Source organism: Pseudomonas oryzagri (assembly GCF_020831405.1).
Taxonomy (GTDB): domain Bacteria; phylum Pseudomonadota; class Gammaproteobacteria; order Pseudomonadales; family Pseudomonadaceae; genus Geopseudomonas; species Geopseudomonas oryzagri.
In genome coordinates this window covers 1-53,549 of record NZ_JAJHPU010000003.1, presented here as the reverse complement: position 1 = coordinate 53,549, position 53,549 = coordinate 1, and the positions used below count along the sequence as shown (strand labels likewise).

Sequence of the window (53,549 nt, the reverse complement as noted above, 5' to 3'; positions counted from 1 at the left end):
CGACCGTCAGGGTTTCCGCCGGGTCGAGGAATGCAGCCGGAAATGGCCATCACAGAAAGCATAAAGCCCCGGATTCCGGGGCTTTATGTCAGGGATTGGTGGAGCCGGGGGGATTTGAACCCCCGTCCGCCAGCTCTCCGCTATCGGTTCTACATGCTTAGCCATCTCTACTGAGTTAACTCCGCGCGGCCCGAGTGGCAGGGCGCTTGGAGCGAGCTGCATAAGTTTTAGCCGTTACACCTGCAGCGTGCTTGGCGGCGATCCTGTTCTATCTGACAGACCAAATCTTCGGGTTTACAGGCATCCCCTAGGGTCTGCTGGCGCCCTTAGGCGGCCAGAGCGTAGTTGTCGTCGTTGGCAACTATGAATTTGTAACAGCGAATTTACGAGTTCTGTTACCAGCTCGGCATGCCCCTCAAGTTTTGTAACCGGCGTCGAATCCTGATCGGCCCCTGGGTACTTCTGCTTGCAAGGTCAGCGCACAGTGTACGGCAAAGGTTTCCTGCGGCCAAGTCTGCGGTAGAGTAGCCCGGACCGCCAGCCAGCCATGGGGGCGGGCCATAGCGGGAAGCCATAGATAGAAACGATTGAGCTGATGCTCTCAATCAATTACGCCTACCCCGCTGACCGGGGTAGGATTCTTCCCGTAAACCAGCTTTCAACCCTGAAGGAGTTCAGTGAATGTCCCTCATCAACACCCAGGTCCAACCGTTCAAGGTCAACGCTTTCCACAACGGCAAGTTCATCGAGATCACCGAAGCTGACCTGAAAGGCAAGTGGTCGGTACTGATCTTCATGCCGGCAGCCTTCACCTTCAACTGCCCGACCGAGATCGAAGACGCCGCCGAAAACTACGCCGAATTCCAGCAGGCCGGTGCCGAGGTGTACATCGTCACCACCGACACCCACTTCTCCCACAAGGTCTGGCACGAAACCTCGCCGGCCGTCGGCAAGGCCAAGTTCCCGCTGATCGGTGATCCGACCCACGTGCTGACCAACGCCTTCGGCGTGCACATTCCGGAAGAAGGCCTGGCCCTGCGCGGCACCTTCGTCATCAACCCGGAAGGCGTGATCAAGACCCTGGAGATCCACTCCAACGAGATCGCCCGCGACGTCAGCGAGACCCTGCGCAAGCTGAAGGCCGCCCAGTACACCGCCGCTCACCCGGGCCAGGTTTGCCCGGCCAAGTGGAAGGAAGGCGCCGAGACCCTGACCCCGTCCCTGGACCTGGTCGGCAAGATCTAAGCAACCTCCGGGTTGCCGCGCAGCGAGGGTCGCAACCCGGCCCCCTGCGCTCGAATGCCCGGGTGCGATCCGCCCGGGCATTTTCATATCCGAATTTCGCAGAGGAATATCGTCACCATGCTGGACGCCAACCTGAAAACCCAGTTGCAGGCCTACCTCGAGAAAGTCACCCAGCCGTTCGAGATCGTCGCCTCCCTGGACGACAGCGCCAAGGCCGCCGAGATGCTCGCCCTGCTCCAGGACATCGTCGGCCTGAGCGACAAGATCGCCCTGGCCACCGACGGCACCGACAGCCGCAAGCCGTCGTTCAGCTTCCGCCGCGACGGCCAGGAGCTCGGCATCCGCTTCGCCGGCCTGCCGATGGGCCACGAGTTCACCTCGCTGGTGCTCGCCCTGCTGCAGGTCGGCGGCTACCCGCCCAAGGTCTCCGACGAGGTGATCGCCCAGATCCAGGCGCTGCCCGGCGAATTCCGCTTCGAAACCTACTTCTCGCTGTCCTGCCAGAACTGCCCGGACGTGGTGCAGGCGCTGAACCTGATGGCGGTGCTCAACCCCAATATCCAGCATGTAGCCATCGACGGCGCGCTGTTCCAGGCCGAGGTCGAGGCCCGGCAGATCATGGCGGTGCCGAGCATCTACCTCAACGGCGAGCCGTTCGGTAGCGGCCGCATGGGCGTCGAGGAGATCCTCGCCAAGCTGGACACCAGCAGCGGCGCGCGCGAGGCCGAGAAGCTCAACGGCAAGACCGCCTTCGACGTGCTGGTGGTCGGCGGCGGCCCGGCCGGCGCCGCGGCGGCCATCTACGCCGCGCGCAAGGGCATCCGCACCGGCGTCGCCGCCGAGCGCTTCGGCGGCCAGGTGCTCGACACCCTGGCGATCGAGAACTTCATCTCGGTGCAGGAGACCGAAGGACCGAAGCTGGCCCGCGCCCTAGAAGAGCACGTGCGCCAGTACGAGGTCGACATCCTCAACCTGCAGCGCGCCAGCGCGCTGATCCCGGCCGAGACCGGCGACGGCCTGCACACCGTGCAGTTCGCCAACGGCGGTGAGCTCAAGGCCAAGACGGTGATCCTCGCCACCGGCGCGCGCTGGCGCGAGATGAACGTGCCGGGCGAGCAGGAGTACCGCGGACGCGGCGTGGCCTACTGCCCGCACTGCGACGGCCCGCTGTTCAAGGGCAAGCGCGTGGCGGTGATCGGCGGCGGCAACTCCGGGGTCGAGGCGGCCATCGACCTGGCCGGCATCGTCGAGCACGTCACCCTGCTGGAGTTCGGCGAGCAGCTGCGTGCCGACGCGGTGCTGCAGAGCAAGCTGCGCAGCCTGGCCAACGTGACCATCATCACCCTGGCGCAGACCACCGAGGTGACCGGCGACGGCCAGAAGGTCACCGGCCTAATCTATCAGGACCGCCACAACGACGAGGTGCATCGGGTCGAGCTGGCGGGCATCTTCGTGCAGATCGGCCTGCTGCCCAACAGCGACTGGCTCAAGGGCACCGTGGAGCTGACCCGCTTCGGCGAGATCGTGGTCGACGCCAGGGGCCAGACCAGCGTGCCGGGGGTGTTCGCCGCGGGCGACGTGACCACCGTGCCGTACAAGCAGATCGTCATCGCCGTCGGCGAGGGGGCCAAGGCTTCGCTGAGCGCCTTCGACCACCTGATCCGCCAGGGCTGAGCACGCTGCCGTCCCACGAGCGCCGCACCGTCCTGCCGGAGGGTGCGGCGTTCTGCCGTCTACGGGGTGGATGCGGCGTCCTGAGGGGTGCGCAGTGCCACGTTGAGGTTGTCGACCACTACCGCCCAGTCGGCGTCCTCGAGGATTTCCTCGCGCAGGAAGGCCGCCTGCGCCGGCGTCCAGAAGCTCGCATCGGCGAGCTTCACATCTTCAGGCAACGGTGCGTGGCGCGCGATGAAGGCCTTGATCGAGTCGTTGTCATTGGGCAGGCCCAGTTGCTCGAACAACTTATGGAAGGGATGGATCGGCTGCTCCATGGAATCCTCCGGCAATACTTGCGCGTGATTGGGGACAGCCCCAAGTATTGTCCAGCCCGGCCGAGCCTGCAGCAGACAACGGCCGGCGCGCCGCTCAGCTCACGCCCAGGGTCACCGCCGCCAACACGGCGTAGCGCGCGCCCTTGGCCAGGGTGACGCACAGCAGCACCACCCACACCGACTCGCGCATCACGCCGGCCACCACGGTCAGGGGGTCGCCGACCACCGGTAGCCAACTCAGCAGCAGCGACCAGCGGCCGTGGCGCAGGTACCAGCCACGGGCACGTTCGAGGTGCTGTTCGCGCACCGGAAACCAGCGCCGGTGACGGAAGCGATCGATATACAGGCCGAGGAGCCAGTTGAGCAGCGAGCCGAGCACGTTGCCGGCGGTCGCCACCGCCAGCAGGGTCAACACCGGATGCTCGGCGAGCAGCAGGCCGACCAGCAGCGCCTCGGACTGCAGCGGCAGCAGGCTGGCGGCTCCGAAGGCGGCGCAGAACAGGCCGAAATAGACGGGAAGATCGGGCATGGTGGCGTGGCGGCCCCGCGGACGGAGAGCCGGTTACGCTTCCTCGTCGCGAATGGTGGAGTAGTCGAAGCCGTAGACATCGCTGAACCACACCGGGCTGCCCTCGGCCATGCCGCCGTAGGTGATGCGCAGGGCCAGCAGATGGGCGCCGTAGCCCAGGTCGGCGAGGCGGCGCGGGAACAGGTCGCGATAGAAGCTGCTGGCCTCCTCGTACTCCTCGCCGACACGGGCCTCCTCCGGGAAGCGCAGGTCCAGTTCGGCATCGAAGCGCGCGAAGCGTGCGGAGAAGTCGGCCGATGCGTAGACGAACTCGTCCTCCTCGCCGCCGAAGACGAAGGCCAGGTGCTCGCAGGGGGTTTCCAGATACTCGTCGTCCTGCTCGACGAACTGCTGCTGGCCGCAGATCGGGCAATGCACCTGGGGCGGCTGCAAGCCGAACGGCTGCTCGATGGAAACGTAACCCACCTGACCGATGGACGCGGAAGCGTTGTCCTGCATGAAATCCTCGCTGAATCGACCCCAAACGAAACGGGGCGACCGATAAGGCGCCCCGTGGGTGATGCAAGTGTAAGGGCTCGCGCCGCGCTGCGGGCGGAAAATCGTCGCCGGGCGCCTTCAGGCGAGGCGGCAGCGCTGGCGCAGGACTAGAAACCGCCGCCCAGCGCTTCCCGGGCCTGCGGGCAGTAGAGCTGGTACAGGGTGCCGAGCAGCACCACCATCCTCGGCTCGGCGATCGAGTAGAACATGCGCTTGCCGTCGCGGCGGGTCTGCACCAGGCCCTCGTTGCGCAGCACCGCCAGCTGCTGAGACAGGCTCGGCTGGCGCAGGCCGAGGATCTCCTCCAGTTCGCCGACCGAAAGCTCGCCCTGGCTCAACTGGCAGAGCAGCAGCAGGCGATCCGGATTGCCGAGGGTGCGCAGCACGGCCGCGGCTTCGGCGGCGGCGGCACGCATCAGGCGCATGTCGAGGTCGGCTTGGGCTTCGGTCATGACGGGAAGATTCCTTGGATCGCGGGAGGGTGAGCGCCGGAGCGACAGTATCGCCCGAAGCGGCCACCAGCGTCACGGGCGCGCCTGTCGCACCCATCCACCAAAAGGACGGACGTGGCTCAGCCGCCGGTGGCGTTCATGAAGCGCAGCACCTGCACCTCGCCGCTGCTGGCGAACTCGTGACGCAGCGGCTTGCGCTGCAGCGCCGCCTCGATGGCCTCGCGCAACGGGCGGTCCTCGCCGGGATAGCGGCGCACCAGGCCGCGCAGGTCCAGGGAATTCTCGTGGCCGAGACATAGCAGCAAGCGCCCCTCGGCGGTCAGGCGCAGACGGTTGCAGCTCGAGCAGAAGTTGTGCGAGTGCGGGGAGATGAAACCGACGCGGGTTTGCGGATGGCCCTCCAGGCGCACGTAGCGCGCCGGCCCACCGCTCTGTTCGGGACTGTCGAACAGGTTGTAGCGCTCGGCGATGCGGGCGCGCACCTCGTCGCTGGAGCAGAACGCCTCGCCGCGGTCGCGCCCCACCAGGCCCAGCGGCATCTCCTCGATGAAACTGATGTCCAGGCCGCGGGCCACGGCGAAGTCGACCAGCGCTGGCACCTCGTCGTCGTTGCGGCCCTTCATGATCACGCTGTTGAGCTTGATCCGCGCGAAGCCCGCCGCGCGCGCCGCCTCGATGCCGTCCAGTACCTGGGCCAGCTCGCCGGTGCGGGTGATCGCGCGGAATTTGCCGGGGTCCAGACTGTCGAGGCTGATGTTCAGGCGCTTGACCCCGGCCTCGATCAGGGGACGGGCGAGCTTGCCGAGCTGCGAGCCGTTGCTGGTCATCACCAGCTCGCGCAGGCCGGGCAGTTCGGCGATCTGTTGGCACAGCTCGACGATGCCGCGGCGCACCAGCGGCTCGCCGCCGGTCAGGCGGATCTTCTTCACGCCCAGGCCGACGAACACCCGGGCGATGCGCACGATCTCCTCGAAGCCGAGCACCTGCTGGCGCGGCAGGAAGGTCATGTCCTCGGCCATGCAATAGACACAGCGAAAATCGCAGCGATCCGTCACCGACAGGCGCAGGTAGTCGATCTTGCGACCATGGCCGTCCAGCAGCATGGCGTCGTTCATCTCGGGTGGCTCCTCATGCCCGCGGGGCGGATGGTCGCGCAGGATGCAAGGAGCGCACCAGCGCGACGGCAAGGACGCAGTGGCGCCCTCGCTGACTAGTTAAGCATGCCGCCTGCAGGCGACCGTCACCAGCAACGACGCGAACCGCACCAAAATGCGGCATGCCCTGCCCTGCATAGCCATCGATGCACCATTGCGATGCACGACCTGGCGCTCGACTCACTCCCAGCGCCGGGCCGCCGCCTGGTCGCTGTCGCGGCCGTCGACCCAGTGCGCACCCTCGGGCGTGTCCTCGCGCTTCCAGAACGGCGCGCGGGTCTTCAGGTAATCCATGATGAAGTTGCAGGCATCGAAGGCCGCCTGGCGGTGGGCGCTGGCGGTGCCGACGAAAACGATCGGCTCGCCCGGCAACAGTTGGCCGACGCGGTGGACGATCTCCACACCGAGCAGCGACCAGCGCGCGTGCGCCTGGGCGACGATGCCGGCGAGCGCCTTTTCGGTCATCCCCGGATAGTACTCGAGGGTCATCGCCGCCACCGGATTGCCGTCGTTGTAGTCGCGCACGTAGCCGACGAAGCCGACCACCGCGCCGATGCCGGCGTTGGCGGCGTGCAGCGCCTCGAGCTCGACGCCGGGCCGGAACGCCTCGTGCTGGACGCGAATCGCCATGTCAGCCCCCGGTCACCGGCGGGAAGAAGGCCACCTCGTCGCCGTCGGCGAGCGGCTCGGCGAGGCTGCACAGCTCCTGGTTGCGCGCGCACATCAGGCTCTGCTCGGCCAGCACCTGCCAGGCGCCGCCGCGCGCCAGCAGCCGGGCGCGCAGCGCCTCGAGGCTGTCCAGCTCGGCCGACCACGGCAGGCGCTCGCCCTCGCAGTCCAGCGCCTCGCGGTAGCGGGCGAAATAGAGCACCTCGATCATCAGGCCTCCTCCGCGCGATAGTCGCCGCTCTTGCCGCCGCTCTTCTCCAGCAGCCGCACGCGCTCGATGGTCATGCCGCGGTCCACCGCCTTGCACATGTCGTAGAGGGTCAGCGCGGTGACGCTGGCGGCAGTGAGCGCCTCCATCTCCACGCCGGTCTGCCCGGCCAGCTTGCAGCGCGCGACGATGCGCACGGCGTCGCTGCCCAGCGGCTCCAGCTCGACGCGGATACCGGTGAGCAGCAGCGGGTGGCACAGCGGGATCAATTCGTGGGTCTTCTTCGCCGCCATGATGCCGGCCACCCGCGCCACGGCGAACACGTCGCCCTTGGGGTGCCCGCCGCCGACGATCAGCGCCAGGGTATGCGGCTGCATGCGCACCAGCGCCTCGGCGCTGGCCTCGCGGGCGGTGGTGGCCTTGTCGGTGACGTCGACCATGTTGGCATGGCCCTTGGCGTCGAGGTGGGTCAGCACGGCGCTGGCTCCGGATGAAAGCGGGGCGGCTGGATCAGCAAGGGGCATGCCAGTCTTCTGCGCCTGCGTCCCAGAAGTCTCACCGGGCGCAAGGCGGGGTGCGGCGGCCATCAGCGCCTCGAGCGTATTCAGGTTGGCCAGTCGCGGGTCGTCCTGGGCGCAGCCCAGCACCTGGGCGTCGGCATTCACCAAAAAGCGCTGCGGACTGCGCTCGCCGGCCTGCCAGGCGCGTTCCAGCTCGCCCTGCAGGCTGCGCGGAATCAGGCAGAACAGCGGTTCGAGCTGGTTGCCGCGACGTAGCATCAACGGCCGCTGCGGGTCGCAGGCCGCCTGGTGGCGCATCGCCGAGAGCAGGTCGTCGTCGATCTGCGGCGCATCGCAGGGCAGCACCAGCAGCCAGTCGTGGCGCATCGCGGCGAGGCCGGCGCGGATGCCGGCCAGCGGACCGGGAAAGTCGTCGCCTTCGTCGGTCACCAGACGGTCGGCCCAGGGTGCGTAGCTCTCGGCGTTGCGATTGCAGGAAATGATCAGGTCGTCGGTGATCGGCTGCACCCGCTCGCTCATGGTGGCGATCAGCGGACGCCCGGCGAACTCCACCAGCCCCTTGTCCATCCCGCCCATGCGCCGCCCGCGCCCGCCGGCGAGCAGCAGCACGGAACAGGGTGGCAGATCAACGACGGCGGACATGGCGACTCTCCAGACTAAAGTATTGCCACGATGGTACACGGTCGGGCTCACGCCGCCAGCCAACGCGTTCACTGGTTGCGACCAGGACCGGCACCAGCAGCGTCTTTTCCCCGGCGACTCGGCGCACCGACCGGCCGGCCGGCTCAGCCTTCCGGCTGTTCCAGCGCGGTGACCAGCACCTTGAAGAAGCGCGCTGCTTCGCCGCCGGTGACCACGCGGTGATCGAAGGTCAGCGACAGCGGCATGATCGGATGCACCTCGACCTTGCCGGCGACCGCCACCGGCTCGTCGCGGATCTTGCCCGCGCCGATGATCGCCACCTGGGGCGGCACCACCACGGGGCTGGCGTAGCGACCGAACAGGGTGCCGAAGTTGGACAGGGTGACGGTCGCGCCCATCATGTCCTTGGGCGGGATCGAACGCGCCTTGACCGCCTCGCGCATGCGCCGCATGCCCTCGCGCAGGTCGTCGGCGGTGCGCCCGCCGACGTTGTGGAGGACCGGCACGAACAGTCCGTCCGGGGTGTCCACGGCGATGCCCAGGTCGAGGTGGTCGTGCTGGCGGATCGCCATGGCCTTGCCGTCGAACCATACGTTGAGCCCCGGCTCGGCCTTGCAGGCGGCGGCGATGGCCTGGGCCAGGCGTACCAGCGGATCGCGCGCCTCCGGCCAGCGGCTGAGGTCGGCGTCCTCGACCAGCATCACCGGCACCACCTCGGCATGGGCGCGGGCCATGTTCAGCGCCATGCTGCGCCGCACGCCGCGCAGGCGCTCGCCGCCGAAGCTGGTGCGCACGCTCTCGGCTGCCGCCTCGACATCGGCGCGGGTGATCAGGCCGTCGGCGCCGCTGCCGCTCAGCCCGGCCAGTTCGACGCCGAGCTGGCGGGCCAGCTGGCGCACCGCCGGAGTGGCGCGCGGCGCCAGGTGCTCGCGGGTCGAGGGCGCGGCGCCGACGAAGAAGCTGTCGCCCGCCCCGCCCTCGCCGGCTTCCAGCTTGCCGACCACCGTACCGGTGTCCTCGCCCTCGCCCTCGTAGGCGAGCAGCGGCTCGCCGACGTGGAGGATGTCGCCCTCGACGCCGTAGGTCTTGGCCACCACGCCGTCGTAGGGGGCGGGGATGTCGACGATGGCCTTGGCGGTCTCCACCGAGACCAGCAACTGGTCGGCCTTGACGGTGTCGCCGGGCTTGACGTGCCACTGGACGATTTCCGCCTCCTGCAGGCCTTCGCCGAGGTCGGGCAGCTTGAAGTGTTTCATCTTCTGTTCCCCTGTTTCTCTCCGGCCTGCGGCGGCCGGGGCGGGTTCGACCGTAGGGCGGACAAGGCACCGCCTCGTCCACCGGTAGGCATGGCGGTGAAGAATCGCTGCGCGTTCTCCACCCTGGCGATTACCGTTTCTCAGGCGTAGTTCAACACCGCGTCGCAGGCCGCCAGGATGTCGCCGGCATCCGGCAGGTAGTACGGCTCCAGGCGGTAGAGCGGCGGCGGGATGTCCGGCGCGGTGACGCGCTGGATCGGCGCGTGGAGGTCGAGCAGGGCGCGCTCGTACAGGCTGGCGGCGATCTCGGCGCCCACCCCGCAGGTCTTCGGCGCCTCGTGGACGATCACGCAGCGCCCGGTCTTGCGCACCGAGGCCTCGAGGGTGTCGAGGTCCAGCGGCTTGATGCTGGCGACGTCGATCACCTCGGCGCTGATGCCGCGCTCGGCCAGCATGGCGGCGGCCTGCAGGGTCTCGTGCACGCTGGCGCCCCAGCTGACCAGGGTAAGATCGCTGCCTTCACGCAGGGTGAAGCAGCTGTCCAGCGGCAGGCGGCGCCCATCGTCCTCCAGCGGCTGCGGGTTCATCCGGTACAGGCGGGTCGGCTCGAGGAAGATCACCGGGTCGGGGTCGTCGATGGCCGCCAGCAACAGGCCGTAGGCGCGCGCCGGCGACGACGGGATCACCACGCGCAGGCCGGGGATGTGGGCGAACAGCGCCTCGACGGCCTCGCTGTGGTGCTCAGGAGCGCGGATGCCGGCGCCCATCGGCGAGCGCACCACCAGCGGGCAGGCCAGCCGGCCGCGGGTGCGGTTGCGCAGGCGCGCGGCGTGGCAGACCAGCTGATCCATGGCGGGATAGATGAAGCCGAGGAACTGGATCTCCATCACCGGCTTGAGGCCCTGGGCGGCCATGCCGATGGACAGGCCGGCGATCATGTTCTCGGCCAGCGGCGTGTCGATCACCCGCTTGAAGCCGAAGGCGTCGCGCAGACCGAGGGTGGCGCGGAACACGCCGCCGTTGACGCCGATGTCCTCGCCGAGCACCACCACGTCGTCGTCCTCGTGCATGGCACGGTGCAGGGCCAGGTTGACCGCCTCGAGCAGGGTGTACTTCTTATCATTCATGATCGGCTCCTCCCTCGCGGCGGGCGATGCGCTCGGCGAACTGCTCGCGCTGCTCGGCCAGCGCCGCCGGCCAGCTGGCGTAGAGGTGTTCGAACACCTCCTGGGGATCCTGCGCCGGGGTCGCCTCGTAGGCGTCGATGGCCTGCTGCAGCTCCGCCTGGCAGTCGGCCACCAGCGCCTGCTCGCGCTTCTCGTCCCACCAGCCGCGCTCGACCAGGAACTTCTGCAGGCGCTTGATGGGCTCTTCCTGCCAGGCCTGGTTGACTTCCTCGGCACTGCGATAGCGGGTGGCGTCGTCGGCCGTGGTGTGGTCGCACAGCCGGTAGGTGATGCACTCCAGTACCGTCGGCCCCTTGCCGTGGCGGGCGCGATCGATGGCCAGGCGCAGGCGCTCGACCACCGCGATGGCGTCGTTGCCGTCCACCTGCTCGCCGGGGAAGCCGCCACCGATCGCCTTCTGCGCCAGGGTCGGCGCGCCGCACTGGATGCGCCGCGGCACCGAGATGGCCCACTGGTTGTTGTTGACCACGAAGACCACCGGCAGCTGCCAGGTGCCAGCGACGTTGAGCGCCTCGAGGAAGTCGCCCTTGCTGGTGGCGCCGTCGCCGCAGGTGACCAGCGCCACCCGCGCCTCGCCGCGGATCTTGAACGCGGTGGCCACGCCGCAGGCGTGCAGGGCCTGGGTAGCGATGGGGACGCACAGCGGGAAGTCGGCGTGCGCCTGCGGTGCCTGGAAGCGACTGCCGCGCTCGTCGCCGCCCCAGTAGAACAGCATCTCGGTCATGCTCACCCCGCGCAGCAGCTGGGCGGCACTGTCGCGGTAGTAGGGCAGAAAGACATCGTCGGCGCGCAGCAGGGTGCCGATCGCCGCGCCCACCGCCTCCTGGCCGAGGCTGGAAGCGTAGGTGCCGATGCGGCCGGTGCGCTGCAGGGCGATGACCTTCTGGTCGAACAGGCGGGTGCGCTGCATGGCGCGGTACAGCCCGACCACGTGCGTGCTGTCCTCGACCCAGTCGGGGAGCGGGCCCAGCGGACGGCCCTCGGGGTCCAGATAACGGGTGTACGGCAGGTCGATACGTGAGTGCGGCATGGCTTCCTCCTTGACACCGGGTAGGTGCGTGGACGGCCCGCGGCGGTTGGCCGCGGGCCGGGAGCGACGACTCAGGAACCGTAGATGAGGCGCTCGGCCAGGCTGTCGGCGACCCTCGCCGGCGAGCGCTGCTCGGCCAGGGCCTCGGCGTAGATTTCCTCCAGCCGGTGGCCGATCTTCGCCAGGTGGGCGGTGATCTCGGCGTGGCGGCGTCCCTGGTGCTGCAGGGCGACGAAGATCAGGCCGCCGGAGTTGATCACGTAGTCGGGGGCATAGAGGATGCCGCGCGCCGCCAGCTCGTCGCCCATCTCCGGGCTCTCCAGCTGGTTGTTGGCGGCGCCGGCCACCGCGGCGCAGCGCAGCTTGCCTAGGCTCTGCGGATTGATCACTCCGCCCAGACCACAGGGGGCGAGGATGTCGCAGGGCATGGACAGCAGCGCGTCGGCGATCACCGGCTGGGCGCCGAACTGCTCGACCGCCAGCTCCAGGCGACCCTCGTCGATATCGCTGACGATCAGCCGCGCGCCGGCGGCGGCCAGGTGTTCGGCGAGGGCGAAGCCGACGTGGCCGAGGCCCTGCACGGCGACGCACACCCCTTCCAGACTGTCGCTGCCCAGGCGCGCCTTGGCGGTGGCGCGAATGCCGGCGAGCACGCCGAGGGCGGTGTGCGGCGAGGGATCGCCGCCGGCCGTGGTGCTGGTGACGTGGTCGGTGTGCTGGGCGATGCAGTCCATGTCGACGCCCGAGGTGCCGCTGTCGACGGCGGTGATGTAGCGACCGCCGAGCTTGTCGATGAAGCGGCCGAAGGCCTCGAACAGGGCGGCACGGCTGGTCGGATGCGGGGGGCGGATGATCACCGCCTTGCCGCCGCCCTGGGCCAGGCCGGCCAGCGCCGCCTTGTAGCTCATGCCGCGGGCCAGCAGCGCGGCGTCGCGCGCGGCGCTCGCCACGTCGGGATAGGGCAGGTAGCGACAGCCGCCGAGGGCCGGACCGAGGTTGGTGTTGTGGATGGCGATGATTGCGTGCAGGCCGGTTTGCGGGTCGCAAGCCAGATGGAGCTCTTCGACGCGCACGGCTTCCATGGTGGCGAACATGAGACGTACTCCTGACAGGTCGATGGACGGGCGTCGTCGACAGGGCAATCCCAACGGCCACTGCACCGCTCCGGTCACCCCCTGACCGCTGCGGCACACCGCCTGCACGCGCCCCTGCGCAGGTACGATGCCCACGCGACGCTTCTTGTTTTTTGTGAGTATAGCCGGCGCCGGGGCGCCTGTACCCCCGACGAAGGATAGGTCAGCGTACCGCCAGCAGGCGCTCCGCCAGCCGCGCCAGCCAGGGCTCGGCATCCTCCTCCGGGGTCACCGTTTCGCTGGCGTCCAGCTGCAGCTGCGACTGCAGGTCGCGCATGCCCAGCGCCAGCAGCCGCATGTGCGCCTGCAGTGCGGCGGCGCAGAAGTCCTCGCCGTAGGCCGTATCGCCCAGGCCGATCACCGCCAGCGGCCGGCCGCGCCAATCGGGCTGGCTGGCGACGATCTCGTCGAGCAGGCTCTGCAGGGCATCCGGCGTCTCGCCCGCGCCGGTGGTCGCGGTCACCACCAGCAGCGCCTGCGGATCGAGCGCCAGCAGCGCCTCGGGCTCGATGCGCGGCAGGTGGCGGGCCTCGAGGCCGGCATCGCGCAGCAGCTGCTCGGCGTGACGGGCCACCTCCTCGGCGGTGCCGTAGACAGTACCCGAGAGAATTGCGACTTCCAGCATGACAGCCCCCGTAGGCAACTTGGCAAAAGCGGCAATTATGCGCCAAATCGCCGCCGCCCTCCTCCCCGCGCGCAGCGCCCGATCAGATATCCAGCTGGCCGCCGAGGAACTGTCGCAGGCGCCGTTGCCACAGCCGCGCCTCGCCGCCCAGGCACGCCACCGGGGTACCGACCAGGGACTCCTCGGCCAGCTCGGAGACGTCGCCAGCCAGCGCCAACGGGCAGTTCAGCGCCTGGTCCAGCCGCGTCAAGCGGCGCCGCAGCTCGCCGTCCGGCGCACAGTTGGAGAACAGCACCAGCGCTCGCGGCCGGACCTTCTCGCAGACCAGCGGCAACTCGTCGAACGGCTGGCCGGGCCCCAGCAGACTCACCGCCAGCTCGTTGCCGGCCAGCAGCAGCGCGGTGACCAGCAGCTCCAGTTCGTGGCAGCGCCCGGGCAACGGCGCCAGCAGCACGCGCTCGTCGCTTTGGCCGCCGATCAGATGCAGGCGCTGCAGCACCCGACCGCGCAGGAAGGTGTCGAGGAACAGCCACTCGCTGGCCTGGCCGAAGCCGTCCTGGCGCAGCAGCAGTTCCTGCCATACGGGCAGCAGTACTTCCTGGAAGGCGGTGGCCAGCGGATAGGCGGAGAACACCTGGCCATACAGGCGCTCCAGGCGCGGCGCGTCGAAGGTGGCGACCGCGCGGCGCAGGCGCAGCTGCCATTCGCGCCACTCGCCAGCGACCTCCCCCATGCCGCCGCTGGTATCGACGCGCTGCGGCACACTGCGCGCCAACAGCTGGCCGACCTTGCTGACCGCCACTCCGCGCTCGATCCACGCCAGGATGTTGCGCACGGCGTCGATGTCGGCCGGCGAGTACAGGCGGTGTCCGCTGTCGGTGCGCAGCGGCTGGAGCAAGCCGTAGCGCCGCTCCCAAGCCCGCAGGGTGACCGGATTGACGCCGGTGAGCCGCGCCACCTCGCGGATCGGATACAGCTCGTCCGCAGAGGACAGCGGCGCAGGGCTGGCAATGACGACGGGAAGCTCGGGCATGGCCTGGGACCGCTCAGGAGGACGATTAGCCGGGATTGTAGCCCAGACTTTTGCACCGCACGGATTCGACAAGAGCTGTACAGGAAATACATCACGGTACAAGGCACTGCCCCGGATGACACGTGCCAGCGCCTGCCAGCCGCTGACCGCACACGGTCTCGTTGGCGAGCTTGTACAGCAAGCGACCCTTGCGCTAGTGTTGCCGACGGTTCAGCCGGTAACCCGTCCCGCACTTGTCAGGTACCCGGCGGCCTTGCCGCTGAACCACCCTTTTTCCACGAGGCACGCATGAGTCAGTCCGCCGCTCCCATCCTGATCACCGGCGCCAGCCAGCGAGTCGGGTTGCACTGCGCGCAGCGGCTGCTCGACGCGGGCCAGCCGCTGATCGTCAGCTACCGCAGCGAACGCCCGGCGCTCGACGAACTGCGCCGGCGCGGCGCACTGACCCTGCCGGCGGACTTCTCCAGCGAGGCCGGCATCCTCGCCTTCATCGACCTGCTGCACAGCCACACCGACCGCCTGCGCGCCATCGTGCACAACGCCTCGGACTGGCTGCGCGAGGAGCCTGGCCACGAGGCCGAGGCCTTCGCGCGCATGGTCAATGTGCACATGCTGGCGCCCTACCTGATCAACCTGCGCTGCCGCGAACTGCTCGAACGCTGCGAACTGGCAGACATCGTGCATATCACCGACGACGTGGCCCGTCGCGGCAGCACCAATCGTGTAGCCTATTGCGCCAGCAAGGCCGGTCTGGAAAACCTGACCCTGTCCTTCGCCGCCCAATTCGCCCCGCGCATCAAGGTCAATGCCATCGCTCCGGCGCTGGTCATGTTCCATGACCACGACGACGCCGCCTACCGCGCCAAGGCCCTGGCCAAGTCGGCGCTGGGCATCGAGCCCGGACCGGAAGTCATCTACCAGAGTCTGCGCTATCTTCTGGACAACCCCTACGTCACCGGCACCAGCCTGTGCGTCAACGGCGGCCGCCACCTCGGCAAGTGAAGCCGGCGCGCGCCGCCACGAGGACCCCGACATGAGCGATCAACTGTCGCAAATCACCGAGCATTACCGCGAAATCCTCCTCGGCCTCGGCGAGGACCCGCAGCGCGAAGGCCTGCGCGACACCCCCGAACGCGCCGCCAAGGCCATGCAGTACCTGTGTCGCGGCTACCAGCAGACCCTCGAAGAGATCGTCAACGGCGCGCTGTTCGCCTCCGACAACGACGAGATGGTGATCGTCCGCGACGTCGAGCTGTACTCGCTGTGCGAGCACCACCTGCTGCCCTTCATCGGCAAGGCCCACGTCGCCTACATCCCCACCGGCCAGGTGCTCGGCCTGTCCAAGGTGGCGCGCATCGTCGACATGTACGCCCGCCGCCTGCAGATCCAGGAGAACCTCACGCGGCAGATCGCCGAGGCGATCCAGCGCGTCACCAACGCCGCCGGCGTGGCCGTGGTGATCGAGGCGCAGCACATGTGCATGATGATGCGCGGGGTGGAGAAGCAGAACTCGGTGATGAACACCTCGGTGATGCTCGGCGCCTTCCGCCAGTCGGTGAACACCCGCCAGGAATTCCTGCAGCTGATCGGACGGAGCAAGTAAATGCCACGACTGGAGCCCGGCATGGCGCGCATCCGCGTCAAGGAGCTGCGCCTGCGCACCTACATCGGCATCAAGGAGGAGGAAATCCTCAACAAGCAGGACGTGCTGATCAACCTGACCATCCTCTACCCGGCCCATCAGGCCGTGCAGGGCAACGACATCGATCAGGCGCTGAACTACCGCACGATCACCAAGGCGATCATCCGCCATGTCGAGGAAAACCGCTTCGCCCTGCTCGAGCGGCTCACCCAGGAGATCCTCGACCTGGTGATGGCCCATCCGCAGGTGCGCTACGCCGAGGTCGAAGTCGACAAGCCGCACGCCCTGCGCTTCGCCGAGTCGGTGTCGATCACCCTCACCGGCCACCGCTGAAAAACCGACCGTCCCCCCGGCCGCACCGACGTTGTCCGCTGCGGCCGCGGCTTTTATGATCGCCCCTCCCCCGACCGCGCGAGAACGAGCCATGACCGAACAACAGCGCACCGAACTGGAAGCCGCCGCCTTCCGCCGCCTGCTCCAGCACCTGAGCGAGCGCAGCGACGTGCAGAACATCGAGCTGATGAACCTCGCCGGCTTCTGCCGCAACTGTCTGGGCAAGTGGTACAAGGCCGCCGCTGACGAGCGCGGCATCGAACTGTCCGCCGATGCGGCGCGCGACACCATCTACGGCATGCCCTACGCCGAGTGGAAAGCCCGATTCCAAAAAGAGGCCACGCCGGAACAGCTGGCCGCCTTCGACCAAGCGAGCAAGAAATGACCGCACTGACCGACTTCCGCGCCGCCCTGCGCCGCGACGACCACGCGTTCGCCGACACCCTGGCGTTCATCGCCGCCCACTACGACTACCAGCCGCAGGCCTTCGTCAACGGCGGCGTGGAGAACGCCGCCGGGCAGAACGAGGGCTCCTGCAAGCTGCTCGGCCTCGCCCTGCTCGAAGGTCTGTCGGTCGAGGAAACCCTGCTGGCCTTCGGCGAGCACTACCGCAGCGTGCTGGCCACCCCGGCGGGCAGCGACCACGGCAATATCCGCGCCCTGCAGGCCTCGGGCCTTTCCGGCGTGCGCTTCGCCGCGCTGCCGCTCACCCGCAAGGCCTGAGCCTTGGCGCCGATGCCGGGCGCCCTGTCCGGCATCTCGCGCCAGGTCCGTACCTGGCGCTCCCTCTTCAGCACACGCCCATCCCCTGCATCAGCAGGCGCAGTCCGCCCTGCTGCCAGCCCCACCAGGCCAGCGCCAGCAACGCGCCGAGCAGCAGCGCGCCGGCCAGCCAGGGCAGTGCGCGGCGCATCAGGCGGCCTGTCCCTGCAGGCGCGCCACCGGCTGCTCGCGCACCGGCCAGTTGAGCAGCGCGGCCATCACGCTGAGGCCGACACAGATCTGCCAGACCAGCTCGTAGCTGCCGGTACGGTCGTACAGGTAGCCGCCCAGCCAGCCGCCCAGGAACGAGCCGAGCTGGTGGAACAGGAAGACGATGCCGCCGAGCATCGACAGGTTGCGCACGCCGAACAGGGTCGCCACCGTGCCGTTGGTCAGCGGCACCGTGGACAGCCACAGCAGGCCCATGGCCATGCCGAAGGCGTAGGCCGTCCACTCGGACAGAGGCGCCCACAGGAAGGCGACGATCACCACACCGCGGATCAGGTACAGGGCCGCCAGCAGCTTGGGTTTCGAGTAGCAGCTGCCCAGCCAGCCGGCGGTGTAGGTGCCGAACACATTGAACAGGCCGACCAGCGCCAGCACCGTGGTGCCGACCTGCGCCGGCAGGTGCTGGTCGACCAGGTAGGCCGGCAGGTGCACGCCGATGAACACCACCTGGAAGCCGCAGACGAAGAAGCCCAGCGCCAGCAGCCAGAAGCCGGAATGCCCGGCCGCCTCGCGCAGCGCCTCCCCGAGGGTCTGCTTGTGGCCCACGGCGTGCTGCGCCTGCGCCGGGCTGCGCAGCAGGGCGGCGCACGGCAGGATCAGCGCGATCAGCACCGCCAGCGCGAGCAGCGCGCCCGACCAGCCGAGCGTGGAGATCAGGCCGAGGCTGCCAGGCAGCATGACGAACTGGCCGAACGAGCCGGCCGCCGCGGCGACGCCCATCGCCATGCTGCGCTTCTCGACCGGCGCGGCTTGACCCACCGCGCCGAGCAGTACGGAGAACGAGGTGCCGGACAGGCCGAGGCCGATCAGCAGACCCGCGCTCAGCGACAGCGCCGCCGGGGTGGTGGAGAAGGCCATCAGCGCCAGGCCGGCGACGTACAGCACGCCGCCGATCAGCACGGTGCGCTTGACCCCGAAGCGGTCGGCGAAGGCTCCGGTGAACGGCTGGATCAGGCCCCAGATCAGATTCTGCAGGGCGATGGCGAAGGCGAACACTTCCCGCCCCCAACCGAATTCGGCGCTCATCGGCGCCAGGAACAGGCCGAAGCCGTGACGCACTCCCAGCGACAGGGCGAGGATCAGCGAGCTGCCGAGCAGCATCCAACCGCAGTGACGCCAAAGCGAGGTCATCATCGAGTCTCCATCGGATACGAGGGTGAGGATAACACCCGGGTGAATGGGCCGAGCCGGCGGCCCTAAGCGATGGCCGGCGCCTGCGCCCGCCAGGTCGGTGCCCCGGCCCTCGGGGCCCGCGCGCAGGGCGCAGACCTCCGTACCGGGGATTGCAATGAATTTTCTGGCTGTGCCGGCCCGCCCACAACTGATTTAATGTGCTCGATGAAATAGGTTTTCTATGCCATGAACCAGTATCCCCCTTTGAAATCATTGGTTTTTCTGGACGCCGCGATGCGCCACAACAGTTTTTCTCTTGCAGCGGAGGAACTGTGCGTGACCCCGGGGGCGGTCGGTCAGCAGATCCAGAAGCTGGAAGAGTGGCTGGGCATCGCCCTGTTCACCCGCCAGACCCGCCAGGTACTGGCGACGGCCGAGGGGTTGGCCTATTGGCGGCGCGTGCAGCCGGCGCTCGCGCAGATCGCCGACGCCAGCCGGGAGGTGAAACGCCGGCGCAGCAACAGCGTGTCGCTGTCCATGCCGCCGAGCTTCGCGGGGAAGTGGCTGCCGCGCCGGCTGGCGGGCTTCGTGACCCGCTACCCCGATGTGGAGCTGCATATCAGCGCCAGCACCGCGCTGGTCAATTTCGAACGCGATGCCATCGACCTCACCATTCGCTACTTCCAGGACGGCGATCCCAATCTGGACGCCACCCTGCTCTACCCGTACGAGGGCCGCGTGTATTGCCGCCCCGACTACGCCGCCGCGCTCGCCCTCGAGCAGGCGGACGACCTGCGGCGTGCGACCCTGCTCGACACCGCCACGCTGCCCTACTGGCACCAATGGCTGCGGCGCTTCAGCCAGCTCGACGACAGGCAGATCGCCGCCATCCCCTGCATCCATTTCGACCAGGGCCTGATCGCCATCGAGGCCGCCAAGCAGGGCCAGGGCGTGGTCATGGCCAGCCCCTTCCTGATCGAGGAGGAGTTGGCCCAAGGCCTGCTGATCGAGCCCTTCGGGCACTGCCTGCAGCTGCCCACCGGCTACTACGTGGTGCATCACCGCAAGCTGGCCCTCCATCCGGCCGCCCGGGCCCTGAAGGACTGGCTGATCGCCGAGGCACGCGGCGCCCAGTCCTGAGCGCGGCCATCGTGGGCGCGCGGCGACGGACCGCCCGTCGCCGGCCATCGGTTACACTCGCGCACCCGCCTTTATCCGCCACGAGACCGCCATGCCGATCCGTCACGCCATCGTCCATCTGATCGACAAGAAGCCCGACGGCAACCCCGCCGTGCTGCACGCCCGCGACAGCGAGCTGGCCGAGTCGCAGGCCATCGACAACCTGCTGGCCGACCTCAACGACAGCTACAACGCCAAGCCCAACAAGGTCTGGGGCCTGTTCCACGAGGAGTCCGGCGCCTACCCGTTCAGCGGCTGGCTCGGCGAGTACCTCGACGACAACCTGAGCTTCGTCGCCTTCAGCCGCCAGGCCGTGGAGCACCTGAAGAAGCTGATGGAGGAATCCAACCTGTCCACCGGCGGCCACGTGCTGCTCGCCCACTACCAGCAGGGCATGACCGACTACCTGGCGATCGCCCTGCTGCACCACAGCGAGGGCGTGGCGGTCACCGACAGCCTCGACGTCACCCCGGCCAAGCACCTCGACCTCGGCCAGCTGCACCTGGCGGCGCGGATCAACATCTCCGAGTGGCGCAACAACAAGACCTCCCGGCAGTACATCTCCTTTATCAAGGGCAAGGGCGGCAAGAAGGTCTCCGAGTACTTCCGCGAGTTCATCGGTTGCCAGGAAGGCGTCGACGCACCGAGCGAGACGCGCACCCTGCTCAAGGCGTTCAGCGACTTCGTCGAGAGCGAGGACCTGGCCGAGGAGCAGGCGCGCGAGAAGACCGAGGCGCTGGTCGACTACGCCAGCAGCCAGGCCCGCCGCGGCGAGCCGATCGCCCTCGAGGAGCTGTCCGAGCTGATCGACGAGGAGCAGCCGCGCGCCTTCTATGATCACATCCGCAACAAGGACTACGGCCTGGCCCCGGAGATCCCGGCGGACAAGCGCACCCTCAACCAGTTCCGCCGCTTCACCGGGCGCGCCGAGGGCCTGTCGATCAGCTTCGAGGCGCACCTTTTGGGCTCGAAGATCGAGTACGACGAGGAGCACGACACCCTGATCATCCGCCAGGTGCCGACCCAGCTGAAGGATCAGCTCAAGCGGCGCAAGGACTGATCCGCCGCTATCGTCGACAGAAGCGCAGGGGGGACGACGGCGCAGCCTGGTCCACCATTGCCGGTAGCTGGCCAAACCGTGGATGACCACCCGGTGGAAATTCGCTGCGCGAGTTTCCCGCCCCACGCAGGATCACCCGCACGGAGAACCCGCCATGCTCCGCCTGCCCGACACCCTGCTCGACGCCTGCCTGGGCGATCCGCTGGCGCCGCTCGGCGCCGATGCCGAGCGCCGCTGCGGCCTCGACCGCGACACCGCGCGGGCCCGGCTGGAGGCGCTCAAGTCCTGGCTGGGCGAGCAGCAGGCGCTGCTCAGGGCGCGCCGGCGCGAGGCGCTGCTGGTCTGGCTGCAGGGTCCGGACTGCGCGGGCAAGGACGGCGCCATCCGCCGGGTGTTCAGCGGCCTCGACCCGCAGGGCCTGACGGTGCACGCCTTTCGCCAGCCCAGCGCGGCCGAGCGCGCCGAGGGCTTCCTCGCCCGCTACCGGCGCTGCCTGCCGGCGCCGGGCGAGATCGTGCTGTTCAACCGCACGCCCTACGAGGGGGTGGCCTACGACCTGTTCGACGGCTTTATCGCCGCCGCGGACATTGCCGGACGGTTGGCGCAGCTGGCGGCCTTCGAGGATGAGCTGGCCGGACGCGGCATCCGCCTGCTCAAGGTCTACCTGCAGATTTCCCGCGTCGAGCAGAAGGCACGTCTGCGCAAGCGCCTGCTCGATCCGCGCAAGCACTGGAAACTCGCCGCCGAGGACCTCGCGGCGCACCGCCAGTTCGATCAGCGCGAAGCGCACTGGGCCGGCATCCTCGCCGCCAGCCAGCGCCCGCAGGCGCCCTGGCAGCTGGTGCCGGCCAACCACAAGTGGCTGCGCGACCTGCTGCTGGCCAGCCTGGTCGCCCGCGAGTTCGAACGCCTCGACCAGCACTGGCCGACCCCGCCGCTGCCGTTCGGCCTCGACGAACTGGAGCGGGCCTGAATACGCACCCGTAGGGCGTAGGGTGGGTTAGCCGCGCAGCGGCGTTATCCACCATCGATGCCGCCAGGCATCGCAATGGACCGGCCTGGGGGCCGGTTGATGGGTTACGCCTCGTTGCGGCTAACCCACCCTACAAGGATCAGGCTCTGCTGCCACCCACTCGCTCACCAGCCGTTCCTTGGCCGGCTTGCCCAGGCGCTTGATCGCCCGCTCGCGCGACAGTGCCGCGCCCTTGCCGGCGCAGGCCTCCACATAGACCAGCGCCTGCGCCGGACTGCTGCGGAAGAAACGTGCGCCCTTGCCACTCTGGTGCACCACGAAGCGCCGCTGCGGGTCGTCGCTGATCCCGCAGTACAGCGCGCCGTTGACGGCGCGCACCAGATAGACGAACCAGGGCCTGTCGGCGTCGACCATCGCCCACTCCTGTGGAAAAAGGCCGAATTATCGACTTCCTCCACGGAACCGTCATGGGTCGGATGCACAGTCTGGCGCAAGTGGTGATAATCGACCTGCTCCGGGCAGCCGTCCGCCCGGCGCCAAAGCCGCGGCAGCGCCTCCCCCTCGCGCTGCAGACTCTTGCCCGACACCACGGAACCACGATGGACGATCGCCAACCGCTGACCCTCGAACCCGCCGAACCGGCCCGCGCCTGCGTGATCTGGCTGCACGGCCTCGGCGCCGACCGCTACGACTTCCAGCCCCTGGCCGAGGCGCTGCAGCGCGTGCTGCACGGTGTGCGCTTCGTGCTGCCGCAGGCGCCGAGTCGCCCGGTGACCATCAACGGCGGCTGGAGCATGCCGTCCTGGTACGACATCCTCGCCATGGCCCCCGAGCGCGCCATCGACGTCGCCCAGCTCGAGGAGTCCGCGGGCGAAGTGCTGGCGCTGATCGAGGCGCAACTGGCCGCCGGCATCCCGGCGCGACGCATCGTCCTCGCCGGCTTCTCCCAGGGCGGCGCGGTGGTGCTGCACGCGGCCTTCCGCCGCTGGGCCGGCGAACTGGGCGGCGTGCTGGCGCTGTCCACCTACGCGCCGACCTTCGCGGACGACGACCAGCTCGGCGCGATCCAGAAGGAGCACCCGGTCCTCTGTCTGCACGGTCGCCACGACGACGTCGTGCCGCTGGCTCTGGGTCAGCGCGCCCACGACTGGCTGGCCGAACGCGGCGTGGCGGTGGCCCTGCGCAGCTACCCGATGGGCCACGAAGTGTGCGACGAGGAAGCCCGCGACATCGCCCGCTGGCTGGCCGAGCGCTTCAGCCACTGAGCGCGCGCCGGCCGGCGCCGGCGAAGCTGACGGCCCACGGCGGGAAAAAACCGCCGATCGAGCGGCAAACCCCAGCGAAGCCGTATCGCGGCTTCGCCCTGCCGACATCTTGCTTTACACTGCAATCTGTATCTTTCCCATCCAGATCGAGATCACCGTGCTCAAGGCACTCAAGAAAATCTTCAACAAAGACGCCGAACAGGCCAACCAGACCGCCAGCCCCGTCGCTGGCGCATCCGCAGGCGCCGCCGACGGCCGCGTCGAACCTGCCCTCGCGGCCGCCGAGGCGAAGCGCCCGGCCGAGCGCGGCGATGGCGAGCGCGCACGCAAGCCGCGCAACGACAAGCCCCGCGCCGAGAAGAGCGGCGAAACCAAGCCGCGCGGCGAAAAGACTGAAAGAAGCGAAAAAAGCGAAAAGAGCGAAAAGAGCGCCGAAGCCCCGGCCAAGACCGCCAAACCACGCCGCGAGCGTGCTCCGCGCAAGCCGAAGGTGGACAACTGGAAGCTCGAGGACTTCGTGGTCGAGCCGGCCGAAGGCAAGACCCGCTTCCACGACTTCAACCTGGATGCGCGCCTGATGCATGCCATCCACGACCTCGGCTTCCCCTACTGCACGCCGATCCAGGCCCAGGTGCTCGGCCACACCCTGCGCGGCCGCGACGCCATCGGCCGGGCGCAGACCGGCACCGGCAAGACCGCCGCGTTCCTGATCTCCACCATCACCCAGCTGCTGATCACCCCGCCGCCCAAGGAGCGCTACATGGGCGAGCCGCGCGCGCTGATCATCGCGCCGACCCGCGAGCTGGTGGTGCAGATCGCCAAGGACGCCATGGAGCTGACCAAGTACAGCGGTCTGAACGTGATGAGCTTCGTCGGCGGCATGGACTTCGACAAGCAGCTCAAGCAGCTTGAGTCGCGCTACTGCGACATCCTGGTCGCCACCCCCGGCCGCCTGCTGGACTTCAACCAGCGCGGCGAGGTGCACCTGGACATGGTCGAGGTGATGGTCCTCGACGAGGCCGACCGCATGCTCGACATGGGCTTCATCCCGCAGGTGCGGCAGATCATCCGCCAGACCCCGTACAAGGGCGAGCGGCAGACCCTGCTGTTCTCCGCCACCTTCACCGACGACGTGATGAACCTCGCCCAGCAGTGGACGGTCAACCCGGCGATCGTCGAGATCGAGCCGGAGAACGTCGCCAGCGACACCGTCGAGCAGCACGTCTACGCGGTGTCCGAGGCCGACAAGTACAAGCTGCTGTACAACCTGGTCAGCCAGAACAACTGGGAGCGGGTGATGGTGTTCGCCAACCGCAAGGACCAGGTGCGCCGCATCGAGGAGCGCCTGACCCGCGACGGCATCAGCGCCGCGCAGATGTCCGGCGACGTGCCGCAGCAGAAGCGCATCAAGGTGCTGGAAGGCTTCCGCGAGGGCAAGATCCGCGTCCTGGTGGCCACCGACGTGGCCGGCCGCGGCATCCATGTCGACGGCGTCAGCCACGTGATCAACTTCACCCTGCCGGAAGACCCCGACGACTACGTGCACCGCATCGGCCGTACCGGCCGCGCCGGCGCCAGCGGCACCTCGATCAGCTTCGCCGGCGAGGACGACGCCTTCGCCCTGCCGCCGATCGAGGCGCTGATCGGCCGCAAGATCCAGTGCGAGATGCCGCCGACCGAGCTGCTCAAGTCGGTGCCGCGCAAGCAGCACTGACTGCCCGCGCCCCTCCGCTTGCGGAGGGGCGCCCTTTCCTCCTGCTTCGCCTCCCCGCCATGCTCCGACCGTTCCGCCCTCTCTTTGCCCTGCTTCTCGCCCTGTCCGCGCCGCTGGCCCTGGCCGAGGGCTTCCTGTCGCGCCTGCTGGACAAGCCGGTGCCCGGCGGAGTGGCGGTGGTCGACCTCGGCGACGCCGCCTCCAGACCGGCCGCCCGCTTCCAGGACAAGCCGGTGCTGGTGGTGCGCGAGGACGGCCAGCGCTGGCTCGCCGTGGTCGGAGTGCCGCTGACCGTCGAACCGGGCGAGCAGCGTATCGAGCTGGACGACGGCCGCCGACTGAGCTTCACGGTGGGCGATCGCGACTACCAGCAGCAATACATCACCCTGAAGAACAAGGAGCAGGTCAACCCCAGCCCGGCCAACCTCAAGCGCATCGACCGCGAACTGGCCGAGCAGACCGCGGCCTACCGCCAGTTCAGCGCGCGCCAGCCGAGCAACCTGCTGTTCGACAAGCCGGTCGCCGGGCCGCTGTCCAGTCCGTTCGGCCTGCGCCGCTTCTTCAACGGCGAGGAGCGCAACCCGCACTCGGGCCTCGACTTCGCCGTGCCGGCCGGCACGCCGGTCAAGGCACCGGCGGCAGGCAGGGTGATCCTGGTCGGCGACTACTTCTTCAACGGCCGCACCGTGTTCGTCGACCACGGCCAGGGGCTGATCAGCATGTTCTGCCACCTGTCGCAGATCGGCGTGAAGGTCGGCGACGAGCTGGCGCGCGGCGCGGTGCTCGGCAAGGTCGGCGCCACCGGCCGCGCTACCGGCCCGCATCTGCACTGGAACGTCAGCCTCAACGATGCGCGGGTCGACCCGAGCATCTTCATCGGCGCCTTCCGCCCCTGAGCGGCGATACTCGCGAGCCCGGCCACGCCGGCTAAGCTGCACCTGAGGCACCTTCCGGGAGCGCCATGACGGCTGCTCACGTCCGGCGATCAGGAGTAGCGCATGCCCGAACTCGCTCTGGCCCTCGACTGGCTGCAGACCCGCCCCTACCTGTACACCATATTGAGCGCCGCGCTGCTGGGCTGCATCGCCTGGCTGGCCAACTGGCTGGTCAAGCACCTGCTGGCGCGCGCCCTGCACCGCACCCTGAGCGCCACGGCGCTGGGGCGCCACCTGCCCAGCTACGAACACAGCATCGTCCGTCGCCTGTCCAACATCGTGCCGGCGCTGATCCTCGCCGGCGGGGCGGAACTGGTCCCCGGCCTGCCCGGCGTCGTGGTCACCGTGGTGGAGAACGTCTGTCGCGCCTTCATCGTCCTGACCATCGCCCTGGCCATCGGCGGCGCGCTCAAGCAGGCCAACCGCCTCTACGAGCAGCGCCCGGACGCCCACCTCAAACCGATCAAGGGCTACCTGCAGGTGATGGAAATCGCGGTGTACACCCTCGCCAGCATCCTGATGATCGCCACGCTGGTCGACCGCTCGCCGCTGATCCTGCTGTCCGGTCTCGGCGCCATGGCCGCGGTGCTGATGCTGATCTTCCAGCACACCCTGCTGTCCGTGGTGGCCAGCGTGCAGATCTCCTCCAACGACATCCTGCGCGTCGGCGACTGGGTCGAGATGCCGCAGCTCAACGCCGACGGCGACGTGATCGACATCGCCCTGCACACCGTCAAGGTGCAGAACTGGGACAAGACCATCACCAGCATCCCGACCAAGCGCTTCATCAGCGATCCGTTCAAGAACTGGCGCGGCATGCACGAGTCGGGCGGCCGGCGGATCAAGCGCAGCCTGTTCCTGGACCAGAACAGCGTCGAGTTCATCGATGTCGCGCAGATCGAGCACCTGCACCACTTCGCCCTGCTGCGCGACTACCTGAACGACAAGCGCGACGAGCTGGAGGAATGGAACCGGCGCCTGCTCGAGCAGGGCGCCGCGCCGCTCAACCGGCTGCGCCTGACCAACCTCGGCACCTTCCGCGCCTACGTGGAAAACTACCTGCGCCAGGATCCGTACATCCGCCAGGACATGACCCTGCTGGTGCGCCAGCTCGCCCCAACCGCCACCGGCCTGCCGCTGGAGCTGTACTGCTTCACCGCCACCACCGCGTGGGCCGACTACGAGCGCATCCAGGCGGACATCTTCGACCACCTGCTGGCGATCCTCCCGGAGTTCGGCCTGCGCGTGTTCCAGCACCCGAGCGGCGCCGAGCTGCGCGAGTGGCGGACGCCGGCGGCCGAGGCCGGCGGGCAGACCACAGCCCCCTGAACGAGCGCGCCGCCCCGGCATCCCCGGCACCGTAGGGCAGAAGGCTCGCGCGGCGATCTTCTACCGCCCCTCCGTGCCCCCGACGGTGGACAATCGCTGGCGCGAGTTGTCCACCCTACCGCTTCCCCCCTTCCGCGTTGTAGCCGGACGGCATGGCGACAACTGGACTCAGAAACTCAGGTCGACCCGCGTCCACAAGGTTCGCCCCGGCTCGTTGACGCGGGTCTCGGCGGGGAAGCCGAAGCCGGCGTTGCCGGCCAGGTTGAGGTGTTCCGCGTAGGCCTTGTCCAGCAGGTTGTCGACGCCGGCGCTGAACTTGAGGCTCTCGTTGACCCGCCAGGCGCCGTTGAACGACAGCACGCCGAAGCCTGCGCTCTCGGCGAAGTCCTTGCCGACCACGTTGCCCTGGTTCTCGGCGATGCGCGTCTGTGCCGCCACCAGGCGCCACAGGCCGCTCGTGCTCCAGTTGCCCCGCTCGTAGGTCAGCCCCAGGCGCGCCTCCAGCGGCGGGATCTGCGGCAGGGCGCGGTCGTCCGAGGTGTTCTCGCCCCAGGCGTAGGCCAGGGTCGCGTCGCCCTTCCAGTTCGGCGTGAAGCGCCAGGCCACACCGGCCTCGGCGCCGGCGATGCGCGCATCGACGTTGGCCACGACGGTGCGGGTCATGCCGGCCATCATCCCCGGCACGTAGTCGAACAGGATGTAGTCCTCGACCACCCCGGCGTAGGCCGAGGCCCAGGCTTCCAGCGGCCCCCGGCGGTACTGGATACCGAGATCCAGCTGGGTGGTCTTCTCCGGCCTGACCGTCTCGAAGGCCTGGATGCTGCCCACCGGACCGGCGCTGGCGGAGAACAGCTCCCAGTAGTCGGGGAAACGCTCGCTGTGGCCCACACCGGCGTACCAGGTGGCCGGCATGACCTGCAGATCCTGTTCGTAGCGCAGGAAGCCGCTGTACAGGGTGTCGTGGCGCGCCTCGTCGGCGCTGGGGTTGGCCCAGGTCTCGCTCTTCATGGTCATCGGGTTGTGGCTGGTGAAGCTCTGCCGATAGTCGTGGGCCTCGGCGCGGTCCAGGCGCGCGCCGCCGACCAGGCGCTGGTCGCGGTCGAGCTTCCAGGTCAGTTCGCCGAACAGGCCGTAGTTGTGGGTATCGGCGTCCTTGCTCCACGGGAACCGGTCGGCGTCGGTGTAGCTGCCGCTCATCATGTTGAAGCTCGAGGCGCGCTTGCGGTGCTCGCTGCGCTGGGCGTCGACGCCGCCGACCAGCTCGACCGCGTCCCAGCGCCAGGTGCCGGCGACCCGCCCGCCGAGGGTGCGCCGGTCGACGTTGCTGGCCATGGGGTTGCGCATCATCGCCATGCCGGCGCTCGGGTCCGGCTCGCGCAGGCGGAAGTTGTCCATCACGTGGTCGGCGTAGTTGTAGTAGACATTGGCGTCGATGCCGTGGAACACCTCGCCGATGTAGCTCTTCCTGAAGCGCAGGCCGAGGCTCTCGCGCGCGAACTGGCTGCCGTCCATGCCGCGCCCGGCGTAGCGCGCCTCGCCGTCGCCCTTGCCGGCGGTGAGCTCCAGCAGGGTGTTGGCGTCCGGGGTCCAGCCCAGCGCCAGGTCGCTGTTCCACTTGTCGAAGCGCGAGGGCACCGTATCGCCGTTGCCGTCGGCGTAGTCGTCGGCCTGCGAGCGGTTGGCCAGCAGCCGCGCATAGCCGTCCCGGCTGCCGGCGGCGGCGTCGATACTGCGGTCGAAGCGGCCGTTGGAGCCGGCCAGCAGGCTGGTGTTCAGGCGCCAGTCGGGCCGGTCGAAGTGCTCGGGTTCGCGCTCGAACAGCACGGTGGCCGCCGAGGCGCCCGGCCCCCACAGCACGGTCTGCGGGCCCTTGACCACGGTCAGGCGGTCGTAGCTCTCCGGGCTGATGTAGGAGCTCGGCGAGTCCATGCGGTTGGGACAGGCGCCGAGCATCTCGCCGCCGTTGCTGAGCAGCTTGATGCGCGAGCCGAACATGCCGCGGAACACCGGATCACCGTTGACTCCGCCGTTGCGGATGGCGGCGAAGCCGGGGATGGTCTTCAGGTAGTCGGCGCCGTCGCTGGCCGGCACCGGCTGGCGCGGCTGCCTGGGGTTGGTGACCACGGTCAGCGGCGACTGGGGCGCCACGCTGGTCACCACCAGCGGCGCCACCTCTTCGGCATCGGTGGCTTCGCCGCTCGCCACTTCGGCGGCGTGCAGCGGCATGGCCAGGGCGCCGAGCAGCACGGCATGCGCCGGCCACCAGCGGCGCGGGAAGGATGCGAGGGCGAACGGGCGGGACTGGCGCGACGGCGCCAGGGACGGACGAGAGAAAACGGACATGGATGGATTCCACGCAAAAAGACAGACTGCAGGTCGTCACGCAGGCGCGCACGGGCACGGGCACGGGCAGACGAGCTGGTTCAGGACGGATTTCAGGCGTGGAGGGAGGGGGGACCGCGGGGCTGGCGACTGGCCGGCGGCGCCTGCGGCAGGCTCTGCGCCGGCGGCAGGTATTGGTGGACCTGGCTGGAAGGCGCCGGCAGGGTCAGCTGCAGGCTGGGCGGCAGCGAAGGCGTGTGCGCCAGCAGATTGCAGTAGCCGCACTGTTCGAGGCCCTGCACCCACTGCGGCGGCCCCTGGTCATCGGCCAGGAGAGGGCCCGGCAGGGATTGTCCTTCGGCGCAGTGCAGGGCCTGCAGGTCGATCAGCGCCAGCGGCAGGCTGTCCAGCGCCCGCAACTGCGAGAACAGCGGACCGGCGAACGCCATGAGCAGGGCGAACAGGCCAAGCCAGGCTGCCAGACGCATGCGCCCTTGCCGAATCACCCGATGCCGCCTCCCTGAATGATGAATGGGACGGCCATGCCGCCCAAAGCGGCCGGGATGATCGCACAGCACCCCGCGCTCACCTAGTGCGACACGGCGCCGCGCAGTCGCCACACGGCAGACCATGGCCGGCAAAGACGGCCACGCAAGAATGTCAAACAAACCCAGCCATTATCAGCACAAAAATCCATAAATTGTTGACGATTAGCTGAAAACACCAATTTTCAGACAATGCTTGCCATTAATGCGCAGCGAACGCTAGGGTTGGCGCCATGAACGCTTCCCACACCCTCATCCTGCAGCGGCAATACCTCAGCCTGCGCCTGGTCAGCCCGCGACTGCGGCCCTGAATCCGCGCCCGTCCCGCCCGTATTGCCTGCCGTCCTGCGGCCTCCCCTTTTCAAGGAATTCGCCATGCCCATGCTGAAGAACCCGTCGAGCAAGTACCGCCCCTTCCCGCAGATCGACATCCCCGACCGCACCTGGCCGAGCAAGGTGATCGACAAGGCGCCGATCTGGCTGTCCTCCGACCTGCGCGACGGCAACCAGTCGCTGATCGAGCCGATGGATGCCGACAAGAAGCTGCGCTTCTTCCAGTGCCTGGTCGCCGTGGGCGTCAAGGAAATCGAGGTGGGCTTCCCGTCCGCCTCGCAGACCGACTTCGACTTCGTGCGCACCCTGATCGAGGACGGCCATATCCCCGACGACGTGACCATCCAGGTGCTGACCCAGGCCCGCGAGGACCTGATCACCCGCACCTTCGAGTCGCTCAAGGGCGCGAAGAAGGCCATCGTCCACTACTACAACGCCACCGCGCCGAGCTTCCGCCGCATCGTCTTCAACCAGGACAAGGCCGGCGTGATCCAGATCGCCGTCAATGCCGGGCAGATCATCAAGCGCCTGGCCGCGGAGCATCCGGAAACCCAATGGGGCTTCGAGTACTCGCCGGAGATCTTCAGCTCCACCGAGCCGGAGTTCGCCGTCGAGGTGTGCAACGCGGTGATCGAGGTGTTCCAGCCGACCCCGGCCAACAAGCTGATCCTCAACCTGCCGGCGACCGTCGAGGCGGCCACCCCGAACGTCTACGCCGACCAGATCGAGTGGTTCTGCCGCCACGTCGCCAAGCGCGACAGCGTGCTGGTCAGCCTGCACACCCATAACGACCGCGGCACCGGCGTGGCCGCCACCGAGCTGGGCCTGTTGGCCGGCGCCGACCGCGTGGAAGGCTGCCTGTTCGGCAACGGCGAGCGCACCGGCAACGTCGACATCGTCACCCTGGCGCTGAACATGTACACCCAGGGCGTCGACCCCGAGCTGGACTTCTCCGACATCGACGGCGTGCGCAAGGTGGTCGAGGAGTGCAACCAGCTGCCGGTGCACCCGCGTCATCCCTACGTCGGCGACCTGGTGCACACCGCCTTCTCCGGCTCGCACCAGGACGCGATCCGCAAGGGCTTCGCCCAGCAGGACCCGGAAGGCGTCTGGGAAGTGCCCTACCTGCCGATCGACCCGGCCGACATCGGCCGCAGCTACGAGGCGGTGATCCGCGTCAACAGCCAGTCCGGCAAGGGCGGCATCACCTTCCTGCTCGAGCAGGAATACGGCATCAGCCTGCCGCGGCGCATGCAGATCGAATTCAGCCAGGTGGTGCAGCGCGAGACCGACCGCCACGGCCTGGAGATGAGCGCGCGGCAGATCCACGACCTGCTGGTCGAGGAATACCTGAACGGTCCGGCGACCTTCGCCCTCAAGGGCCATCGCCTGCACGAGGAGAACGGCATCACCAGCGTCGAGGTGGAAGTCGAGCAGGACGGCGCCGTGCAGCAGCTGCGCGGCACCGGCAACGGCCCGCTGGAGGCGCTGGTCGCCGCCCTGCCGGTCGCCGTGGAAATCATGGACTACAGCGAGCACGCCATCGGCGGCGGCAGCAACGCCAAGGCCGCGGCCTACATCGAACTGCGCGTCGACGGCGGCCGTCCGCTGCACGGCGCCGGCATCGACGGCAACCTGACCACCGCCAGCTTCCGCGCCCTGTTCAGCGCGCTGAACCGCGCCCTGCGCCAGAGCGAGGCGCAGGCGGCGTAAGCCGCGCCAGCGTAGCAACCCCAACGCCCCGCGCCGCCAGGCCCGGGGCGTTTTTCATTCGCGCAGAAATCGCTGGCGGCGCCGCCGCTCCGGCGCCCAGGGAGGGGAAGCGCTCCGGACTGGCCAGCCAGGCAGGGGCGTGAGCACGCTCAGCCGCAAGCCTCAGTAATCGACCTTGCCCCGCCCGGCCTTGATCGCCCCGCGCTTGCTCTTGCCCTCCAGGCGGCGCTGCTTCGAGCCCAGGGTCGGCTTGGTCGGCCGGCGCGCCTTCTCCACCTTGGCGACGCTGCGGATCAGCTCGGCCAGGCGCTGCAGGGCGTCGGCGCGGTTCTGTTCCTGGGTGCGGTACTGCTGCGCCTTGATGACGATCACCCCCTCGGCGGTGATGCGCTGGTCGCGCAGCGCCAGCAGGCGTTCCTTGTAGAACGCCGGCAAGCTCGATGCGTGGATGTCGAAGCGCAGGTGCACGGCGCTGGACACCTTGTTGACGTTCTGCCCGCCGGCGCCCTGGGCGCGGATCGCACTGAGCTCGATCTCATGGTCGGGCAGGTGGACTGCATTGGAGATATCCAGCATGGCGGGCTCGCTGCGCGGTGGTCCCGGACAGGATACCCCTGTGGGGCGAGTTCATTCGCCTGACATCGCCGCGATGGCGGATGCATTCGGCGTTGCAGCGGATCGTCCAGGCATTGCAAACAGCTCGCAAGCAATTGTTTCGACTGACTTTTTGCCCCGGCACGGTAGAATCGGCGGCAACCGCATGGATGCGCCTCTCAGTTCGTAGTCGAGATCCGTCATGCGCCGCCTGCTCGTCCTTCTGCTCGCCGTTCTCCCCACCCTTGCCGTCCATGCCGAAGCCCCGCGCACCTTCCGCGAGGCCAAGAAGATCGCCTGGAAGCTGTACGCCGACCGTCCCGTGGACTTCTATTGCGGCTGCGCCTACCAGGGCAACCGCGTGGATCTGGACAGCTGCGGCTACCGGCCGCGCAAGAATGCCAACCGCGCCGGGCGCATCGAGTGGGAGCACGTGGTCCCCGCCTGGGTGATCGGCCACCAGCGCCAGTGCTGGCAGGACGGCGGGCGCAAGAACTGCACCAGCAACGACCCGCTGTTCAGCAAGGCGGAGGCCGACCTGCATAACCTGGTGCCCGCCGTCGGCGAGGTGAACGGCGACCGCAGCAACTTCGGCTTCGGCATGCTCACCGCCAAGCCCAACCAGTACGGCGCCTGCCCGGTGGTGGTCGACTTCAAGCAGCGCACCGCCATGCCGGCCGAGGCCAGCCGCGGCGCCATCGCCCGCATCTACCTGTACATGAGCGAGCGTTACCGTCTGCGCCTGTCCAAGCAGGACCAGCGCCTGTACGAAGCCTGGAACCGCCAGTACCCGGTGAGCGAGTGGGAACGCTGGCGCAACCAGCGCATCGCCTGCGTGCAGGGCAACGCCAACCCCTACGTGGGCGCGGTGGACCTCAAGCGCTGCGACCGCCAGAAGCAGTTCGCCTACAACTGAGCCACTGCCAGGGCGCGCCCCGGGGCAATCGCACGAGTGGCTGGCGAGCCGGGGCAATCCGCTGTGGGGGCGAATTCAATCGCCGAAATATCTCGTCAAGGCGAATAAATTCGCCCCTACGGAGCGGAAGCTGGATTCAAGCGCTTGCCCTGGCCCCCCCCTGCGCAACGCAGGTACCCGAAGGTACGCATGGCGCCCCCCCCACGCAGCTCGCGGGCATGCCCCGCAGCCGGACGATGGACGGCGCCTGACACGACGGGCTAAGGTGGCGGCGAGCGGCCAAGGGAGAAGACGATGCGCCATACGACCCTGCATGCGGCACTGGGCCTGACGGTGCTGGTCGCCCTGGTGGTCTCCGGCATCGCTCCCTACGACCGCGCCACCTGGTGGCTGGAAGTCTCGCCGGTGCTGATCGCAGCGCCGCTGCTGCTCGCCACCTACCGGCGCTTTCCGCTGACCGACCTGCTCTACCTGCTGATCGCCATGCACGCCCTGGTGCTGATCCTCGGCGGCGCCCACACCTACGCGCGGGTGCCGGCGGGCTTCTGGGTGCAGGAGCTGCTGGATCTTTCGCGCAATCCCTACGACAAGCTCGGCCATTTCCTGCAGGGCTTCGTGCCGGCGCTGATCGCCCGCGAGATCCTGCTGCGCGGCCGCTTCGTCGCCAGCGGCAAGATGCTGGCCTTTCTCGCGCTGTGCGTGGCGATGACTATCAGCGCCGTCTACGAGCTGATCGAGTGGTGGGTGGCGCTGCTCGCCAGCGGGGGCGCGGTCGACTTCCTCGGCACCCAGGGCGATCCCTGGGACACCCAGGCCGACATGGCCTGGGCGCTGCTCGGCGCCAGCGCGGGACTGCTCGCTCTGAGCCGGCTGCAGGACCGGCAGATCGCCGCGCTGCAGCGGGAGCAGATGCAGGGCGGGAGCTGACCCGCCCTGCCGGGGACTCAGAGCTTGTGGCCGTGGGCCTGCTGGTCGGCGTGGTAGGACGAGCGCACCAGCGGACCGGAGGCGACGTTCTTGAAGCCCATCTGCTCGCCCTGCTCGGCGAACCAGGCGAAGGTGTCGGGGTGGACGAAACGCTGCACCGGCAGGTGGCTGCGCGAGGGCTGCAGGTACTGGCCGAGGGTCAGCATGTCGATCTCGTGCTCGCGCATGCGCTGCATGGTTTCGATCACTTCCTCGTCGGTCTCGCCCAGGCCCAGCATCAGCCCCGACTTGGTCGGCACACCGGGGACGCGCTTCTTGAATTCCTGCAAGAGGTCCAGCGACCACTCGAAGTCCGAACCCGGGCGCGACGACTTGTACAGGCGCGGCACGGTTTCCAGGTTGTGGTTGAACACGTCCGGCGGCTGGGTGGCGGTGATGTCGAGGGCGATTTCCATGCGCCCGCGGTAGTCCGGCACCAGGGTTTCCAGCTGCACGCTGGGCGACAGCGCGCGGATCTCGCGCAGGCAGTCGGCGAAGTGCTGGGCGCCGCCGTCGCGCAGGTCGTCGCGGTCCACCGAGGTGATCACCACGTATTTCAGGCGCAGGTCGGCGATGGCCGCCGCGAGGTTCTTCGGCTCGTCGGCATCCAGCGGATTGGGCCGGCCGTGGCCGACGTCGCAGAACGGGCAGCGGCGGGTGCAGATGTCGCCCATGATCATGAAGGTGGCGGTGCCGCCGGAAAAGCACTCGCCCAGGTTCGGGCAGGAGGCTTCCTCGCAGACGCTGTGCAGCTTGTGCTGGCGCAGCAGCTGCTTGATGCGCTCGACCTCGGGGGTAACCGGGATGCGTACGCGGATCCAGTCCGGCTTGCGCGGCAGCTCCTCGGTGGGAATGATCTTCACCGGAATGCGCGCCACCTTCTCGGCGCCGCGCAGCTTGACCCCGGTTTCCACCTTGGCCGGCCCCTTGGCCGAGTTGTCCACAGTACTCATGTCAGCTCCAGCCCTCCCGTGAGGGTTTCGTAGTCAGCGTAGCCAAGCTGGCCGACCAGCTGGCGAACCAGCGCGGCACGCACTTCGGCGAGTTCGATCGGCCCTGTGGCCAGATCCTTGAGTTGGGTCATGGCCATGCCGGCATAACCGCAGGGATTGATGCGGGCGAAGGGCGCGAGATCCATGTCGACATTCAGCGCCAGGCCATGGAAGGAGCGGCCGTGGCGGATGCGCAGGCCGAGCGAGGCGATCTTCGCCGCGCCGACGTAGACGCCGGGGGCATCGGGCTTGGCGTAGGCGGCGATGCCGTATTCGCCGAGCAGCGCGACCAGGCTGGCCTCCATGCGGCTGACCAGCTCGCGCACGCCGAGGCCCGAGCGGCGCACGTCGAGCAGCAGGTAGGCGATCAGCTGGCCGGGGCCGTGGTAGGTCACCTGGCCGCCGCGGTCGGCCTGCACCACCGGGATGTCGCCGGGCATCAGCAGATGTTCGGCCTTGCCGGCCTGGCCCTGGGTGAACACCGGCTCGTGTTCGAGCAGCCAGATCTCGTCCGGGGTGTCGGGGCCGCGCTCGTTGGTGAAGCGCTGCATGGCCTGCCAGGCCGGCTCATAGGGCAGCCGGCCCAGCTCGCGCACCCGCAGGGCGGTCATCAAAGCACCATGTGCACGCGGCCGGTAGCGCGCAGGTCGATGTGGATCGCCTGCAGCTGCTCGAGGCCGGTGGCGCGGATCGCCACCTGCACCGAGACGAAACGGCCATTGCTGCTGTCGCGCATGGTCAGAGTGGTGACATCCAGGTCCGGCGCATGGCGGCGGACGATGTCGATCACCAGGTCGGCGAAGCCTTCGCCGGCGTCGCCGATCACCTTGATCGGGTAGCCGTGACAGGGGAATTCGATCTTCGGGGCCTGGACTTCGGAATCGGGGGTCTTGGTATCGGTCATGGTCGCAGGGGACTTGTGGTCCGCGATGCGGACGCCCCCGGTAGGGACGCCCGCCTCAGGTCAGTGGATCAGTTGAACAATCCGTAGAAAAACAGTCGGATACTATCCCACACACGGCGGAAGATACCACCCTCCTCGACGGCCTCGATGGCCACCAGCGGCGCGCTGTGCAGCACCTGGTCGCCCAGGCGCACCTCGACCTTGCCGACTTCCTGGCCGGCGGCGACCGGGGCGACGATCATCGGCTGCAGGCTCATGCTGGCCTGCAGCTTGTCCATCTGGCCGCGCGGCAGGGTCATGGTCAGGTCCTCGGCGAGGCCGGCCTTGAGCTGGCGCTCGGCGCCCTTCCACACCGGCGCCTGGGCCAGTTCGGTGCCCTTCTGGTAGAAGGTGCGGGACTCGAAGAAGCGGAAGCCGTAGGTCAGCAGCTTCTGGGTCTCGGCGGCGCGGGCCTGCTCGCTGTTGGTGCCGAACACCACGGAGATCAGGCGCTGGCCGTCACGCACCGCGGAGGCCACCAGGCAGTAGCCGGCTTCCTTGGTGTGGCCGGTCTTCAGGCCGTCGACGGTCTTGTCGCGCCACAGCAGCAGGTTGCGGTTGGGCTGCTTGATGTTGTTCCAGAGGAACTCCTTCTGCGCGTAGATCGAGTAGTGCTGCGGATCCTCGTGGATGATCGCGCGGGCCAGCTTGGCCATGTCGTGGGCCGAGGAATAGTGCTCCGGGTTCGGCAGGCCGGTGGCGTTCATGAAGTGGCTGTTGTTCATGCCGAGCGTCTGCGCCGTGCTGTTCATCAGGTCGGCGAAGGCGTCCTCGCTGCCGGCGATGTGCTCGGCCATCGCGACGCTGGCGTCGTTGCCGGACTGGATGATGATGCCGTGCAGCAGGTCGTCCACCGTGGCCTGGCTGTTGAGCGGCAGGAACATGGTCGAACCGCCGGAAGCGGCACCGCCGCTGCGCCAGGCGTGCTCGCTGACGGTGACGAGGTCCTTCTCGCCGATCTTGCCCTTGCGGATCTCCAGGGTGGCGATGTAGGCGGTCATCAGCTTGGTCAGGCTGGCCGGCGGCAGGCGCTCCTCGGCGTTCTGCTCGACCAGCACCTTGCCGCTGGCGGCATCCATCAGCAGGTAGGCCTTGGCCGCCAGCTGCGGCGGCGCCGGGACGACCGTGTCGGCGGCCCAGGCGGCCGGCGCGCTGGCCAGCAGGACCAGCAGGAACAAGCGGTGCACGAAGGTGGTGATGTTCATCCGTCTCTCGAAATGCTGAAAAGTAGGTCAATCAGGCCCTTGCGGGCATTGCAACTGCCGCCACGGCCTCAGTCCGGCCGTACCAGCTTGGGCTGGCCGAGACTGGCCAGCCGCACGGTGTCCTGCAGCTGCAGGACCTCATCCTGAGTGTCGATCGGCCCCAGGCGCACCCGGTGCAGCATCTGCTGGTTGCGCACGACCGAGCTGATAAACACCGGCGCAGTTCCCACCACTCCGATCAGCTTGGCCTTGAGGAGTTCCGCAGCGTCCGGGTTGGCGAAGGCGCCCACCTGGAGATACAGCCCAGCGGCTGGTGCAGAAGCGTTTTTTTTTACCGCCAGCTCGACCGGCGACACGGCGCCGGCATGTTGCGCCACCGGCGGCGTGTAGGTCTCCAGCTGGGCGACGGGCGGCTGCGCCACGGTGCGCACCTCGGTCGGCGCCGGCAGGGCGAGCAGCTTGCCGTTGGTGTTGCCGACCGGCGCGGCGCTCGGCGCCACCAGCGGCACCGGGCGACCCTGCTGGGCCCACCACTGGTAGGGGTCGATGCCCTCGACCTTGACCCGCGCGGTGCCGACCTCGGCGTAGCCGAGCTTCTTCGCCGCGGCGAAGGACAGGTCGATGATGCGGTCGGAGTAGAACGGCCCGCGGTCGTTGACCCGCAGGATCACGCTCTTGCCGTTCTCCAGGTTGGTCACCCGCACGAAGCTGGGCAGCGGCAGGGTCTTGTGCGCCGCGGTCATGCCGTACAGGTCGTAGGTTTCGCCATTGGCGGTGGCCTGGCCGTGGAACTTGGTGCCGTACCAGGAGGCGGTGCCGGTGGCGCGGTAGCTGCGCGCATCCTGGATCGGGTAGTAGGGCTTGCCGAATACCGTGTAGGGGGTGGCCTTGACCGCGCCGTTGTGCGGCATCGGCACGGCGTCGGGGATGCGCGACACGTCGACGTCCCACCAGGGCTCGCCGTCCTTGTGCGGGCGCGCGTAGTTGCCCGGCCCGGAAATCGCCCCCCCCTCGCTGACCGGCGCCCGCGAGGTGGTGCAGCTGCCGAGCAGCAGGGTGGCGGCGATCAGCGCCAGCGGCGCGAGAGTGCTCCCTCTCATCCTCACAACTCCTGGCGCTGCTGCTGCAGCGCGACCGAGAGCTGATGCACGGCCATGGCGTACATCACGCTGCGGTTGTAGCGGGTGATCACGTAGAAGTTGGGCAGGCCCATCCAGAACTCGTCGCCCTGCTCGCCGTCGAGGCGGAAGGCGGTCACCGCGAAGGTCTCGTCCACCTTGTCGAGCGGCTCCCAGCCGAGCTGGCGCAGGTCGGCTACCGACTTGACCGGCTCCAGGCCCGCGGTCAGGCCGTCGGCGAAACGCACGCCGGAAACCCGCGCACGGGTCACCACCGGGTCGCCGGCTACCCAGCCGTGGCGGTGGAAGTAGCTGGCGACGCTGCCGATGGCGTCCACCGGGTTCTTCCAGATGTCGATGTGGCCGTCGCCGTCGAAGTCCACCGCGAAGGCGCGGAAGCTGCTCGGCATGAACTGCGGCAGGCCCATGGCGCCGGCGTAGGAGCCGGTGATCGACAGCGGATCGACCTGCTGCTCGCGGCTGAGCAGGAGGAACTCGCGCAGCTCCTTGCGGAAGAAGTCGGCGCGCGGCGGGTAGTCGAAGCCGAGGGTGGCCAGCGCATCCATCACCCGCCAGTTGCCGGTGTTGCGGCCGAAGAATGTCTCCACGCCGATGATCGCCACGATCACCTGCGCCGGCACGCCGTACTCGCGCTCGGCGCGCGCCAGCGCCTCGGCGTGCTGGCTCCAGAACGCCACGCCCTGCTTGATGCGCGCCTCGGTGATGAAGATCGGCCGGTATTCCTTCCATGGCTTGACCCGCTCGGCCGGACGGGCGATGGCGTCGAGGATCGGCTGCTTGCGCTCGACGCCCTCGAACAGCGCGTTCAGCTCGGGCGCGGTGAAGCCGTGGTCGCGCACCAGCTCGCCGACGAAGGCGTCGAGCTGCGGCGAGTTCTGGTAGTCGCCGGCCAGCGCCGGCGCGGCGCAGGCGATCAACCCCGCCAGGGCGATCCGGCCCATGCCCCGCCGCCCCCAGGCGCGCAGGCTGTGCATCGTGCTCTTCACTCTCGGTCTCAAAGCTGCAGTCTCAAACCTGGGCGATCCACTTCCGATGGGTGTGGATCGACATCAATATTCCGAAGCCGGACATCAGCGTCACCAGCGAGGTCCCGCCGTAACTGATGAAGGGCAAGGGCACCCCCACCACCGGCAGCAGTCCGCTGACCATGCCGATGTTGATGAACACGTAGATGAAGAAAGTCAGGGTGATACTGCCTGCCAGCAACTTGCCGAACAAGGTCTGCGCCTGCGCGGTGATCACCAGGCCGCGGGCGACCACCAGCAGGTAGACCAGCAGCAGCAGGCACACGCCGACCAGGCCGAACTCCTCGCTGAGGACGGCAATGATAAAGTCCGTGTGGCTTTCGGGCAAAAAATCCAGGTGCGACTGGGTGCCCAGCAGCCAGCCCTTGCCGAACACCCCGCCCGAGCCGATCGCCGCCTTGGACTGGATGATGTTCCAGCCGGTGCCCAGCGGGTCGCTCTCCGGGTCGAGGAAGGTGTGGATGCGCTGCTTCTGGTAGTCGTGCAGCACGAAGTACCACATGCCCACCGCCACCGGCACCGCCGCCGCCGCCGCGCCGATGATCCACAGCCAGCGCAGGCCGGCGATGAACAGCACGAAGGCGCCGGACACCAGGATCAGCATGGCGGTGCCGAGGTCGGGCTGCTTGAGGATCAGCGCGAAGGGCACGCCGATCAGCGCGAGAGCGATCGCCAGGTGCTTGAGGCTGGGCGGCAGGCTGCGCGCCGACAGGTACCAGGCGATGGTCATCGGCATGATCAGCTTCATGAACTCCGAGGGCTGGAAGCGGATCACCCCGGGAATGTTGATCCAGCGCGTGGCGCCCATCGCCGTGTAGCCGACGAACTCCACCGCCAGCAGCAGCAGCACCCCGCCGGCGTAGGCCAGCGGCGCCCAGCGCGCCATGAAGCGCGGCTCGATCTGGGCGATGGCGATCATCGCGGTGAGGCCGATGCCGAACGAGGTGGCCTGCTTGAACAGCAGCCCCCAGTGCTTGCCGCCAGCCGACCAGAGCACGAACAGGCCGACCACGCCGAGGGTGGTCAGCAACAGCAGCAGCGGGCCGTCGATGTGCAGGCGCTGCAGCAGGGTCGAGCGGCGGCGCAGCACGTCGTCGCTGGACAGGACGCGGTCGAAATTACTGCTCACTGGGCACCTCGGCGGTCTGCGGCGGGGCGAACTCGGGCTTCAGGCGGCCGTGCTCGTCGAGCAGCCAGGCGTCCAGCACCTGCTTGGCCACCGGTCCGGCCACACCGGAGCCGGATTCGCCGTTCTCCACCATCACCGCCACGGCGATCTTCGGGTCGTTGGCCGGTGCGAAGGCGACGAACAGCGCATGGTCGCGATGGCGCTCGCGCACCTTGCTGCGGTCGTACTTCTCGCCCTGACGGATCGCCACCACCTGCGCGGTGCCGCTCTTGCCGGCGATCAGGTAGGGCGAGCCGAGGCCGACCTTGTGCGCCGTGCCGCGCGCGCCGTGCACCACCTCGATCATGCCGCGGGTGACCTGGTCCCAGTAGTGCGGGTTCTTGGCGACGATGTCCGGCGGGGTCTCGCGCTCCTCCAGCAGGTGGGCGGCCATCAGCTGCTCCGGGCTCATGCCGTCGGCGTCCTTGAGCAGGCGCGGGCGCACCCACTTGCCGCGGTTGGCGACCAGCGCGGTGGCCTGGGCCAGCTGCAGCGGGGTGACCAGCATGTAGCCCTGGCCGATGCCGGTGATCACCGTCTCGCCGGGGAACCAGCCCTGGCGGCGGTTGATGCGCTTCCACTCGCGCGAGGGCATCAGCCCGGTGGCTTCCTCGGAAAGATCCAGGGACACCGGCGTGCCGAGGCCGAAGGCGCTCATGTAGTTGTGCAGGCGGTCGATGCCGAGCTTGAGCGCCAGATCGTAGAAATAGGTGTCGTTGGAACGCGCCAGGGCCAGGTTGAGGTCGACCCAGCCATCGCCGCTGCGGTTCCAGTTGCGGTACTTGTGGCTGTTGCCCGGCAATTGGTAGTAGCCCGGATCGAACACCCGGCTGGCCGAATTGACCACCCCGGCGTCCAGACCGGCCAGCGCCACCTGCGGCTTGACCGTCGAGCCCGGTGGATACAGGCCGCGCAGCACTCGGTTGTACAGCGGGCGGTCGATGGAGTCGCGCAGCGCCGAATAGTCGCGGAAACCGATGCCGGTGACGAACAAGTTGGGGTTGAAGCTCGGCTGGCTGACCATCGCCAGCACCCCGCCGGTCGCCGGTTCGATGGCGATCACCGCGCCGCGCCGGCCGGCCAGCGCCGTCTCGGCGGCCTGCTGCAGCTTGAGGTCGAGGTACAGGGTGATGTCCTTGCCGGGCACCGGGTCGGTGTGCTTGAGCACGCGCAGCACGCGGCCGCGGGCGTTGGTCTCGACCTCCTCGTAGCCGACCTGGCCGTGCAGCACGTCCTCGTAGAACTTCTCCGCACCGGTCTTGCCGATGTGGTGGGTGCCGCTGTAGTCCACCGGGTCGAGCTTCTTCAGCTCCTGCTCGTTGATCCGCCCGACGTAGCCGACCGAGTGGGCGAAGTGCTCGCCCTCGGGGTAGTGGCGCACCAGCTGGGCGACCACCTCGACGCCAGGCAGGCGGAACTGGTTGACCGCGATGCGGGCGATCTGCTCCTCGGAGAGCTCGAACAGTACCGGCACCGGCTCGAACGGCCGGCGCCCCTGGCGCAGGCGCTTCTCGAACAGCGCGCGGTCTTCCTCGCCGAGTTCGAGCACCTGGACGATGGTGTCGAGCACCGCCGGCCAGTCGCCGGCGCGCTCGCGACTCACGGTCAGGCTGAAGCTCGGCCGGTTGTCGGCGATGATCACCCCGTTGCGGTCGTAGATCAGCCCGCGGGTCGGCGGCAGCGGCTGCACGTGGATGCGGTTGTTCTCCGCCAGGGTCGAGTGGTGCTCGTACTGGATCACCTGCAGGTAGAACAGGCGGGCGATCAGCACACCGGTCAGCAGCAGCACGAAGATCGCGCCCACGATGGCGCGACCACGCACCAGGCGGGCGTCGCGTTCGTGGTCCTTGAGCTGGATCGGCTGCGGCATGGGCGGGGCGCGGGGCTACTTGTGGTACGGGTGGCCGGACAGCACGGTCCAGGCGCGGTAGATCTGCTCGCCGAGCAGCACGCGCACCAGCGGGTGCGGCAGGGTCAGCGGCGACAGCGACCAGCGCTGCTCGCTGCGCGCGCACACCTCGGGCGCCAGCCCTTCCGGGCCGCCGACCATCAGATTGACGGTGCGCGCGTCGAGGCGCCAGCGGTCCAGCTCGGCGGCCAGCTGCTCGGTGCTCCACGGCTTGCCGTGGACCTCCAGGGTGACCACGCGCTCCCCCGGCTGCACCCGCGCCAGCATCGCCTCGCCCTCCTGGCGGATCAGGCGGGCGACGTCGGCGTTCTTGCCACGGGTATTGAGCGGAATCTCCACCAGCTCGAGGGTCAGCTCCGGCGGCAGGCGCTTGACGTACTCCTGCCAGCCGTCCTCGACCCAGCGCGGCATGCGCGAGCCTACGGCGATCAGTCGGATGCGCATGCCGGCCGCTTATTCGTCGGCGTGCTGGGCGCGGCTCTGCTCGGCGCCCTGCCACAGGCGCTCGAGGTCGTAGAACTGGCGGGTGGCGGCCTGCATCACGTGCACCACCACGTTGCCGAGGTCGATCAGGCCCCACTCGCCGGCCTCCAGGCCCTCGCTGCCGATCGGGCGCACGCCCTGCTCCTTGGTCTTCTCCAGCACGGTGTCGCACAGCGACTTGACGTGGCGGCTGGAGCTGCCGGTGGCGATCACCATGACGTCGGTGATGCTGGTTTTCTCACGCACGTCGATGGTGGTGATGTCCTGACCCTTGAGTTCTTCCAGGGCGTCGATGACCACCTGGACCAGTTGTTCGGTTTGCATTGTCGATTGTTCACTCTTGTAACGAAGGGGTGGCACGGTACAGACCGTGCGCATTGATATAGGCCAGCACCGCGTCGGGCACCAGGAAACGGATCGAGCGTCCGACGGCCAGGCGCTCGCGGATGCCGGTCGCGGAGATCGCCAGCGGCATCTGCCAGACGGAGGCGATCTGTCCGGCCGGGCCCTTGAGCGACAGCGGATCGCCGACGCTGCGCGCGGCCAGCAGGTCGCGCAGGGTTTCCGGCGCCTCGCTGTCGGCGTCCGGGCGCTGCAGCACCACCAGGTGGCAGTGGTCGAGCAGCTCGTGCCAGCGGTGCCAGGTCGGCAGGCCGCAGAAGGCGTCCCAGCCGACCAGCAGCAGCAACTGGACCTCGCCGCCCAGTTCGGCGCGCAGCGACTCCAGGGTGTCGATGGTCCACGACGGCTTGTCGCGCCACAGCTCGCGGTCGTCGACCGTCAGCGGCGCCACGCCCTCCACCGCCAGGCGCACCATGTCCAGACGCGCCTGCGCGCTCACCTGCGGCGTGCCGCGGTGCGGTGGGCGGGCGCTGGGGATCAGGCGCAGCTCGTCGAGGGCGAACTGCTCGGCCACCTCGAGCGCGGCGCGCAGGTGGCCGATGTGGATGGGGTCGAAGGTGCCGCCGAGCAGACCGATGCGTCGAGTCATCAGCCGCGCACGTGACCGTCGCCGAACACCACGTACTTCTCGCTGGTCAGCCCTTCCAGGCCGACCGGGCCGCGGGCGTGCAGCTTGTCGGTGGAGATGCCGATCTCGGCGCCCAGGCCGTATTCGAAGCCGTCGGCGAAGCGGGTCGAGGCGTTGACCATCACCGAGCTGGAATCCACCTCGGTGAGGAAGCGCCGCGCATCGGTGAAGTTCTCGGTAATGATCGCGTCGGTGTGGTGCGAGCCGTAGTGGTTGATGTGCTCGATGGCCGCATCGAGGCCGTCGACCACGCGGATCGACAGGATCGGTGCGTTGTACTCGGTGTGCCAGTCTTCCTCGCTGGCCTCCAGCACGTCGCCGCCGAGCAGCGCGCGGGTCGCCGCGCAGCCACGCAGCTCGACGCCCTTGGCGCGGTAGATGTCGGCCAGCGGCGGCAGCACGCGCTCGGCGATGTCACGGTGGACCAGCAGGGTCTCCATGGTGTTGCACGGCGCGTAGCGCTGGGTCTTGGCGTTGTCGGCGACACGAATGGCCTTGTCCACGTCGGCGGCGTGGTCGATGTAGACGTGGCAGATGCCGTCCAGGTGCTTGATCACCGGCACCCGGGCGTCGCGGCTGATGCGCTCGATCAGGCTCTTGCCGCCGCGCGGCACGATGACGTCGACGAACTCGGGCATGGCGATCAGCTGGCCCACCGCGGCGCGATCGGTGGTTTCCACCACCTGCACGCAGGCCGCCGGCAGGCCGGCCTCGGCCAGGCCCTGCTGGATGCAGGCGGCGATGGCGCGGTTGGAATGGATCGCCTCGGAGCCGCCGCGCAGGATGGTGGCGTTGCCGGATTTGAGGCACAGGCTGGCGGCGTCGATGGTCACGTTGGGACGCGACTCGTAGATGATGCCGATCACGCCGAGCGGCACGCGCATCTTGCCGACCTGGATGCCCGAGGGCAGGTAGCGCATGTCGCGGATGGTGCCGATCGGATCGGGCAGCGTGGCGACCTGGCGCAAGCCTTCGATCATGTCGTCGATGCGCGCCGGGGTCAGCGCCAGGCGGTCGAGCATGGCCTCGTCCAGGCCGTGGGCGCGGCCGTTGTCGAGATCCTGGGCGTTGGCGCGGATCAGCTCCTCGCGCGCGGCGTCGAGGGCGCGGGCGGCGGCCAGCAGGGCGTTGTTCTTCTGCGCGGTGGTGGCGCGCGCGGTGACGCGCGAGGCCTCGCGCGCGGCGCGACCCAGGCGGGTCATGTAATCGAGTACGGACTCGGTCATGGTCTCGGCGATCCGGCTGCGGAAAAAGTGCTCGATTATAGCCGCGCCGCCGTCCTGCGCCCAGCGCAAGGAGGCGGATGGCAGTATCCCGGTCGTTGCCGGGTGTTGCTACCATCACTCCGAACCGTGTCGTCATGGAGCGCCGATGTCCAGTCCCGACCGCCGCCTGCCCTGGCCCGCCGCCCGCCCGCTCGCCGACGCCTTCTTCGACCGCGACGCCTGCCTGGTCGCCCGCGAACTGCTCGGCAAGGTGATCCGTCACCGGGTCGGCGAGCTGTGGCTGAGCGCGCGGATCATCGAGACCGAGGCCTACTACCTGGCGGACAAGGGCAGCCATGCCTCGCTCGGCTACACACCCAAGCGCCGCGCGCTGTTCCTCGATGGCGGGCACATCTACATGTACTACGCGCGCGGCGGCGATTCGCTGAACTTCAGCGCCCACGGCCCCGGCAACGCGGTGCTGATCAAGTCCGCCTTCCCCTGGCAGGACGCGACGAGCGGCGCCGCGGCGCTGGCGCGCATGCAGGCCAACAACCCCGACAGCCGGGGCGGACCGCGCCCGCCGGAGAAGCTGTGCGCCGGGCAGACCCTGCTGTGCCGCGCCCTCGGCCTCAAGGTGCCGGACTGGGACGGCAAGCGCTTCGACTGGCGGCACTTTTTCGTCGAGGACGTCGGCGAGCGGCCGGCGCAGATCGTGCGGACCACCCGCCTGGGCATCACCCCGGGGCGCGACGAGCATCTCGAGTACCGCTTCGTCGATGCCGCCTACGCCCGCCACTGCACGCGCAATCCGCTGCGCCGCGGCCAGCGCGAGGGCCGCGATTTCCACCTGATCGGAGCGGCGCCGTCCGCCGCCGCGGAACGCCCCGCATGAGCGAGTGGCTCAACCCCGTCACCACCTGGCTGAGCGCTCATCCACAGTGGCTGGGCCTGGCCATCCTGCTGCTCGCCTGCGTCGAGTGCGTGACCATCGTCGGCATCCTGGTGCCGGGCACCGTCGCGCTGTTCGCCGTCGCCGCGCTGGCCGGCAGCGGCGCGCTGGGCCTGGGCGAGACCCTGCTGCTCGGCTACGCCGGCGGCCTGCTCGGCGACGCGCTGTCCTACGCCATCGGCCGGCGCTTCCACCGGGACATCCGCCACCTGCCGCTGCTGCGCAGGCATCCGGAGTGGCTGGCCCAGGCGGAGTTCTACTTCCAGCGCTACGGGGTCGCCAGCCTGCTGGTCGGTCGCTTCATCGGCCCGCTGCGGCCGATGCTGCCGACCGTGGCCGGCATGCTCGACATGCCGCTGCCGCGCTTCGCCGCGGTCAGCCTGGTGGCCGCCGCCAGCTGGGCGCTCGTCTATCTGCTGCCCGGCTGGACGACCGGCGCCGCGCTGCGCCTGTCGCTGCCGGCGGGCTTCTGGTGGCAGGCCGGCGTGCTGATCGGGGCGCTGCTCGCGCTGTTCGCCCTGGTCGGCCAGGCCAGCCTGCGCGAACGGCGCGAAGCCGCCGCGCTGGCGGCCCTGCTGGGCGGCCTGCTGCTGGTCGCCCTGCTCGCCGGCTGGCGGCATTTCGTGCTGTTCGACCAGACCCTGCTGGAACTGGCGCAGCGCCTGCGCACGCCCGCCCTGGACGTCTGGCTGGTGCGCGTGAGCCAGCTCGGCGATCCCGCCGTGCAGCTCGGCGCCGCGCTGGCGCTGGGCCTGCTGCTGGCCGCGCTGCGCCAGTGGCGCGCGCTGCTGTTCGTCGTCCTGACGCTGGCCGGCACCGCGCTGGCCGGTCATGCCGTCACCCTGCTGATCGCCCGCGCCCATCCGCCGCCGCCCTTGCCGCCGCTGGACGCTTTCAGCCTGCCCGGCGGCGACAGTGCGGCGGCGTTCGCCTTCTGCCTGGTGCTCGGGGTGCTGGGCGGGCGCGGCGCGCCGGCGCGGGTGCGCCTGGCCTGGCTGCTGCTGGTCAGCCTGCCGGCGGTGGCCAGCGCCGCCGCGCGGGTCTGCCTGGGCGTGCACTGGCCGACCGCCGGGCTGGCCGGCGCCCTGCTCGCCGGCAGCCTGTGCGCCCTCGCCCTGCTGCTGGTGCAGCGCCGCACGCCGCTGCCGGCGCTGGGCCGGCTGGGCTGGTGCATGCCGCTCGGCGTGCTGCTGATCGCCGGCCTGCTCGCCGCGTTCGTCGGCGATGGCGGGCGGTAGCGGCTGAACGGACGTCGCGCCGCAGATCGGGTCAGGCCACCAGCGCCACCACCAGCGGCAGCAGGATGGCCGTGGCGCCGCCCATCAGGCTCATCGCCAGCGCCGAGAAGGCGCCGGTTTCCTCGCCCTCCTGCAGCGCCTGGGCGGTGCCCACCGCGTGGGCGGTCAGGCCCAGGGCCATGCCGCGCGCCGCCGGGCTGCGCACGCCGATGCGGGTGAGCAGCGCCGGACCGAGGATCGCGCCGATCACCCCGGTGATCAGCACGAACACCGCGGCCAGCGCGGCGACGCCGCCGAGCTGTTCGGCGACCAGCATGGCGATCGGCGAGGTCACCGACTTGGGCAGCAGGGTCATCTGCATCACGTGGTCGGCGCCCAGCAGCCAGGCGAAGCCGATGCCCAGCGCGGTGGCCAGGCTGCCGGCCAGCGCCAGGGTGATGAGGATCGGCCAGAGCAGCTGGCGGATGCGCTTGAGGTTGAGGAACAGCGGGATGGCCAGGGCCACGGTGGCCGGGCCGAGGAACACGCTGAGCATGCCGACGCTGGCGCGATACTGCGGGTAGTCGATGCCGCACAGCAGCAGCACGCCGATCACCAGGGCCATCGACAGCAGCACCGGCTGCAGGAACACCCAGCGGGTGCGCTCGAACAGCGCCAGCGCCAGCTGGTAGGCGCCCAGGGTGACGCCGAAGCCGAACAGCGGATGCTGGAGGATCGCCTGGGCGGCGGCGGTCAGCGAGCCACTCATGCGTCGCCCTCCCGGCGTTGCTGACGGTCGATCAGCTTCTGCATCAGCCAGCCGGCGAACAGCAGCGACAACACCAGCGACAGCACCAGGGTCGCCGTCAGCGCCCAGAAATCGGCGGCGATCGCCTCGGCGTAGGCCATCAGACCCACGGCAGGCGGCACCAGCAGCAACGGCAGGTAGCGCAGCAGCGCGCCGCCGGCCTCGCCGATCGGCGCCGGCACCTCGCCGCGCCAGACCAGGAAGGCGAACAGCAGCAGCATGCCGAGGATCGGCCCCGGCAGCATCGGCAACAGCAGCACGTTGAGGCCCGTGCCCAGCAGCTGGAACAGGACCAGCCAGCTAATTCCACGCAACAGCATCGCAGTATCTCCATGAACCCGGCGGCATTATAAAAGCGTGCACACCGTTTACACTTGGATTGAATGCATCCCGTGGCGGCGCCCTGCCCAGAGCCATTGCCGCTTTCTCGCCGTGACGGCGACCACCCCAGATAAATAGAACGAGCAGCCATGCCGCATACCAACAAACCCCGCAACCTGCTGATCTATGGCGCCAGCGGTCTGACCGGCGAGCACCTGCTCGATCGCGTACTCAACGAACCCACCGTGCAGCGCGTGCTGGCGCCCACCCGGCGACCGCTGTCGGCTCATCCACATTTGCACAATCCGCGCGGCAATCTGTTGGAAATCCTCCCTCAGCTGGAGGGGCCGGTCGACGCCGCCTTCTGCTGCCTGGGCAGTCCGATCACCCAGGACAGCAACGAGACGGCCTTCGTCACCATCGACCGCGACCTGGTGATCGCCTGCGCGCAGCGCGCCCGCGACCTGGGTGCCCGGCACTTCCTGGTGGTCAGCTCGCTGGGCGCCGATCCGCATTCGCGGGTGTTCTACAGCCGGGTCAAGGGCGAGATGGAGGAGGCGCTCAAGGCCCAGGACTGGCCGCAGCTGACCATCGCGCGGCCCTCGGTGCTGCTCGGCGAGCGCAGCCAGCAACGGCTGCTCGAGCAAGTCGCCTCGCCGATGGCACGTCTCTTGCTGGGTAAATGGCGTGCCATCTCGGTGTGTGCCCTGGCTCGAGCGCTCTGGCGCCTGGCCCTGGAAGAAGGGCGCGGCGTGCGGATCGTCGAGTCGGACGAATTGCGGCGGCTCGGCCGCTGAGGCCGACACCGGGGTGGCGAGCGGCGGCGGGAGACTTCCCGACCGCCTCAGCAAGCCGCGACACAGCGGCGATCGTCACCTACCTCAAGGGGCTCGACATGACCGTATTCACTTCCTGGCAAGCACAAGGACTCACCGGCAACGCGGTACTGGAGGCGCAACGCAGCTGGCTCGGCCAGCTGGCGCAGAACCTGAGCGAGCGCCTGAGTCAGGACAGCTCGCCGGCGTCGGTCGGCGACTGCCTGGCGCAGTTGATGAGCGGCCTGCTGCAGTCGCTGGTCAGCGCCGAGGAAGCGGTGCTGGAACAGGGCCTGCCGATCGATACGCTGGTCGAGGAACACAACCTGCTGTGCGAGGAAGTGCTCGACCTGACCGAGCGCCACGAGCGCGGCGCGCGGGTCGGCCTGGAGCTGCTCGACCTGCTGCACGAGTGTCTGGGCAGCTACGACCAGCACACCCGCCACTGACCGCTCCGCGACAACGCACCAAAGCGGTGCATTCGCGCCGCCAACGCAGTGTGCCGGGCACGCCCTCGACGAGGGCGGCCCGGCTCCTGGCCAATACTCACAGCGCGGGGCCGCCTGCCGCGGCCCCGCCCTGAACCTTACTTGTTGACCTGACGCAGGTGCGGCGCCGGCTGCTCGGCGCCGAGGTTGTCCAGCATGCGCTCGCTGTACCAGTCGAGGAAGTTGATCACGCCGAACTCGTAGGTCTTCGAGTACGGGCCCGGCTGGTAGGCGCTGGAGTTGATGCCCTTCTGGTTCTCCTCGGCCAGGCGACGGTCCTGGTCGTTGGTGGCGTCCCACACCTTGCGCAGGTTCGCCGGATCGTAGTCGACGCCCTCGACGGCATCCTTGTGCACCAGCCACTTGGTGGTGACCATGGACTCCTGGGCGCTGATCGGCCACACGGTGAAGTTGATGATGTGGTCGCCCATGCAGTGGTTCCACGAGTGCGGCAGGTGCAGGATGCGCATCGAGCCCAGGTCCGGGTTCTTGATGCGGCCCATCAGCTTCTTGCTGCCCTGGGTGCCGTCCATGGTCATCGACACGGTGCCCTTGAGCAGCGGCATGCGCACGATGCGGTTGCGCAGGCCGAAGCTGGCGTGGGCGTAGGGGATCTGCTCGCTGTCCCAGGCGGCGGCCGAGGCGGCCACGTGGTCCTTGAACTCCTGGGTGGCACGCGGGTCGGTGACGTCGTCCCACTCCAGCAGGGTGTTGAGCAGCTCCGGGTGCGAACCGCTGCAGTGGTAGCACTCGCGGTTGTTCTCCATCACCAGCTTCCAGTTGGCCTTCTCCAGCAAGGTGGTCTGCACCGCCACCTTGGTGTTCTCCATGTCGTAGGGCTCGAGGTAGTGGGCCAGGGTGGCGAGGAAGTCGTCGATCGCCGGCGGATTCTCGGCCAGCGAGACGAAGATGTAGCCGCCGGCGGTCTTCACGTTGACCGGCTTGAGGCCGTAGTCGTTGAGGTCGAAGTCGGCGCCCATCTCGGTGCCGGCGAACAGCAGACGGCCGTCCACCTCGTAGGTCCACTGGTGGTAGGGGCAGACCAGCTTGGCGACCTTGCCCTTGTCGCTGGTGCACAGGCGCGAGCCGCGGTGACGGCAGACGTTGTGGAAGGCGTGCACCGCGCCCTTCTCGCCGCGGATGACGATGATCGGGTTGTCGCCGATCTGCAGGGTCAGGTAGTTGCCCTTGGCCGGAATCTCGCAGGTCATGCCGGCGATCAGCCATTCCTTGTAGAAGATCTCCTGCAGGTCGATCTGGTGCACGCGCTCGTCGGTATAGAACGGCTGCGGCAGCGAGAAGGTGTGGTCGCGGGTCTGCAGCATCTCGGCGGTGGCCTTGCGGGCGGGCTCCAGCACGTCGCCCAGGCTCAGATTAGTTTTGGCATCCATCGGTGACTCCTCTGCCGGCACGCCGGCCGGCTGGTGAAAGTGGCTGTACGGTTGCTACGCAAGGTCGCACCACCGGTCCCTCCCGCTTGGCGCCGAACGCGGCCCCGCCGCAGCGGGGAGGAGGGCCGGCGCGCTTGAAAACCTTCTCGCTCGGCTGGAGCCAAGTGTGGGGGGGGTACCATTGGCGACGTTATTCATGCGCGACACGACCGCATCCGTTTCCGACGCCCCCACCCCAGGCGCCACCGGCAGGTCGCGATAAGCATCGGAATGTCGCGGACAGGTAAATGGCCCGCCGGAGGCATGCGCACAATCGCCTCAACAGAGCGCGGCGGAGCGCCTCCGCTGGCTCTCCCCCGCCAAGAAAAAGTCCCGCGCCATCGCGGCGATCACAGCCAACGTGCAGAGGTGAGCATGTCCAACTTCCTCAATCCGGTCAGTACCCAGACCTGGACCAACGGCCGCCATCTGGTCCGCTGCGTCAAGGTGATCCAGGAAACCGCCGACGTGCGCACCTTCTGCTTCATGGCCGACCAGCCGATGGTGTTCTTCTTCAAGCCCGGCCAGTTCGTCACCCTGGAACTGACCATCGACGGCCAGCCGGTGATGCGCTCCTACACCATCTCCAGCTCGCCCTCGGTGCCCTACAGCTTCTCGCTGACCATCAAGCGCGTGCCCGGCGGCAAGGTGTCCAACTGGCTGCACGACAACCTCAAGGAAGGCGACCAGCTGCCGGTGCACGGTCCGGTCGGCCAGTTCAACGCCATCGACTTCCCCGCCGACAAGGTGCTGTACCTGTCCGGCGGCGTCGGCATCACCCCGGTGATGTCGATGGCGCGCTGGTTCTTCGACACCAACGGCGAGGTCGATATGGTGTTCGTGCACAGCGCGCGCACGCCCAAGGACATCATCTACCACCGCGAACTGCGCCACATGGCCTCGCGGATCGAGAACTTCAAGCTGCACCTGATCTGCGAGAAGTACGAGATCGGCGAGACCTGGGCGGGCTACCGCGGCTACCTCAGCCAGAAGATGCTCGAGCTGATCGCCCCCGACTTCATGGAACGGGAGGTGTTCTGCTGCGGACCGACGCCGTACATGAGCGCGGTGCGCCGCCTGCTCGAGGCCAACGGCTTCGACATGCAGCGCTACCATGAGGAAGCCTTCGGCCCGACCCCGGCCGAGGTGCGCGAGGAAGCCCAGGAACACGCCGCCGAAGCGGCCGAAGCCGCGGCAGTGCCGGCCAGCGAACAGCACCGGGTGGAGTTCAGCGCCACCGGCAAGAGCGCCCACGTCAACCCGGGCGAGACCGTGTACGCCGCCGCCGCCAAGGTTGGCCTGTATATCCCCAAGGCCTGCGGCATGGGCATCTGCGGCACCTGCAAGGTGCTCAAGACGTCCGGCGAGGTGAGCATGGAGCACAACGGCGGGATCACCGACGAGGACGTCGCCGAGGGTTACATCCTGTCGTGCTGCAGCGTGCCCAAGGGCGACGTGACCATCGACTTCTGAGCCCCGGCTCCAGGCGCCGCCCCGGGCGGCGCCTGCCCTCCACTGTACAAAAAACAGTCAATCGCGCGCAATCCGCGCCGCCTCCGGCCTGCGGCCATCGCCACACACGTTGTCCACAGGCTGCCGCACCGAAATTGTGATCAGTCGCCCGCATTTTCCGCCGCAGCCGACCATTCGTCCACAAGGCGCGATGCGGCCGCTCGCCGCCCGAACAACTGATCAAAAAATAGCCAATCGCGCACAAGCCGCACCACGCCTGGCCCGCCGCCATCGCCGCACATGTTGTCCACAGGCTGCCGCACCGAAACTGTGACCAGTCGGGCGATTTCTCCGCGGCAGCCGGCCATTCGTCCACAGCGCGCCATGTGGCCGCTCGCTGCCCGAGCTACTGATCAAAAAATAGCCAACCTCGCGCAAGCCGCACCCCGCCTGGCCCGCCGCCATCGCCGCACACCTTGTCCACAGGCTGCCGCACCGAAACTGTGACCAGTCGGGCGAGCCTCCCGGACCACCGCTCGAAATTTGCGCAACCCTCGGCAAGCCGCGTCACGCCTGGCGCCCAGCCGGCTGCCGACACGTTATGCACAGCCCCGTCCACCGCCCCTGTGCACAACTCCCGCCGCCGGCCTGTGGACAACCGCCGGGGGCGAATGCGGACACTTTCGCGTCGAACCTGGACAGTTCCCGGCTGCCGCCAGCACCGACAATCCTCGCCAATCCGCGTCATCGGTTGAGGAGTCCGCCATGGCCATCAGCGTGTTCGACCTGTTCAAGATCGGTATCGGCCCGTCCAGCTCGCATACCGTCGGCCC

The 53,549-nt window shown here is 68.7% G+C and carries 58 protein-coding genes, 1 other RNA gene and 1 pseudogene; 23 read left to right on the top strand and 37 right to left on the bottom strand.

All coding sequences use genetic code 11. The features are described from left to right. Positions 1 to 96: 96 nt before the first annotated feature. Positions 97 to 453: a transfer-messenger RNA gene (gene ssrA / locus LMJ29_RS01055) on the bottom strand. A 228-nt stretch (positions 454 to 681) separates the two neighbouring features. Here ssrA and ahpC point away from each other — a divergent pair. Both ahpC and ahpF read left to right on the top strand, forming a co-directional pair. Beyond that, positions 682 to 1,245, top strand: a complete 564-nt coding sequence (gene ahpC / locus LMJ29_RS01050) for an alkyl hydroperoxide reductase subunit C (RefSeq protein ID WP_229603087.1) — start codon at positions 682 to 684, stop codon at positions 1,243 to 1,245. Between the two features lie 117 nt (positions 1,246 to 1,362). After that, entirely contained in the window at positions 1,363 to 2,919 is a 1,557-nt protein-coding gene (ahpF, locus tag LMJ29_RS01045) for an alkyl hydroperoxide reductase subunit F (RefSeq protein ID WP_229603083.1), read from the top strand. A gap of 59 nt (positions 2,920 to 2,978) precedes the next feature. On the opposite strand, the gene LMJ29_RS01040 is transcribed toward ahpF, so the two are convergent. From LMJ29_RS01040 to LMJ29_RS00970, 15 genes and pseudogenes are all read right to left on the bottom strand, one after another. Next, positions 2,979 to 3,236 carry a DUF2789 domain-containing protein gene (locus tag LMJ29_RS01040; RefSeq protein WP_229603080.1) on the bottom strand — a complete coding sequence of 86 codons (258 nt, stop codon included), beginning with the start codon at positions 3,234 to 3,236 and terminating at the stop codon, positions 2,979 to 2,981. 94 nt (positions 3,237 to 3,330) lie between these two features. Further along, complete coding sequence (locus LMJ29_RS01035; protein WP_229603077.1) at positions 3,331 to 3,765, bottom strand: YqaA family protein; 435 nt, start codon at positions 3,763 to 3,765, stop codon at positions 3,331 to 3,333. A gap of 33 nt (positions 3,766 to 3,798) precedes the next feature. Further along, a complete protein-coding gene (locus tag LMJ29_RS01030) occupies positions 3,799 to 4,263 on the bottom strand; it encodes a hypothetical protein (protein ID WP_229603074.1) in 465 nt (154 codons plus the stop codon). A 146-nt stretch (positions 4,264 to 4,409) separates the two neighbouring features. Further along, entirely contained in the window at positions 4,410 to 4,754 is a 345-nt protein-coding gene (locus tag LMJ29_RS01025; RefSeq protein ID WP_229603071.1) for an ArsR/SmtB family transcription factor, read from the bottom strand. A gap of 119 nt (positions 4,755 to 4,873) precedes the next feature. After that, on the bottom strand, positions 4,874 to 5,857 hold the full coding sequence (gene moaA, locus LMJ29_RS01020) for a GTP 3',8-cyclase MoaA (protein WP_377656149.1): 984 nt from the start codon (positions 5,855 to 5,857) through the stop codon (positions 4,874 to 4,876). Positions 5,858 to 6,088: 231 nt separating this feature from the next. Further along, entirely contained in the window at positions 6,089 to 6,538 is a 450-nt protein-coding gene (gene moaE / locus LMJ29_RS01015; RefSeq protein ID WP_229603065.1) for a molybdopterin synthase catalytic subunit MoaE, read from the bottom strand. 1 nt (position 6,539) lies between these two features. After that, a complete protein-coding gene (locus LMJ29_RS01010) occupies positions 6,540 to 6,788 on the bottom strand; it encodes a MoaD/ThiS family protein (protein ID WP_229603062.1) in 249 nt (82 codons plus the stop codon). Next, entirely contained in the window at positions 6,788 to 7,261 is a 474-nt protein-coding gene (gene moaC, locus LMJ29_RS01005; protein WP_229603373.1) for a cyclic pyranopterin monophosphate synthase MoaC, read from the bottom strand. Before moaC ends, LMJ29_RS01010 begins: the two co-directional genes overlap by 1 nt. 111 nt (positions 7,262 to 7,372) lie before the next feature. Further along, positions 7,373 to 7,948: pseudogene (gene mobA, locus LMJ29_RS01000) on the bottom strand (molybdenum cofactor guanylyltransferase MobA); the annotation flags it as partial. A gap of 143 nt (positions 7,949 to 8,091) precedes the next feature. Continuing rightward, positions 8,092 to 9,204 carry a dihydrolipoamide acetyltransferase family protein gene (locus LMJ29_RS00995; RefSeq protein WP_229603059.1) on the bottom strand — a complete coding sequence of 371 codons (1,113 nt, stop codon included), beginning with the start codon at positions 9,202 to 9,204 and terminating at the stop codon, positions 8,092 to 8,094. Positions 9,205 to 9,344: 140 nt separating this feature from the next. Beyond that, a complete protein-coding gene (locus LMJ29_RS00990; protein ID WP_229603057.1) occupies positions 9,345 to 10,331 on the bottom strand; it encodes an alpha-ketoacid dehydrogenase subunit beta in 987 nt (328 codons plus the stop codon). Beyond that, positions 10,324 to 11,421 (bottom strand): pyruvate dehydrogenase (acetyl-transferring) E1 component subunit alpha, encoded by a 1,098-nt coding sequence (gene pdhA, locus LMJ29_RS00985; protein WP_229603055.1) that lies wholly within the window; start codon positions 11,419 to 11,421, stop codon positions 10,324 to 10,326. Before pdhA ends, LMJ29_RS00990 begins: the two co-directional genes overlap by 8 nt. A gap of 71 nt (positions 11,422 to 11,492) precedes the next feature. Next, entirely contained in the window at positions 11,493 to 12,515 is a 1,023-nt protein-coding gene (locus tag LMJ29_RS00980) for a Glu/Leu/Phe/Val dehydrogenase family protein (RefSeq protein ID WP_229603053.1), read from the bottom strand. A gap of 202 nt (positions 12,516 to 12,717) precedes the next feature. Next, positions 12,718 to 13,176, bottom strand: a complete 459-nt coding sequence (locus tag LMJ29_RS00975) for a flavodoxin domain-containing protein (RefSeq protein WP_229603371.1) — start codon at positions 13,174 to 13,176, stop codon at positions 12,718 to 12,720. An 85-nt stretch (positions 13,177 to 13,261) separates the two neighbouring features. After that, positions 13,262 to 14,212 (bottom strand): MerR family transcriptional regulator, encoded by a 951-nt coding sequence (locus tag LMJ29_RS00970; RefSeq protein ID WP_229603050.1) that lies wholly within the window; start codon positions 14,210 to 14,212, stop codon positions 13,262 to 13,264. A 288-nt stretch (positions 14,213 to 14,500) separates the two neighbouring features. On the opposite strand from LMJ29_RS00970, the gene folM reads away from it, so the two are divergent. The 5 genes from folM (at position 14,501) to LMJ29_RS00945 (ending at position 16,910) form a co-directional block, all read left to right on the top strand. Continuing rightward, positions 14,501 to 15,214 (top strand): dihydromonapterin reductase, encoded by a 714-nt coding sequence (gene folM, locus LMJ29_RS00965; RefSeq protein WP_229603047.1) that lies wholly within the window; start codon positions 14,501 to 14,503, stop codon positions 15,212 to 15,214. Positions 15,215 to 15,245: 31 nt separating this feature from the next. Continuing rightward, positions 15,246 to 15,815: a GTP cyclohydrolase I FolE gene (gene folE, locus LMJ29_RS00960; RefSeq protein ID WP_229603044.1), complete on the top strand. Its 570-nt coding sequence runs from the start codon at positions 15,246 to 15,248 to the stop codon at positions 15,813 to 15,815. Continuing rightward, positions 15,816 to 16,187: a dihydroneopterin triphosphate 2'-epimerase gene (gene folX, locus LMJ29_RS00955; RefSeq protein ID WP_229603041.1), complete on the top strand. Its 372-nt coding sequence runs from the start codon at positions 15,816 to 15,818 to the stop codon at positions 16,185 to 16,187. A gap of 91 nt (positions 16,188 to 16,278) precedes the next feature. Next, entirely contained in the window at positions 16,279 to 16,572 is a 294-nt protein-coding gene (locus LMJ29_RS00950; protein WP_229603038.1) for a DUF1244 domain-containing protein, read from the top strand. Further along, entirely contained in the window at positions 16,569 to 16,910 is a 342-nt protein-coding gene (locus LMJ29_RS00945; protein ID WP_229603035.1) for a HopJ type III effector protein, read from the top strand. The genes LMJ29_RS00950 and LMJ29_RS00945 overlap by 4 nt, the downstream gene beginning before the upstream one ends. 67 nt (positions 16,911 to 16,977) lie before the next feature. Here LMJ29_RS00945 and LMJ29_RS20920 read toward each other — a convergent pair whose 3' ends face one another. Both LMJ29_RS20920 and LMJ29_RS00940 read right to left on the bottom strand, forming a co-directional pair. Then, positions 16,978 to 17,100 carry a hypothetical protein gene (locus tag LMJ29_RS20920; RefSeq protein ID WP_264758719.1) on the bottom strand — a complete coding sequence of 41 codons (123 nt, stop codon included), beginning with the start codon at positions 17,098 to 17,100 and terminating at the stop codon, positions 16,978 to 16,980. Beyond that, positions 17,100 to 18,308, bottom strand: coding sequence for an MFS transporter (locus LMJ29_RS00940; RefSeq protein ID WP_229603369.1), 1,209 nt, complete (start codon positions 18,306 to 18,308; stop codon positions 17,100 to 17,102). Before LMJ29_RS00940 ends, LMJ29_RS20920 begins: the two co-directional genes overlap by 1 nt. A gap of 228 nt (positions 18,309 to 18,536) precedes the next feature. On the opposite strand from LMJ29_RS00940, the gene LMJ29_RS00935 reads away from it, so the two are divergent. The 3 genes from LMJ29_RS00935 to LMJ29_RS00925 all read left to right on the top strand — a co-directional run bounded on the left by LMJ29_RS00935 (position 18,537) and on the right by LMJ29_RS00925 (position 21,502). Continuing rightward, complete coding sequence (locus tag LMJ29_RS00935; RefSeq protein ID WP_264758718.1) at positions 18,537 to 19,430, top strand: LysR substrate-binding domain-containing protein; 894 nt, start codon at positions 18,537 to 18,539, stop codon at positions 19,428 to 19,430. Between the two features lie 91 nt (positions 19,431 to 19,521). Continuing rightward, the gene (gene yejK / locus LMJ29_RS00930) at positions 19,522 to 20,529 is read left to right on the top strand and encodes a nucleoid-associated protein YejK (RefSeq protein ID WP_229603029.1); all 1,008 of its coding nucleotides are present in this window, start codon (positions 19,522 to 19,524) and stop codon (positions 20,527 to 20,529) included. 154 nt (positions 20,530 to 20,683) lie between these two features. Next, positions 20,684 to 21,502 (top strand): polyphosphate kinase 2 family protein, encoded by an 819-nt coding sequence (locus LMJ29_RS00925; protein WP_229603026.1) that lies wholly within the window; start codon positions 20,684 to 20,686, stop codon positions 21,500 to 21,502. Between the two features lie 120 nt (positions 21,503 to 21,622). Here LMJ29_RS00925 and LMJ29_RS00920 read toward each other — a convergent pair whose 3' ends face one another. Then, positions 21,623 to 21,916, bottom strand: coding sequence for a GIY-YIG nuclease family protein (locus LMJ29_RS00920; RefSeq protein ID WP_229603023.1), 294 nt, complete (start codon positions 21,914 to 21,916; stop codon positions 21,623 to 21,625). 185 nt (positions 21,917 to 22,101) lie between these two features. On the opposite strand from LMJ29_RS00920, the gene LMJ29_RS00915 reads away from it, so the two are divergent. The 4 genes from LMJ29_RS00915 (at position 22,102) to LMJ29_RS00900 (ending at position 26,745) form a co-directional block, all read left to right on the top strand. Then, entirely contained in the window at positions 22,102 to 22,767 is a 666-nt protein-coding gene (locus tag LMJ29_RS00915; RefSeq protein WP_229603020.1) for an alpha/beta hydrolase, read from the top strand. Positions 22,768 to 22,924: 157 nt separating this feature from the next. Then, positions 22,925 to 24,481, top strand: coding sequence for an ATP-dependent RNA helicase RhlB (gene rhlB, locus LMJ29_RS00910; protein ID WP_229603017.1), 1,557 nt, complete (start codon positions 22,925 to 22,927; stop codon positions 24,479 to 24,481). A gap of 59 nt (positions 24,482 to 24,540) precedes the next feature. Continuing rightward, on the top strand, positions 24,541 to 25,377 hold the full coding sequence (locus LMJ29_RS00905; RefSeq protein WP_229603014.1) for a peptidoglycan DD-metalloendopeptidase family protein: 837 nt from the start codon (positions 24,541 to 24,543) through the stop codon (positions 25,375 to 25,377). Between the two features lie 102 nt (positions 25,378 to 25,479). Next, complete coding sequence (locus LMJ29_RS00900) at positions 25,480 to 26,745, top strand: mechanosensitive ion channel family protein (protein WP_229603012.1); 1,266 nt, start codon at positions 25,480 to 25,482, stop codon at positions 26,743 to 26,745. A 168-nt stretch (positions 26,746 to 26,913) separates the two neighbouring features. Here the strand turns inward: LMJ29_RS00900 and LMJ29_RS00895 are convergent, their stop codons facing one another. Together LMJ29_RS00895 and LMJ29_RS00890 are read right to left on the bottom strand one after the other, a co-directional pair. Then, a complete protein-coding gene (locus LMJ29_RS00895; protein ID WP_229603011.1) occupies positions 26,914 to 29,088 on the bottom strand; it encodes a TonB-dependent copper receptor in 2,175 nt (724 codons plus the stop codon). Between the two features lie 92 nt (positions 29,089 to 29,180). After that, entirely contained in the window at positions 29,181 to 29,555 is a 375-nt protein-coding gene (locus LMJ29_RS00890) for a DUF2946 domain-containing protein (RefSeq protein WP_229603010.1), read from the bottom strand. Between the two features lie 432 nt (positions 29,556 to 29,987). On the opposite strand from LMJ29_RS00890, the gene leuA reads away from it, so the two are divergent. Beyond that, positions 29,988 to 31,658, top strand: a complete 1,671-nt coding sequence (leuA, locus tag LMJ29_RS00885) for a 2-isopropylmalate synthase (protein ID WP_229603009.1) — start codon at positions 29,988 to 29,990, stop codon at positions 31,656 to 31,658. 162 nt (positions 31,659 to 31,820) lie between these two features. On the opposite strand, the gene arfB is transcribed toward leuA, so the two are convergent. Then, positions 31,821 to 32,234: an alternative ribosome rescue aminoacyl-tRNA hydrolase ArfB gene (gene arfB / locus LMJ29_RS00880; protein ID WP_229603007.1), complete on the bottom strand. Its 414-nt coding sequence runs from the start codon at positions 32,232 to 32,234 to the stop codon at positions 31,821 to 31,823. 220 nt (positions 32,235 to 32,454) lie between these two features. Between arfB and LMJ29_RS00875 the strand changes: the two genes are divergently transcribed. Together LMJ29_RS00875 and LMJ29_RS00870 are read left to right on the top strand one after the other, a co-directional pair. Beyond that, a complete protein-coding gene (locus LMJ29_RS00875; RefSeq protein WP_229603005.1) occupies positions 32,455 to 33,168 on the top strand; it encodes an endonuclease in 714 nt (237 codons plus the stop codon). Positions 33,169 to 33,462: 294 nt separating this feature from the next. Then, complete coding sequence (locus LMJ29_RS00870) at positions 33,463 to 34,095, top strand: DUF2238 domain-containing protein (protein WP_229603003.1); 633 nt, start codon at positions 33,463 to 33,465, stop codon at positions 34,093 to 34,095. A 17-nt stretch (positions 34,096 to 34,112) separates the two neighbouring features. On the opposite strand, the gene lipA is transcribed toward LMJ29_RS00870, so the two are convergent. The 12 genes from lipA to LMJ29_RS00810 form a co-directional block, all read right to left on the bottom strand. Next, on the bottom strand, positions 34,113 to 35,087 hold the full coding sequence (gene lipA, locus LMJ29_RS00865; protein WP_229603000.1) for a lipoyl synthase: 975 nt from the start codon (positions 35,085 to 35,087) through the stop codon (positions 34,113 to 34,115). Continuing rightward, positions 35,084 to 35,737, bottom strand: coding sequence for a lipoyl(octanoyl) transferase LipB (gene lipB / locus LMJ29_RS00860; RefSeq protein WP_229602998.1), 654 nt, complete (start codon positions 35,735 to 35,737; stop codon positions 35,084 to 35,086). The genes lipA and lipB overlap by 4 nt, the downstream gene beginning before the upstream one ends. After that, a complete protein-coding gene (locus LMJ29_RS00855; protein WP_229602996.1) occupies positions 35,737 to 36,030 on the bottom strand; it encodes a DUF493 domain-containing protein in 294 nt (97 codons plus the stop codon). Before LMJ29_RS00855 ends, lipB begins: the two co-directional genes overlap by 1 nt. 68 nt (positions 36,031 to 36,098) lie before the next feature. Continuing rightward, positions 36,099 to 37,274 (bottom strand): D-alanyl-D-alanine carboxypeptidase family protein, encoded by a 1,176-nt coding sequence (locus tag LMJ29_RS00850; RefSeq protein WP_229602994.1) that lies wholly within the window; start codon positions 37,272 to 37,274, stop codon positions 36,099 to 36,101. A gap of 68 nt (positions 37,275 to 37,342) precedes the next feature. Then, positions 37,343 to 38,374 carry a septal ring lytic transglycosylase RlpA family protein gene (locus LMJ29_RS00845; protein ID WP_229602992.1) on the bottom strand — a complete coding sequence of 344 codons (1,032 nt, stop codon included), beginning with the start codon at positions 38,372 to 38,374 and terminating at the stop codon, positions 37,343 to 37,345. A gap of 2 nt (positions 38,375 to 38,376) precedes the next feature. Then, complete coding sequence (gene mltB, locus LMJ29_RS00840; RefSeq protein WP_377656051.1) at positions 38,377 to 39,387, bottom strand: lytic murein transglycosylase B; 1,011 nt, start codon at positions 39,385 to 39,387, stop codon at positions 38,377 to 38,379. A gap of 34 nt (positions 39,388 to 39,421) precedes the next feature. Further along, positions 39,422 to 40,525, bottom strand: coding sequence for a rod shape-determining protein RodA (gene rodA / locus LMJ29_RS00835; RefSeq protein WP_229603365.1), 1,104 nt, complete (start codon positions 40,523 to 40,525; stop codon positions 39,422 to 39,424). Between the two features lie 31 nt (positions 40,526 to 40,556). Next, complete coding sequence (gene mrdA, locus LMJ29_RS00830) at positions 40,557 to 42,476, bottom strand: penicillin-binding protein 2 (protein WP_229602990.1); 1,920 nt, start codon at positions 42,474 to 42,476, stop codon at positions 40,557 to 40,559. 15 nt (positions 42,477 to 42,491) lie between these two features. After that, entirely contained in the window at positions 42,492 to 42,959 is a 468-nt protein-coding gene (gene rlmH, locus LMJ29_RS00825; protein WP_229602988.1) for a 23S rRNA (pseudouridine(1915)-N(3))-methyltransferase RlmH, read from the bottom strand. A gap of 9 nt (positions 42,960 to 42,968) precedes the next feature. Beyond that, positions 42,969 to 43,322, bottom strand: a complete 354-nt coding sequence (gene rsfS, locus LMJ29_RS00820) for a ribosome silencing factor (protein ID WP_229602986.1) — start codon at positions 43,320 to 43,322, stop codon at positions 42,969 to 42,971. A gap of 10 nt (positions 43,323 to 43,332) precedes the next feature. Beyond that, positions 43,333 to 43,989 carry a nicotinate-nucleotide adenylyltransferase gene (gene nadD, locus LMJ29_RS00815; RefSeq protein ID WP_229602984.1) on the bottom strand — a complete coding sequence of 219 codons (657 nt, stop codon included), beginning with the start codon at positions 43,987 to 43,989 and terminating at the stop codon, positions 43,333 to 43,335. After that, on the bottom strand, positions 43,989 to 45,254 hold the full coding sequence (locus tag LMJ29_RS00810) for a glutamate-5-semialdehyde dehydrogenase (protein ID WP_229602982.1): 1,266 nt from the start codon (positions 45,252 to 45,254) through the stop codon (positions 43,989 to 43,991). Before LMJ29_RS00810 ends, nadD begins: the two co-directional genes overlap by 1 nt. A 145-nt stretch (positions 45,255 to 45,399) precedes the next feature. Between LMJ29_RS00810 and LMJ29_RS00805 the strand changes: the two genes are divergently transcribed. Both LMJ29_RS00805 and LMJ29_RS00800 read left to right on the top strand, forming a co-directional pair. After that, positions 45,400 to 46,128, top strand: coding sequence for a DNA-3-methyladenine glycosylase (locus LMJ29_RS00805; RefSeq protein WP_229602979.1), 729 nt, complete (start codon positions 45,400 to 45,402; stop codon positions 46,126 to 46,128). Next, entirely contained in the window at positions 46,125 to 47,423 is a 1,299-nt protein-coding gene (locus LMJ29_RS00800; RefSeq protein ID WP_229602976.1) for a VTT domain-containing protein, read from the top strand. Before LMJ29_RS00805 ends, LMJ29_RS00800 begins: the two co-directional genes overlap by 4 nt. Before the next feature lie 31 nt (positions 47,424 to 47,454). On the opposite strand, the gene LMJ29_RS00795 is transcribed toward LMJ29_RS00800, so the two are convergent. Both LMJ29_RS00795 and LMJ29_RS00790 read right to left on the bottom strand, forming a co-directional pair. Further along, a complete protein-coding gene (locus LMJ29_RS00795) occupies positions 47,455 to 48,171 on the bottom strand; it encodes an LrgB family protein (protein WP_229602974.1) in 717 nt (238 codons plus the stop codon). Then, positions 48,168 to 48,530 carry a CidA/LrgA family protein gene (locus LMJ29_RS00790; protein ID WP_229602972.1) on the bottom strand — a complete coding sequence of 121 codons (363 nt, stop codon included), beginning with the start codon at positions 48,528 to 48,530 and terminating at the stop codon, positions 48,168 to 48,170. The genes LMJ29_RS00795 and LMJ29_RS00790 overlap by 4 nt, the downstream gene beginning before the upstream one ends. A 150-nt stretch (positions 48,531 to 48,680) precedes the next feature. Between LMJ29_RS00790 and LMJ29_RS00785 the strand changes: the two genes are divergently transcribed. Together LMJ29_RS00785 and LMJ29_RS00780 are read left to right on the top strand one after the other, a co-directional pair. Then, positions 48,681 to 49,328, top strand: a complete 648-nt coding sequence (locus LMJ29_RS00785; RefSeq protein WP_229602970.1) for an NAD(P)H-binding protein — start codon at positions 48,681 to 48,683, stop codon at positions 49,326 to 49,328. Between the two features lie 98 nt (positions 49,329 to 49,426). Continuing rightward, positions 49,427 to 49,795: a hypothetical protein gene (locus LMJ29_RS00780; RefSeq protein ID WP_229602968.1), complete on the top strand. Its 369-nt coding sequence runs from the start codon at positions 49,427 to 49,429 to the stop codon at positions 49,793 to 49,795. 137 nt (positions 49,796 to 49,932) lie between these two features. Here LMJ29_RS00780 and gbcA read toward each other — a convergent pair whose 3' ends face one another. Beyond that, positions 49,933 to 51,225, bottom strand: coding sequence for a glycine-betaine demethylase subunit GbcA (gene gbcA / locus LMJ29_RS00775; protein WP_229602966.1), 1,293 nt, complete (start codon positions 51,223 to 51,225; stop codon positions 49,933 to 49,935). Between the two features lie 414 nt (positions 51,226 to 51,639). On the opposite strand from gbcA, the gene gbcB reads away from it, so the two are divergent. Continuing rightward, on the top strand, positions 51,640 to 52,737 hold the full coding sequence (gbcB, locus tag LMJ29_RS00770) for a glycine-betaine demethylase subunit GbcB (protein ID WP_229602964.1): 1,098 nt from the start codon (positions 51,640 to 51,642) through the stop codon (positions 52,735 to 52,737). Positions 52,738 to 53,481: 744 nt separating this feature from the next. Continuing rightward, positions 53,482 to 53,549 (top strand): serine dehydratase beta chain (locus tag LMJ29_RS21055; RefSeq protein WP_150124714.1); only part of this gene is annotated, 68 nt, incomplete at its 3' end.

Coding starts and splice junctions, on each gene's coding strand:
- ahpC (WP_229603087.1), top strand. CDS start 682: ATGTCCCTCATCAACACCCAGGTCCAACCGTTCAAGGTCAACGCTTTC.
- ahpF (WP_229603083.1), top strand. CDS start 1,363: ATGCTGGACGCCAACCTGAAAACCCAGTTGCAGGCCTACCTCGAGAAA.
- LMJ29_RS01040 (WP_229603080.1), bottom strand. CDS start 3,236: ATGGAGCAGCCGATCCATCCCTTCCATAAGTTGTTCGAGCAACTGGGC.
- LMJ29_RS01035 (WP_229603077.1), bottom strand. CDS start 3,765: ATGCCCGATCTTCCCGTCTATTTCGGCCTGTTCTGCGCCGCCTTCGGA.
- LMJ29_RS01030 (WP_229603074.1), bottom strand. CDS start 4,263: ATGCAGGACAACGCTTCCGCGTCCATCGGTCAGGTGGGTTACGTTTCC.
- LMJ29_RS01025 (WP_229603071.1), bottom strand. CDS start 4,754: ATGACCGAAGCCCAAGCCGACCTCGACATGCGCCTGATGCGTGCCGCC.
- moaA (WP_377656149.1), bottom strand. CDS start 5,857: ATGCTGCTGGACGGCCATGGTCGCAAGATCGACTACCTGCGCCTGTCG.
- moaE (WP_229603065.1), bottom strand. CDS start 6,538: ATGGCGATTCGCGTCCAGCACGAGGCGTTCCGGCCCGGCGTCGAGCTC.
- LMJ29_RS01010 (WP_229603062.1), bottom strand. CDS start 6,788: ATGATCGAGGTGCTCTATTTCGCCCGCTACCGCGAGGCGCTGGACTGC.
- LMJ29_RS00995 (WP_229603059.1), bottom strand. CDS start 9,204: ATGAAACACTTCAAGCTGCCCGACCTCGGCGAAGGCCTGCAGGAGGCG.
- LMJ29_RS00990 (WP_229603057.1), bottom strand. CDS start 10,331: ATGAATGATAAGAAGTACACCCTGCTCGAGGCGGTCAACCTGGCCCTG.
- pdhA (WP_229603055.1), bottom strand. CDS start 11,421: ATGCCGCACTCACGTATCGACCTGCCGTACACCCGTTATCTGGACCCC.
- LMJ29_RS00980 (WP_229603053.1), bottom strand. CDS start 12,515: ATGTTCGCCACCATGGAAGCCGTGCGCGTCGAAGAGCTCCATCTGGCT.
- LMJ29_RS00970 (WP_229603050.1), bottom strand. CDS start 14,212: ATGCCCGAGCTTCCCGTCGTCATTGCCAGCCCTGCGCCGCTGTCCTCT.
- folM (WP_229603047.1), top strand. CDS start 14,501: ATGAGTCAGTCCGCCGCTCCCATCCTGATCACCGGCGCCAGCCAGCGA.
- folE (WP_229603044.1), top strand. CDS start 15,246: ATGAGCGATCAACTGTCGCAAATCACCGAGCATTACCGCGAAATCCTC.
- folX (WP_229603041.1), top strand. CDS start 15,816: ATGCCACGACTGGAGCCCGGCATGGCGCGCATCCGCGTCAAGGAGCTG.
- LMJ29_RS00950 (WP_229603038.1), top strand. CDS start 16,279: ATGACCGAACAACAGCGCACCGAACTGGAAGCCGCCGCCTTCCGCCGC.
- LMJ29_RS00945 (WP_229603035.1), top strand. CDS start 16,569: ATGACCGCACTGACCGACTTCCGCGCCGCCCTGCGCCGCGACGACCAC.
- LMJ29_RS20920 (WP_264758719.1), bottom strand. CDS start 17,100: ATGCGCCGCGCACTGCCCTGGCTGGCCGGCGCGCTGCTGCTCGGCGCG.
- LMJ29_RS00940 (WP_229603369.1), bottom strand. CDS start 18,308: ATGACCTCGCTTTGGCGTCACTGCGGTTGGATGCTGCTCGGCAGCTCG.
- LMJ29_RS00935 (WP_264758718.1), top strand. CDS start 18,537: ATGAACCAGTATCCCCCTTTGAAATCATTGGTTTTTCTGGACGCCGCG.
- yejK (WP_229603029.1), top strand. CDS start 19,522: ATGCCGATCCGTCACGCCATCGTCCATCTGATCGACAAGAAGCCCGAC.
- LMJ29_RS00925 (WP_229603026.1), top strand. CDS start 20,684: ATGCTCCGCCTGCCCGACACCCTGCTCGACGCCTGCCTGGGCGATCCG.
- LMJ29_RS00920 (WP_229603023.1), bottom strand. CDS start 21,916: ATGGTCGACGCCGACAGGCCCTGGTTCGTCTATCTGGTGCGCGCCGTC.
- LMJ29_RS00915 (WP_229603020.1), top strand. CDS start 22,102: ATGGACGATCGCCAACCGCTGACCCTCGAACCCGCCGAACCGGCCCGC.
- LMJ29_RS00905 (WP_229603014.1), top strand. CDS start 24,541: ATGCTCCGACCGTTCCGCCCTCTCTTTGCCCTGCTTCTCGCCCTGTCC.
- LMJ29_RS00900 (WP_229603012.1), top strand. CDS start 25,480: ATGCCCGAACTCGCTCTGGCCCTCGACTGGCTGCAGACCCGCCCCTAC.
- LMJ29_RS00895 (WP_229603011.1), bottom strand. CDS start 29,088: ATGTCCGTTTTCTCTCGTCCGTCCCTGGCGCCGTCGCGCCAGTCCCGC.
- LMJ29_RS00890 (WP_229603010.1), bottom strand. CDS start 29,555: ATGCGTCTGGCAGCCTGGCTTGGCCTGTTCGCCCTGCTCATGGCGTTC.
- leuA (WP_229603009.1), top strand. CDS start 29,988: ATGCCCATGCTGAAGAACCCGTCGAGCAAGTACCGCCCCTTCCCGCAG.
- arfB (WP_229603007.1), bottom strand. CDS start 32,234: ATGCTGGATATCTCCAATGCAGTCCACCTGCCCGACCATGAGATCGAG.
- LMJ29_RS00875 (WP_229603005.1), top strand. CDS start 32,455: ATGCGCCGCCTGCTCGTCCTTCTGCTCGCCGTTCTCCCCACCCTTGCC.
- LMJ29_RS00870 (WP_229603003.1), top strand. CDS start 33,463: ATGCGCCATACGACCCTGCATGCGGCACTGGGCCTGACGGTGCTGGTC.
- lipA (WP_229603000.1), bottom strand. CDS start 35,087: ATGAGTACTGTGGACAACTCGGCCAAGGGGCCGGCCAAGGTGGAAACC.
- lipB (WP_229602998.1), bottom strand. CDS start 35,737: ATGACCGCCCTGCGGGTGCGCGAGCTGGGCCGGCTGCCCTATGAGCCG.
- LMJ29_RS00855 (WP_229602996.1), bottom strand. CDS start 36,030: ATGACCGATACCAAGACCCCCGATTCCGAAGTCCAGGCCCCGAAGATC.
- LMJ29_RS00850 (WP_229602994.1), bottom strand. CDS start 37,274: ATGAACATCACCACCTTCGTGCACCGCTTGTTCCTGCTGGTCCTGCTG.
- LMJ29_RS00845 (WP_229602992.1), bottom strand. CDS start 38,374: ATGAGAGGGAGCACTCTCGCGCCGCTGGCGCTGATCGCCGCCACCCTG.
- mltB (WP_377656051.1), bottom strand. CDS start 39,387: ATGCACAGCCTGCGCGCCTGGGGGCGGCGGGGCATGGGCCGGATCGCC.
- mrdA (WP_229602990.1), bottom strand. CDS start 42,476: ATGCCGCAGCCGATCCAGCTCAAGGACCACGAACGCGACGCCCGCCTG.
- rlmH (WP_229602988.1), bottom strand. CDS start 42,959: ATGCGCATCCGACTGATCGCCGTAGGCTCGCGCATGCCGCGCTGGGTC.
- rsfS (WP_229602986.1), bottom strand. CDS start 43,322: ATGCAAACCGAACAACTGGTCCAGGTGGTCATCGACGCCCTGGAAGAA.
- nadD (WP_229602984.1), bottom strand. CDS start 43,989: ATGACTCGACGCATCGGTCTGCTCGGCGGCACCTTCGACCCCATCCAC.
- LMJ29_RS00810 (WP_229602982.1), bottom strand. CDS start 45,254: ATGACCGAGTCCGTACTCGATTACATGACCCGCCTGGGTCGCGCCGCG.
- LMJ29_RS00805 (WP_229602979.1), top strand. CDS start 45,400: ATGTCCAGTCCCGACCGCCGCCTGCCCTGGCCCGCCGCCCGCCCGCTC.
- LMJ29_RS00800 (WP_229602976.1), top strand. CDS start 46,125: ATGAGCGAGTGGCTCAACCCCGTCACCACCTGGCTGAGCGCTCATCCA.
- LMJ29_RS00795 (WP_229602974.1), bottom strand. CDS start 48,171: ATGAGTGGCTCGCTGACCGCCGCCGCCCAGGCGATCCTCCAGCATCCG.
- LMJ29_RS00790 (WP_229602972.1), bottom strand. CDS start 48,530: ATGCTGTTGCGTGGAATTAGCTGGCTGGTCCTGTTCCAGCTGCTGGGC.
- LMJ29_RS00785 (WP_229602970.1), top strand. CDS start 48,681: ATGCCGCATACCAACAAACCCCGCAACCTGCTGATCTATGGCGCCAGC.
- LMJ29_RS00780 (WP_229602968.1), top strand. CDS start 49,427: ATGACCGTATTCACTTCCTGGCAAGCACAAGGACTCACCGGCAACGCG.
- gbcA (WP_229602966.1), bottom strand. CDS start 51,225: ATGGATGCCAAAACTAATCTGAGCCTGGGCGACGTGCTGGAGCCCGCC.
- gbcB (WP_229602964.1), top strand. CDS start 51,640: ATGTCCAACTTCCTCAATCCGGTCAGTACCCAGACCTGGACCAACGGC.